The sequence below is a fragment of the Ralstonia sp. 110700041-2 genome (assembly GCF_056280165.1).
This window is the reverse complement of sequence record NZ_JBSFAI010000006.1, coordinates 1-55,852: the sequence shown is the minus strand read 5'-3', so window position 1 is coordinate 55,852 and position 55,852 is coordinate 1. Positions and strand designations below refer to the sequence as shown.

Sequence of the window (55,852 nt, the reverse complement as noted above, 5' to 3'; positions counted from 1 at the left end):
CTGCCGGTACAGTCGACACCGCACCGCTCAAGTTACAATGCGCCTCACCCGATTTCCGACGCCCCGCCTCTTCGCCCGCGCTCGCATGAAGCCTTATCTCGACCTGATGCGCCATGTCTACGAACATGGCACCGACAAAGCCGACCGCACCGGCACCGGCACGCGTTCCGTGTTCGGCCACCAGATGCGCTTCAACCTGCAGGACGGCTTCCCGCTGGTGACCACCAAGAAGGTGCACATCAAGTCCATCGTCTATGAACTGCTGTGGTTCCTCCAGGGCTCGACCAACGTGCGCTGGCTGCAAGACAACGGCGTGACGATCTGGGACGAATGGGCCGACGCCGACGGCGAACTTGGCCCCGTCTACGGCTCCCAATGGCGCTCGTGGCCGACGCCCAACGGCGAACATATCGACCAGATCGCCGAGCTGATTGCCCAGATCAAGCGCAACCCCGATTCGCGCCGGCTGATCGTGTCTGCCTGGAATGTGGCCGACATCCCGCGCATGAAGCTGCCGCCCTGCCATGCGTTCTTCCAGTTCTATGTGGCCGACGGCAAGCTGTCGTGCCAGCTTTACCAGCGCAGCGCCGATATCTTCCTCGGCGTGCCGTTCAACATTGCGAGCTACGCGCTGCTCGTGCATATGGTTGCGCAACAGACCGGCCTCGATGTGGGCGATTTCGTCTGGACCGGCGGCGATTGCCACCTCTACAACAACCACTTCGAACAGGTCGAGACGCAACTCGCGCGCGAACCGCTGCCGCTGCCGAAACTGCACATCAAGCGCAAGCCCGAGAGTATCTTCGACTACCAGTACGAAGACTTCGAGATCGTGGGCTACCAGAGCCACCCTGCGATCAAAGCGCCGGTGGCCGTGTAACCGTATGACCATTCTGACGCTCATCGTCGCCCGCGCCCGCAATGGCGTGATCGGCCGCAACAACACGCTGCCCTGGCGCCTGCCAGAAGACCTCGCGCACTTCAAGCGCACCACAATGGGCGCGCCCATCGTAATGGGCCGCAAGACGTACGACTCGATCGGCAGGCCGCTGCCGGGCCGTCGCAACATTGTCGTTACGCGCAATGCCAAGCTTGAACTGCCGGGCTGCGAAATCGCGTATTCGATGGAAGACGCGCAACGCCTGTGTGTGGGCGCCGAGCAGATTTTCCTGATCGGCGGCGCGCAACTGTATGCGGATGCCCTGCCAAGCGCGGATCGCCTGATCGTGACCGAGATCGACGCCGATTTCGAAGGCGATGCGCACTTTCCCGCGCCGGACCCCAAGGTCTGGCGCGAAGTCTCCCGCGAGACGCACCACGCGGCAGCGCCCAACGATTTCGACTACGCGTTCGTTACCTATGAACGCCCCCCATCGGACGAGCAGTAACCGCAGCAGGCAATAAAAAACGCGCTCAGTTTCGAGCGCGTTTTTTATTTCGGCTGGAGCGATTTATTCGCCGGCAATCGTCATCTGTTCGATCAGGATCGAGCCCGTTTCCTTCGTACCGCGCACCAGCGCATCCGCGCCGATGGCGACAATCTGGCGGAACATCTCGCCCAGATTGCCCGCGATCGTGATCTCTTCCACCGGATATTGGATCACGCCGTTCTCCACCCAATAGCCCGACGCGCCGCGCGAATAGTCGCCCGTCACATAGTTCACGCCCTGGCCCATCAGTTCGGTCACGAGCAGACCCGTGCCCATGCGGCGCAGCATGCCGGCAAAGTCATCTTCGGCGGTCGTTTTGTCGGAGAACAGCGTCAGATTGTGCGAGCCGCCCGCGTTGCCGGTGGTCTGCATACCGAGCTTGCGCGCGGAATACGTCGACAGGAAGTAGCCCTCCACGACGCCGTTCTTCACCACATCGCGACGCTGCGTGCGTACGCCTTCCTCGTCGAAGGGCGCGCTGCCCATCCCGTTGAGAACATGCGGGTCTTCCTTGATCTGCACATGCGGCGCGAACACTTCCTTGCCCAGCGTATCGAGCAGGAACGTCGACTTGCGGTACAAGGCGCCTCCCGACACGGCCTGCACGAACGCGCCCAGCAAACCCGCAGCCAGCGGCGCCTCAAACAACACCGGGCACTTGCGGGTCGTCAACCGGCGCGCGGACAAACGCGCCAGCGCGCGTTCCGCCGCGTACTTGCCGATCGCTTCCGGCGCGGCCAGATCGTCCGGCGAGCGCTTGGACGAGTACCAATCATCGCGCTGCATATGCGCGCCCGAACCGGCGATCGGCGCGGCGGAAATGAAGTGACGCGAATACGGGTAGCCCGCCATGAAACCGCGCGACGTGGCCAACACGAAGTGCGAATGCTGGGCAGAGATGCTGGAGCCATCGCTGTTGCGGATCTTTGGGCTCACGGCAAAGGCAGCGGCTTCAGCGGCGCGCGCGATCTCCACGGCGGCTTCGGCGTCGATCATCCATGGGTGATAGAGCTGCAAGTCTCGCGGGTGCTTCTCCAGCAGTTCTTCTTCTGCCAAGCCGGCGCAATCATCGTCGGCTGTGAAGCGCGCGATGTTGTAGGCGGCCTCGACGGTGGACCGCAGTGCTGCCGGCGAAAAGTCCGACGTGCTGGCGTTGCCGCGCTTCTTGCCCAGCATGACGGTCACGCCAACAATCTTGTCGCGGTTCTGCTCGATGGTCTCGATCTCGCCCTTGCGCACCGTGACCGACAGGCCCTGGCCTTCGGAGATTTCCGTTGCGGCATCAGAGGCGCCGAGTTCGCGTGCAATGCGCAGCACATCGGAGGCCATCTCCTCGAGCTGTTCGCGGCGGTAGGCAAACACAGGGGCGGTCTTGGAATCGAGCGTTTGAGACATAGGCAATAAAGGGAGAAACGGGTGCCGCGATTTTGCCAAAAGCGGGCTGAAGCGCCCATCATAGCAAGATACAATGCGCGCCATGAGCCGAGCATCCCGACACAACCCTACGTATCTGCAACCTGTCGTGCGCACCGACATCGGTGACGAGGACGATCCGGATACGCCCAAGAGCAAATCGCAGCGCAAGCGCGAAGTGAACGCCTTGCAAGACCTGGGCACTGCCCTGGAAGCGCTGCCCAAGGACAAACTCGCGAAGGTGCCGCTGCCCGAAAAGCTGGTCGACGCCCTGCGCGAAGCCAAGCGCACCACCGCCCATGAAGGCAAGCGCCGCCAGATGCAGTACATCGGCAAGCTGATGCGCGCCCTGACCGACGACGAGGTCGAAGCCATCCGTCGCGTGCTGGCCACCTTCGTTGGCGCCTCCAAGGCGGAAACCGCGCGCCTGCATGCCATCGAGCGTTGGCGCGACCGCCTGATCGCCAGCGACGACGCCATCACCGAGTTCATTGCAGCGCACCCGGACGCCGACGTGCAGGCGCTGCGTACGCTGGTGCGCAATGCGCGCAAGGAAGCGCAGTTGGCCAAGCCGCCTAAGTCGTCGCGCGAACTGTTCCAGATGGTCAAGCAAGCCCTGTCTGCCAACGACCGCGACGAAGACGATGCCGATCAACCCGAAGCCGAAGACGACGAAGCATGACCGCCCCTGCCCCCTCCGCGCCGATCACCCGCCGCCACCCCGACGAACTGATCGTTGGCTTTGTGTCGATTTCGGACCGCGCCTCGGCCGGCACCTATCAGGATGAAGGGATTCCGGCGCTGCGCGACTGGTTTGGCGCCGCGCTATCGTCGCCATGGCAATGCGTGGAGCGACTGATTCCGGACGAACAGGCGGCGATTGCCGAAACCCTGATCGACCTCGTCGACCATGCCGGCTGCGATCTGGTGCTCACCACGGGCGGCACCGGCCCCACGCGCCGCGATGTGACGCCCGAGGCCACGCTGGCTGTCGCCACCAAGGAGATGCCGGGTTTTGGCGAGCAGATGCGCCAGATCAGCCTGAACTTCGTGCCGACGGCGATTTTGTCGCGTCAGGTGGCGGTGATCCGTGAAACGCCGTCACGCGCCACCCTGATCATCAACCTGCCCGGTCAGCCGCGCGCCATCAAGGAAACGCTGGAGGGCTTGAGGGATGTGGAGGGCCTCGCCACGGTGCCAGGCATCTTTGCAGCCGTGCCCTACTGCATCGACCTGATCGGCGGCCCGTACGTCGAGACGCACGACAGCGTGGTCAAGGCCTGGCGGCCCAAGCACGCTGTGCGCGCAAAACCGCAGCAGGTTTAATGCTTACTTACGGGGCGACCGACGATGCCAGTGCTTCAGCGTCGGGCGTTTGCGGCACATCGCGGATGAAGTGCTCGCGGTAATAGCGCAGTTCTTCGATCGATTCGATGATGTCTGCAAACGCCGTGTGCCGCTGGTGCTTCGTAAAACCCTTGGCAATAGCCGGTTGCCAGCGCTTGCAAAGTTCCTTGAGCGTGGAGACATCCAGGTTGCGGTAATGGAAGTACGCCTCCAGCTTGGGCATGTAGCGCGCCATGAAGCGGCGGTCCTGGCAGATGGAGTTGCCGCACATCGGCGACTTGCTCTTCGGCACCCACTTCCTGAGGAATGCCAGGAGCTCCGCTTCCGCTTCCGCTTCGGTCGTGGTCGACGCCTTGACCTTGTCGATCAGGCCCGAACGGCCATGCGTGCCCTTGTTCCACGCGTCCATGCCGTCAAGCAGCTCGTCGGATTGATGGATCACCAGCACCGGGCCTTCAGCCAGGATGTTCAGCTCTGAATCCGTCACCACCACGGCCACTTCGATAATGCGGTCGTTCTCGGGGCTCAGGCCGGTCATCTCCATGTCGAGCCAGATCAGGTTGTTGTCGCTCTTGGCTGCAACGCGGTTCGGGGTCGACGGGGAAGCGGCGGACGGGGAAACAGGGGTACTCACTGGGGTGCTCACTCAAGGGCCTTGAGAAAATGACTGAAGGCTATAATTTTCGCATATCTGATAGGTGTTTCCCCACATGCCCGCCCCGACCGTCTTTAGCGTTGTCTTCCTGATCGCCCTTGTATTGATGTCCGCCACGCGCCTGTGGCTGGCCGCGCGGCAAGTCCGTCACGTGGCGCGTCACCGCGATGCCGTGCCTGCGCAGTTCGCCGAGTCGATCACACTGGACATGCACCGCAAGGCCGCCGACTACACCATCGCCCGCACCCGTCTGGCGATGCTCGAAGTACCGGTTCAAGCCGCCCTACTGATCGCGCTGACGCTGCTCGGGGGGCTGAACTGGATCAACCAGGCTTGGCTGGGCGTGTTCGGCCCCGGTTACGCGTATGGCGTGGCGCTGATCGCGTCGGTCATCGCGATCAGCAGCGTGGTCGAATTGCCGTTTTCGCTGTACGCCCAGTTCGTCGTCGAAGAGCGTTTTGGGTTCAACCGCATGACGTTCAAGCTGTGGCTGGCCGACAACCTCAAGGGCCTGGCCATCGGAACCGTGCTGGGTCTGCCGCTGCTGCTGGCAGTGCTCTGGCTGATGGACAAGATGGGCGCGTACTGGTGGCTGTACACCTGGATCGTGTGGATGGCGTTCATGCTGTTTGTTCAGGCCATCTACCCCAACGTCATCGCACCGCTCTACAACAAGTTCACCCCGCTGCAGGACGAGGAAATGCGCTCGCGTATCGAAAGCCTGCTCAAGCGCTGCGGCTTCGCCAGCAAGGGCCTGTTCGTGATGGACGGCAGCCGCCGCAGCGCCCACGGCAACGCCTACTTCAGCGGCTTTGGCGCGACCAAGCGCATCGTCTTCTTCGACACGCTGCTCGCCCGCCTGAATCCGTCCGAAATGGAAGCCGTGCTCGCGCATGAGCTGGGCCATTTCAAGCGCCATCACATCACCAAGCGCATCGCCGTGACGTTCGTGCTGAGCCTGGGTGCTCTGGCGCTGCTCGGCTGGCTTATGACGCGTACCTGGTTCTACCTGGGCCTGGGCGTCGCTCCGAACCTGTTCTCCGACAACCACGCGCTGGCGCTGATGCTGTTTTTCCTGGTACTGCCGGTGTTCACGTTCTTCGTCTCGCCGCTGGCGAGCCTGTCGTCGCGCAAGGACGAGTACGAAGCGGACGCCTTTGCCGCCGAGCACGCCGACGCCAATCAACTTGTCTCGGCGCTGGTCAAGCTGTTCCAGGACAACGCATCGACGCTTACGCCGGACCCGGTCTACTCAACGTTCTACTATTCGCACCCGACGGCATCGCAGCGCGTGGCGCGCCTCGTGCAGGCCCGCACAGCATGACGCGCGGCAAGCTGGGCCGCGCCCATAAGCAGGCTGCCGCCGGCGAACACGGGCTTGTCATTGCCGCGCACGGGCGCCATTACCTGGTAGAGCGCGAGGGCGGCGGTTTCCTGCAATGCTTCCCACGCGGCAAGCGCAGCGAATGCGCCGTCGGCGATCGCGTGGTCTATGAAGCCGCCGCCGTTGACCAAGGCGTTGTCGTGCGCGTAGACGAGCGCCGCAACCTGCTCCACCGCTCCGACCAGTTCAAATCGAAGGTGCTGGCCGCGAACCTGGATCAGGTCATCATCATGCTTGGCACCGAGCCGAGTTTTTCGGAAGACCTGCTCGGCCGCGCGCTCGTCGCGGCAGAATCCCTGGGCATCACCCCGCTGATCCTGCTCAACAAGATCGACCTGACCGCACGGCTGGAGACTGCTCGCTCACGCCTGGCGCTCTATCGAGAGCTGGGTTACACCATCGTTGAACTGACCGTGCACGGCGCGCCAGAAGCCGCGCATGCCGCGCTCGAACCGCACGTGGCGGGGCGCGCATCGATCCTGATCGGGCAGTCGGGTATGGGCAAGTCGTCGCTGCTGAATTTGCTGATTCCGGGTGTGGATGCGCAAACGCGCGAGATCTCCGAGAAACTCGACTCCGGCAAGCACACGACCACGTTCACGCGGCTCTATCACCTCCCCGCCGAATGGGGCAAGGGCGGCGTGCTGATCGACTCGCCGGGCTTCCAGGAATTCGGCCTGCATCACTTGAGCGAAGGCATGCTGGAACGCGCCTTCCCCGAATTCCGCCCACGTCTGACCGAGTGCCGCTTTTATAACTGCCGTCACCTGCAGGAACCCGGCTGTGGCATTCTGGGCGCGATGGCCGAAGGCAAGATCGATCCGCGCCGACACCAGCTTTACGCGCAACTGCTGCACGAATCGGAGCAGCAGAAGCCTTGGTAACGGCTTCGTCATACGCTCAGGGAGGGTGGGATGAAGTTGCTGATCAGCAGTCCATCGCTCGGCATGGCGGCGCACTGGCAGAACGTGCTGTCTGCCGCCGGCATCCGCACTGAGCTGCGCAACATCTACCTGAGCAGCGTCGCGGGTGACGTTCCGCCGCAGGATTGCGCTGCGCAGGTCTGGCTGGTGAACCCGGCACAGGAAGCGCAGGCCCGCGCACTGGTCGATCAGGCGCAGCACCCGCCGACCGGGCCGGCATGGCGTTGCGCACATTGCGGAGAGAGTCACGAGCCGCAGTTCGCCCAGTGCTGGCGCTGCGGCAACAACCGCGAGGATGCGGCGTGATTGATCGTTCGGCGACTAAGCGTCGTGCCGCATCAGCCGAGCCACACGGCAATCGACAGCATCGCCAGCAGCAGCATCCACAACACCACGGCGCGCCACACCAGCCCCACAGCTGACTGCAAGGTACGCACGTTCGGCTCCTGCCCCACTTCCATGGGATAGGCGCCATCCTCGTCGGCAATGCTATCGGCCGAATCGCGTTGCGGAATGGGCGTGCCAAGACGCACGCCGAGCGCGCCACCGCCGGCCGCCAATAGGATTCCATTCACTTCGTCATTCCACTTGGCAGCGCGGTTGCGCCAGGCGTACACGGCATCTTCGAAGTTGCCGACGATGGAAAAGCCGATCGCAGTGAGACGCGCAGGGACGTAGTCGATGATGAAAAACGCCTGACGGGCAAAGAGACCTAGCGCGGGGCTACGCTCCGTCGACGTATCGCTCCAGTGGCGAGCGAGGTATTCAGCGCCACGGTATAGCACCACACCCGCCGGCCCGATCGGCACCAGGAACCAGAAGAACACACCGAACACATGACGATGCGCCGCAACAATCGCGCACTCCAGCGTATGGCGGACGATCTCATTGACCGGCATGTCGGTCGTGTCCTGCCCCGACCATTCGTTGAGCAGCAGGCGCGCAGTGACAACGTCATCACTGCGCAGTGCCTCATGGATATCGGTGAAGTAGTGACTGAACTGGCGGAAGCCGAGCGTCAGGTAAACCATCAGGACGTTCCACAGGAACGCCAGCCCAAGACTGATCGACGACAGCAGGTAGTGCACCAGTGCCACGACCACCACGGCCGGCAGCGTGACCACGCACCAAGCGAGGACGGCATCGCGACGAAGGCCGGTGTCGAACCATTCTTCTGCCCGCGCAGCCAGTGCGCGCACGACGTCGTAGATCGGGTTGTCCCGGCTGAGCGCACGGAACTGTTCGAGAATCAGCGCGCAGAGTACGGAGAAGAAAGTCATTGGAAGGGCGTTGCGAAGGCGTGGATCACACCGTGAATGCGATGTGCAAGACGATAGCACACAGCGTGCGCGCAACAGCGCACAGGGTGCCCATATTCGCGTCGGCGCTACGCTGCCAGCAGGTGATACAGGTTGCGCAGCATGCCCGCCGTCGCGCCCCAGATGAAGTGGTGGCCAGAGTCAGGCGCTTGGTCAGATCGCCCAGATCGCCGGTAAGGCATCGCATAGAAACGACGCACGCGGTCTTCCCACCGCAGCTCGCGCACTTCGTGGTTGGCCGGATCCATCAAAAAGGCCAGCGGCACTTCAAACACCTCGGCCACTTCACTTGGGTCGGGTTGCAGCGTGAAATCAGGCGCGAGCAATCCGACAATTGGGCTCACATGGAAACCGGTCCCGGTGATGTAGTCGGGCAAGCGACCGATCACTTCGATGTGTTCGGCACTAATGCCGACCTCTTCCATCGTCTCGCGCAGCGCCGTGTCGACCATGTCACGGTCAAATTCTTCGCGTCCACCGCCCGGAAAGCTGACCTGGCCGGCATGTTGGCTAAGCGATGCATTGCGTTGCGTCAGCAGCACCGTCAAACCCGCCTCGCGCTGCACCAGCGGCACCAGCACCGCCGCCTCGCGCAACTTGAGCGAAGCGTCGATCAGGCGGGATTCGTCCGTCTGTTCCGGTTGCCAGTCGGGCTGCGTCTGCAGCCGCTCGCGCACGAACTCGGCGGTCAGCCGCGGGAGCCCAAGCGCCGGCAATGATGCCTCGGTCGGCACCACCGGTAACTGCTCAGGGTCGAACACGGGACGGCGCATACGATGGGAATGAATGAGTCGAGGGCGGAAGACATAGATGGGGTCAATCTTCCGCCGCAGAAGAGAAAAAAGGCACCCGAAGGTGCCTTTTCGCAACGCGCGCAGATTACTCCGCAGCGGCTTCCTTGCGCTTGAAGGTCAGCTTCTCCTTGATGCGTGCCGACTTGCCCGAGCGTTGGCGCAGGTAGTACAGCTTCGCACGGCGCACATCACCGCGACGCTTCACTTCGATGCTGGCAAGCAGCGGCGAGTACAGCTGGAACGTACGCTCCACGCCTTCGCCAGAAGAGATCTTGCGAACGATGAACGACGAGTTCAGGCCACGATTGCGCTTGGCAATCACGACGCCTTCATACGCCTGCACACGCTTGCGGGTGCCTTCAACGACGTTCACGTTGACGATCACGGTGTCGCCAGGGGCGAACGGGGGGATCGTCTTGTTGGCCGTCAGGCGCTTGATTTCTTCCTGCTCGATTTGCTCGATGAGATTCATCTTTTTCTCCTTGACCATCATGCCGGCGTTTTGCCCAGTCGGTTGACCGTGGCCCCGGTAGAGGATGGGAACTTCACTTGGCCGAGCCTTCCGGACTGGAAGGCTCTGACCCCTTTGCCGTTATCGCCGCGGCAGCGAGGAAGACCTCATCGCTGCGGGACAACAAACCCTGCTTGCGCGCCGCCTCGATCAGATCGGGCCGCTTGCGCATCGTGTTCACCAGCGCCTGCTGGCGGCGCCATTTCTCGATCTCGGCATGGTGGCCACCCAGCAGCACATCGGGCACACGCACACCTTCATACTCTTCCGGCCGCGTGTAGTGCGGGCAGTCGAGCAAGCCATTGACGAAACTGTCTTGCACCGCCGACTGCGCATCGCCCAGCACGCCGGGCAACTGCCGCACCACGGCGTCGATGATCGCCATTGCTGCAATCTCACCGCCGGAGAGGACGAAATCGCCAAGGCTGATTTCCTCATCCACGCGGCGGTCGACCAGACGTTGATCAATCGCTTCGTAGCGTCCGCACAGCAACGTGAGCGCCGGCAACTGCGCCAGTTCCATCACCCGCTTGTGCGTGAGCGGCTTGCCTTGCGGCGACAGCAACACCACATGCGAAGCCGCCGGCGCTTGCGCCGCTTGAATCGCATCCAGCGCGGCCTCTAGCGGCTTCGCCAACATCACCATGCCCGGGCCACCGCCGTACGGGCGGTCGTCTACGGTGCGGTAGTTGTCCGTCGTGAAATCGCGCGGGTTCCAGGTGCGCAACGTGTACACCTGCTGTTTGGCTGCGCGGCTGGTGATACCCCAGTCCGTCAGCGCCCGGAACATGTCCGGAAACAGCGAGACGACGTCGAACTGCATCGCCGAATTCTCCGGCCGCATGTTCAGTAATCCAGACCCCAGTCGACGACGATGCGCTTGCCTGCCACATCCACCGACTTCACGTAAACCTCGACAAACGGCACGAGCCGCTCGACCTCACCTTCACCGACGATACGCAGGATTTGATGCGCACCGTTGTCGATCAGGCCTCCCACCGTGCCAAGCGTTTCCTGTTGCTCGTTGACGACCGTAGCGCCGATCAGATCGACCCAGTAAAACTCGTCATCATCCGGCTCGGGAAAATCGGCCCGGCTGACCCACACGGCATAGCCGCGCAGCGCCTCGGCGACATTGCGATCGGGTGCGGCAGGCGAACCTGCCACCACCGTGCCGCTATGCTCACGCGACGTGCCAACGGGAAACACCCGCCAGTCCGCTGACGTTGCCAGTGCGCCAGCAGCCGGCTTGAGCCACCAGGTACGGGCATTCAGCAGCGCGTCGGCGTCGCCGTGCAACTGGACCTTGATCCAGCCGCGAATACCGTAGGCCCCACCCACATAACCCACCTCGACGAGATCGTCGGGGAGCGTCGGGTTGGTGCCCGTGCCCGGGCGCATGGCTTGCAGCCGTTCGGCAACCTTTTGCGAGGTTGCCTGCGTTGCAGCAGCCACAGGACCGGGCCGTGTCGATGCGGCGCGCGTCACAGCAGGAAGTACTCGGACGGCACCGTCGATCGACGCATGCTAAAACTTAGGCAGCCGCCTTCTTGGCGCCTTGCTTCACCAGACGGGCAACCGTCGGCGACAGCTGTGCGCCCACGCCTTCCCAGTAGGTCAGGCGGTCTTGCACGATGCGCAGACCTTCTTCGCCTTCACCGGCGAGCGGGTTGTAGAAACCGACGCGCTCGATGAAACGGCCATCACGGCGGTTACGCGAGTCGGTCGCAACGATATTGAAGAACGGGCGCTTCTTGGAGCCACCGCGGGCCAGACGGATCACGACCATGGATCTTTTCCTTGAAAAACTGGGTATGCGTACAGAGAAACACGCAAGTATAGCGCAGTTTCTCCGACCAAACAAACACTTAGGCTAGGCGAGAGTGTGCGCCCGATGGCACGCGTGGCGCGCAGCGTACTTGATTCCAGCCGTTGTGCTTGCCGCTTGGCTTGATGCGGTGCCCGCAGCACTCGCCGCTCTACCGATCGAGTCACTCCGTGTACCGCCCGGATTCCATGTCGAAGTGCTCACCGACGCGATGCCCGCTGCACGTGAAATGGCGCTTTCTCCGGCCGGCATTCTCTATGTGGGCAGCCGCGCGGGCAAGGTCTACGCGATGTCGTTGCTGACGCCAAACGCACCGATCCATGTGGTGGCGTCCGGACTGCAACTCCCGGTTGGCGTGGCATGGCGTGACGGCAACCTTTATGTGTCGGCAGTTTCGCGCGTGGTACGGCTCGATGGCATCGACGAGCGGCTCGCCAATCCGCCCCGACCGGTGGTCATCAATGACACCTTACCGACGGAGACGCATCACGGCTGGAAGTTCATCGCGTTCGGCCCCGACGGCAAGCTGTATGTGCCGGTGGGCGCACCCTGCAATATCTGCCGCCCCGATGAAAACCGGTACGCCAACATCATGCGCATGAACGCCGATGGCAGCAGCCTGGAACTCGTGGCGCGCGGCATCCGCAACACTGTCGGCTTCGACTGGCACCCGACCACGCGCGAATTGTGGTTCACCGACAACGGCCGAGACCTGATGGGCGACGACGTGCCCGATGACGAGCTAAACAGCGTCACCAAACCCAATGCGCACTTCGGGTACCCGTTCTGCCACGCGGGCAACATTGCGGACCCGGAATTTGGCGCCGGTCATCCGTGCAGCAACTACGTGCCGCCCGTCGCCAAGCTCGGGGCACACGTAGCGGCGTTGGGCATGCGGTTCTATACAGGCGGCAGTTTTCCGACGGAGTACCGGAACAACATCTTCATTGCCGAGCACGGCTCGTGGAACCGATCATCGAAAGTCGGCTACCGCGTCATGCGCGTCGTATTGGACGCTGCCAGCAATGTAACGAAGCAGGAACCGTTTGCTTACGGCTGGCTGCAAGGCGAACAGGCGTGGGGCCGCCCCGCGGATGTACTCGTGGCGCCCGATGGCAGCCTGCTGGTGTCCGACGACTTGGCCGGCGCTGTGTATCGCATCCGCTACACCGGAAAATGACCTCTACGTCGCCCAACGCCCAAGCAAAGCGTGCACGAAACATCTCGTTACATGGGTAACGTTCGGACAGTGGATGCCCGCTGAGTGAAGCCTTACATTGACAGGCATGAACACGCGCTGTCGATCTCTCTTGCAACTGCCAGAAGCACGCGGCGCGTGGCGCTTTCAAATCCTTGCCCGACAGGAGATAGCCATGCCGATCCGCGCATTGCTTCGCCCCTTGGCGGCAGGCGTTCTGATCGTCGCCTCTGCGGGCGCTGTGGCTGCCAACGCATCGGCGCGTCAAACCGCCGTCGCCTTCGCAGAATCCACCATGCCCGCATGGACGCAAGCGGCACAGACCATGCCGCAAGAGCGTCCGCTGGTGGCGCAATTCTTCGCTGACAGCCGGGGCGAGCAGGCCGCCCGCATCCGCGCGCAGATGGAACGCATGGAAGCACGCGCCCGGGCCGACGATCGCCTCAACGGTCGGATTCAGCCCCGCGACGGCGGCGGCCGCGGAGACTGGCAGCAGCAGGAACGCATGCGTCAGGAACGAGGAAACGGCGACCAAGGCAACTGGCACGGCTCGCGCCGGGGCTGACGCGCCGCTCCCATATTTCACATCCCGGAACCTGGCGGGAACGCCTGAGTCGGATTGGATGGCACGTGTACGCGGTTGATGCGACCGTGCCATCACACCAATCACAACGACAACAGGTGCTTCAATGTCATTCCCTCGCCGCCGCCATGTGCGGCTTATCCTCGGTCTGGTTTGGACCACGGCATTCATGCTGATGCTGGCTCACCTGCTTTACGGCGTGCGCGACCAAACGCCTCGACTGCAGCAGGATTCGACGGTTTCGATGAGCGTGCCGTCGCTGCGTCCGGTTCCGATTTAGTGACCCTGCCTCTCCCGCCGCAAACGCTACGCCGCGTTGCGCGCCTCCGGCCAAACTGACGGCCAATTCCCCAAGTTGCTGATGCGTCTTTAAGACGCGCTCCCGGCGCCGCCGTTTGGCTGCGCCGCGGTTGACGTTGGGCGTAGAATGCGCGGCGCTGTGTTGTCTTGCCGTGTGTTCACCGCCCGCTATGCCTACGACCACTCTTCAAAAAAAATCCAAGCTGCTGACCGTGCTGCTCGCCTTCCTGTTCGGAAGCGTGGGCGCGCATCGTTTCTATCTCAAGGGCGGACGCGATTTCTGGGCATGGTCGCAGGTCTTTGCCATGGTGCTCGGTGTGGTCGGCGTGGCGTTGCTGTGGTCGACGCAGCGCGCGAGCGTCCCGGGCTGGGTCTGCGCGATGATCGGCGGATCTTCAGTGTTGGCCGGTTACCTGTCAGCCCTCGTCTACGGCCTGCGCCCCGACGACAAATGGGACGCACAATTCAATGCCGACGGCACGCCTACACATTCGGGCTGGCCTGTCGTACTGCTCAGCGTTCTCACGCTGATGATCGGCACGGGCCTGCTGATGGCCGGCTTGGCCATCACCTTCCAGACCTATTTCGAAACGCAGGTGCAGGCAGCGAAAGAGCTGTCGCAGTAGTCAAAACAAACTGCCCTGGCGCTCGTCGACCGGCTTTCGCGGTTTGAGGGCACGCGTGGGCGGCTTGAACTGCGAGGTGTCGAGCACCCGTTCGTTGTAGCGGTGGTAGCTGAAGCCGAGCCTGTCGGCGGCCTTGTAGAAACGCTGCCGCAACAAGTCGGCCCAGATGCCGGTGCCGCGCATGCGCGTGGCGAAATCCGCTTTGTAATCCTGCCCGCCGTGCAGATCACGGATGCGATTCATCACGCGTTGCGCGCGGTCGGGGAAATGCGCCATCAGCCAGTCCTGAAACACCGCGTTCAGCTCGTTTGGCAAGCGCAGCACGATATAGCTCGCGTACGTGGCGCCTGCCTCGTGCGCGGCTTCCAGAATCTGCTCCATGTGGTCGTCGGTGATGAAGGGGACCATCGGGGCGACGCTGACACCCACCGGAATACCCGCCTCTGCCAGCGTGCGAATCGTGCGCAGGCGGCGCGATGGCGTGGCAGCGCGGGGCTCCAGCTTGCGCGCCAGATCAGCGTCGAGCGTGGTGATTGTGACGGCGGCTACGACGAGATTCTTCGCCGCCATCGGGGCGAGCAGATCGATGTCGCGCTCGATCAGTGTCGACTTGGTGATCAGCCCGACAGGGTGATCGCAATCGTGCAGCACCTGCAGCACGTCGCGCGTGATGTGCAACTCGCGCTCGATTGGCTGATACGCATCGGTGTTCACGCCCAGCGCAATCGCTTCGCAGCGGTAGCCGGGCTTGGCCAGCGTTTCGCGCAGCACCTCCGCGGCATTGGTCTTGGCGAACAGCTTGGTCTCGAAGTCCAGCCCGGGCGACAGCTCCAGATACGCATGCGTCGGCCGCGCAAAGCAATACACGCAACCATGCTCGCAGCCACGATACGGATTGAGCGAGACCCCAAACGGAATATCCGGCGACTGGTTATGGCTGAGGATGGAGCGCGCACGCTCGATGGAGACGCTGGTCTCGATGCGAGGCGGCGCGTCATCCGGATCGAGGTGCCCGACAAGCGGTTGCCAGCCGTCATCGACGCGCGTACGCTCGTCGCGCTCGAAGCGGCCTTGCAGATTGGACGTGGCGCCGCGTCCCTTGCGGGGGACGTGGCGATTGGACATGTCGGACACAGCGGAAAAGATTGGATGCGGGGGCTTGCTGATCGTATCGCATCCGCTCCCGCTCCGCTGTGGGTGACGCCGGCTACGCCTCGGGATCGAGTCTCACTTCCCAGAGCGATTTGCCGTCGAGATCGTGCAGCGATACGTGCATCGTGCGCGTGATCGGGTCGATCTTGGCGCGACCGTAATACTGCTGCAGCGCCGCGGGCGACTGGTTCTGCGGATTGTCCTTTGGAATGCTGACGTAGCGCAGGTCCGGCCCAAAGGTCTGGTCCACTTCGTTCGGCCCGAACGTGCCCGCGTTGATCGGCCCACCGACGAACTCCCAGAACGGTTTGAAATCCGTGAACTTGGCACGCGACGGGTGGTAGTACGTAGCCTGCGCGTAGTGCACGTCAGCCGTCACCCAGACCACGTTCTGGATGTTTTCCTGCTTGATGAAGCGCAGGATCTCGGCCAACTCCAGTTCGCGGCCCGACGGCATGCCGTCATCCGCATTGGCCCACGCTTCATAGGTGCCCTTGGGCACATCGGGGTTCAGATCAGGCACCACCAGCGAGATCGGCATGTCGCTGGCAATCACCTTCCACGTCGCCTTTGACTGCTTGAGCGATTGCTTGAGCCACGCCGCCTGTGCCGGGCCGAGGAAGGCCGAATCGGCATCCAGCCGGGTCTGGCGGTTCGGCGAATTGCGCCCGCGATAGCTGCGCTCGTCCAGCATGAACACGTCGAGCAGCGGGCCGTACTGGAACGCGCGGTAGATCTGCTCTGGGTCGATCGGATTGAAGCGGAACGGGTTGTACTCGAACATCGCCTGCTTCGCGCGGGCCGCCAGCAGCGATGCGCTGCGCTCCTGATAGCGCTTCTCTTCCGGGCCGATCTGCTGGCCGGGGTACCAGTTGTTGCGCACCTCGTGGTCGTCCCACTGCACAAGGAACGGCACTTCGGCGGAAAACGCGCGCTTGTTCTTGTCGAGCTGGTTGTAGGCGAAGGCGCCGCGGTAGTCGTCGAGCGTCTGTGCAACGTGCGATTTGGCCTCGGTAACGAGGTTGGTCCACAGCGCGCCGTCGGGCAGTTTCACCTCGGCCTGGATCGGGCCGTCGGCATAGATCTGATCGCCGGAGTGGATGAAGAAGTCGGGCGATTCGCGGCGCATTGCCTCATACAGACGATAGCCACCGAAGCGCTCGTTGATGCCCCAGCCTTGGCCGGCTTCATCGCCAGAGAAGACGAAGCAGATCGGGCGATAGGCCGACACGGGTGCCGTGCGGAAACGGCCGGTAACGGGCTCGCTGAAAGCCTTGTCCTGCACAAGGTCCTGGAAGCGCACGCGGTAGAACAGGTCTGCGCCGGCTGGCAGGCCGGTCAGGTCGACCCGAGCTGTCAGGCCGTTGCTTTCAAGGGCTGCGGGGCCGATGCGACGCGCGACGTTCTTGAAGGCGGCGTCCGTCGAGTATTCGACGATCATGCGTGCCGGACGATCGGATCGGCTCCAGACAATGGCGCTGTCGGCCGTGATGTCACCACTCATCACACCGCCGGGCACTTGCGGGCGCAGGCGCTCGGAGGTCACTGTGGCCGGTGCGGCGCCCTGGGCCAGCACGTCGCCGATACGCGAGCTGAGGAGCGCGGTGCCGCTGGCGGAAACGAGGCCTTTGATCAGCGTGCGGCGGGTCGGCTTGAAGATCGGCTGGTCGGACATGGGGGCTCAGGTGTCGGTGATGAACGTGCCGGCCAGCGTAAGGTGTTTCCGTGACAACGCTACGTCACCCGCCCGCTTCCGTCACATCGATGGCGAGCGTCTCCTTGATCTCCTCCATCACGATGTAGCTCTTGGACTGCACCGCGCCCGGCAACTGCAGCAGGATGTCGCCCAGCAAGCGTCGGTATTCGCCCATCTCGCGAATGCGGGCTTTGATGAGGTAATCGAAATCGCCGGACACGAGGTGGCACTCCAGCACCTCCGGAATACGCAGCACCTCGCGCCGGAACTGCTCGAACATGTTGCCGGACTTACTGCCCAGACTGATCTCCACGAACACCAGCAGCGAAGCGCCCAGCATGGCGGGGTTGAGCCGCGCGTAGTAGCCGAGGATGAAGCCCTCGCGCTCCAGGCGCTTGACGCGCTCGATGCACGGCGTAATGGTCAGGCCGACCGCCTCGGAGAGTTCCTTCATCGACAGGCGCCCGTCCTTTTGCAGCAGGTCGAGAATCCGCCGATCGAGCTTGTCGAGTGCCCGGACGGGCTTACGCTGGGTTCGCATGGCCTAAAACACCCCAAAAATCAAAATTGTTTCTGTTTCCGATAAATATACAGAAACAATTACTGGAATTGTGCGAATACGATAGCGACATCTATCGTAAATGCATCTCCGGGGAGTATCACCATGCGCGTGCTCGTTCTTGGTAGCGGCGTGATCGGCGTGACGAGCGCCTATTACCTGGCCCGTGCGGGCCATGAAGTCACTGTCGTCGACCGCGAAGCGGGTCCGGCGCTGGAGACGAGCTTCGCCAATGCTGGCCAGATCTCGCCGGGCTATGCGTCGCCGTGGGCCGCGCCTGGCGTACCGCTCAAAGCCATCAAGTGGATGTTCCAGCAGCACGCACCGCTGACGATCCGCCCCGACGGCACCCTCTTCCAGCTCAAGTGGATGTGGCAGATGCTGCGCAACTGCGACGCCGCCAGTTATGCGCAGAACAAGGAGCGCATGGTCCGCCTGGCTGAATACAGCCGCGACTGCATCCGCGACCTGCGCGCCGATACCGGCATCGCCTACGAAGGCCGCCAGCAAGGCACGCTGCAAATTTTCCGCACCCAGCAACAGCTCGACGGCGCCGCGAACGACATCGCCGTGCTCGAGCGCGCCGGCGTGCCGTACGAACTGCTTTCGCGCGAAGACCTCGTGCGCAGTGAACCGGGCCTGGCCTCGACCCGCCACAAGCTGGCCGGTGGCTTGCGCCTTCCCAATGACGAAACGGGCGATTGCCAGCTCTTCACCACGCGCCTGGCCGCGATGGCGGAAAAGCTCGGCGTGCGCTTCCGTTTCAACAGCACGATCAACAGCCTCATCTTCAAGAACGACGCCGTCCGCGGGGCGCTGGTCGACGGCCAGCCGATCGACGCCGATCTCGTGGTCGTGGCGCTGGGCAGCTACAGCACACCGTTCCTGAAGAACCTGGTGAACGTGCCGGTCTACCCGCTCAAGGGTTTCTCGATCACCGTACCGATGACAGATGCGGGGAAGAGCCCCGTATCCACCATCCTGGACGAGACCTACAAAGTGGCCGTGACGCGCTTTGACGACCGCATCCGCGTGGGCGGCATGGCGCAGATTGTCGGCTACGACAAGCGCCTCGACCCAGGCAAGCGCAAGACGCTGGAGTTCGTGGTCAACGATCTGTTCCCGGGTGCCGGGGATGTCTCGCGCGCGACGTTCTGGACCGGCCTGCGCCCGATGACGCCGGACGGCACGCCCATCGTGGGCCAGACGCCCGTGCGTGGCCTGTGGCTCAACACTGGCCACGGCACGCTGGGTTGGACCATGGCCTGCGGCTCGGGCAAGCTGCTGTCCGATCTGGTGTCGGGCCGCTCGCCTGCCATCCGCTCGGATGACCTTTCTGTGTATCGCTACCTGGGCGGCACCCAGATGCCGGCAACCAAGCCTGCGCTGGCCTGATCGCCTACGCTGCATGCGATAAAAAAGGGAGGCAGGAGCCTCCCTTTTTTTGTCCGGCTGATGCCGCTCAGAACAGGACTTCCGGCACCGCACCGATCGTCTCGCCGCCCGTCAGCACACTCTGCGCAATACCCGGTGCCTGCGTGAGCAGCACATCGGCAAACACGCGTGCCGTGGCGATCTTCGCGCCGTAGAAGTTCGGGTCTTCGCTCTCGCGGTCGATCGCCACCAGCAGCGCACGCGCCATCTGCCAGCCCGACAGCACGATGCCGCACAGGCGCAGATACGGTACGCTGCCTGCGAAGACGGCGTTCGGCTGCGCCTTGGTCTGGGCGACCACAAAGCGCACCACCGATTCCAGCGCCTCGCGACCGGCTGCCAGACGCGCACGCATCGCATCGCAATGCGCACCGCCCTTCGCAGCCAGGGCCGCTTCCACCTTGGCGATTTCCGCGCAGATGCCCAAGGCCACCGCGCCCCCATCACGCACCGTCTTGCGGCCGATCAGGTCGTTGGCCTGGATGGCCGTGGTGCCTTCGTAGATCGGCAGGATGCGCGCATCACGATAGAACTGCGCGGCGCCCGTCTCTTCGATAAAGCCCATGCCGCCGTGCACCTGCACGCCCAGGCTCGTCACGTCGATCGACATCTCGGTGCTCCAGCCCTTCACGATCGGCACCAGGAATTCGTACAGCGCCGCGTTCTGCTTGCGTGCTGCGTCATCGGCAGCGTGATGGCCGGCATCGCACGCTGCGGCAGCCACATAGGCCAGCGCACGCGCGCCTTCGGTCATGGCGCGCATCGTCAGCAGCATGCGCTTCACATCCGGGTGGTGAATGATGGGCACAGCTTTGGCAGCAGAGCCATCCACCGGGCGGCTCTGCACGCGGTCACGCGCATAGGCCACGGCCTTTTGGTAAGCGCGCTCCGACACGCCAATGCCCTGCATGCCGACCGCATAACGCGCCGCGTTCATCATGATGAACATGTATTCCAGGCCGCGATTTTCTTCGCCGACCAACGTGCCGATCGCGCCTCCATTGTCGCCAAACTGCAGCACGGCCGTCGGGCTCGCCTTGATGCCGAGCTTGTGTTCGATCGACACGCAGTGCGCATCGTTGCGCGCGCCCAGCGAGCCATCTTCATTGACCATGAACTTCGGCACCACAAACAGCGATATGCCCTTGACGCCTTCCGGCGCGCCCGGCGTACGCGCCAGCACGAGGTGGACGATGTTCTCGGCCATATCGTGCTCGCCCCAGGTGATGAAGATCTTTGTACCGAAGATCTTGAACGTGCCGTCGCCCACCGGCTCGGCGCGCGTGCGCACGAGTGCCAGGTCGGAGCCGGCCTGCGGCTCGGTCAGGTTCATCGTGCCCGTCCATTCGCCCGAGATGAGCTTGGGGACGAAAAGCTGCTTCTGTTCTTCGGTGCCGGCCGTCAGCAATGCCTCAATGGCGCCATCCGTCAGCAACGGGCACAGTGCGAACGACAGGTTGGCCGCGTTCAGCATTTCGATACACGCCGTGGCGATCAGCTTGGGCAGGCCCTGGCCGCCGTATTCCAGCGGATGCTGCACGCCCTGCCAGCCGCCTTGGCCGAACTGCGCGAACGCCTCCTTGAAACCTGCAGTGGCCGTGACGACGCCGTCCTTCCAGCTGCTCGGGTTACGGTCGCCCTCCACATTCAGCGGCGCAACGACTTCGCCAGTAAAGCGCGCGCTTTCTTCCAGCACGGCCTGCGCCGTGTCGGCGGTAGCGTCTTCAAAGCCAGGCAGCTTCGCGACGTTGTCCAGGCCGGCCAACTCGTTCATCACGAACAGCATGTCCTTGACTGGGGCTTGATAGGTCATGTCTCTCTCCAACTCTGGTTAAGCGCGATCAGGACAGTGCCGCATCGAGTGCGTGACGCGCTCTCCTGATGGCGCTCGCGTATAAAAAAGCCGTTTCCAAACAGGTCGGAAACGGCTTTGCGTCGGGCATTGCAGCGCACGTCAAACCAAGCGCGCTGCGCGGTGCGATCAGCCCAGTGCGGCCACCAGCTCCGGCACGACGGCATTCAGGTCGCCCACGAGGCCGTAGTCCGCCACCTGGAAGATCGGCGCTTCCGGATCCTTGTTGATCGCGACGATCACCTTGGAATCCTTCATGCCGGCCAAGTGCTGGATCGCGCCCGAAATACCGACGGCGATGTACAGCTGCGGCGCGACGATCTTGCCGGTCTGGCCGACCTGGTAGTCGTTCGGCACGAAGCCGGCGTCCACTGCCGCGCGCGAAGCACCTAGCGCAGCGCCCAGCTTGTCGGCCAGCGGCGTCAGCACCTTGGTGTAGTTCTCGCCCGAGCCCACGCCACGGCCGCCCGACACGATGATCTTCGCGGCGGTCAGTTCCGGGCGGTCGCTCTTCGTCACTTCGCGCGAAACGAATTGCGAGATGCCGGTGTCAGCCACGGCGGTCAGGTTTTCGGTAGCAGCCGAACCACCTGTCGCGGCAGCCGGGTCGAATGACGTGCCGCGCACGGTGATCACCTTCACCTTGTCGGCCGATTGCACGGTGGCAATTGCGTTGCCGGCGTAGATCGGGCGCTCGAAGGTGTCCGGGCCGTCGACCTTGGTGATGTCGGACAGCTGGGCCACGTCCAGCTTGGCGGCCACACGCGGCAGGATGTTCTTGCCGTAGGCGGTGGCGGGCGCCAGGATGTGGCTGTAGTTGCCGGCAATGGCCAGGGCCTGTTCGGCGACGTTCTCGGCCAGGCCATCGGCAAATTGGGGCGCGTCGGCCACCAGAACCTTGGCCACGCCGGCTATTTGCGCAGCGGCCTGTGCAGCGGCGCCGCAGCCAGCACCGGCCACCAACACGTGGACGTCACCGCCGCATTGGGCGGCTGCCGTCACGGTGTTCAGCGTCGCGGCCTTGATGGTTTGATTGTCGTGTTCAGCAATAACGAGTGAGGTCATCTTGATCTGCCTGTTCGGTGTGCTTGAAGTTGCTTGCAGTCAGGAGACCGCTTACAGCACCTTCGCTTCGGTCTTGAGCTTGGCGACCAGCGTGGCCACATCGGGCACCATCACGCCAGCGCTGCGCTTGGCGGGCTCGACCACCTTCAGCGTCTTCAGGCGCGGTGCAACATCCACGCCCAGGTCTTCCGGCTTGACCGTGTCGAGTTGCTTCTTTTTCGCCTTCATGATGTTGGGCAGCGTCACGTAGCGCGGCTCGTTCAGGCGCAGGTCGGTGGTGACCACGGCCGGCAGCTTGACCGACAGGGTTTCCAGGCCACCGTCCACTTCACGCGTGACCGAAGCCTTACCGTCGGCAATCTGCACCTTCGAGGCAAACGTCGCTTGCGGCAGCCCCGCCAGCGCAGCCAGCATTTGGCCGGTCTGATTGGCGTCGTCGTCAATCGCCTGCTTGCCGAGGATGATCAGCTGAGGCTGCTCCTTGTCGACCAGCGCCTTGAGCAGCTTGGCGACAGCCAGCGGCTGCAGCTCTTCCGCAGTCTCGACCAGGATGCCGCGATCGGCGCCGATGGCCATGGCGGTGCGCAGAGTTTCCTGGCACTGCGTCACGCCGCACGACACGGCAATCACTTCGGTAGCGACGCCCGCTTCCTTCAGGCGAACCGCCTCTTCCACGGCGATCTCGTCGAACGGGTTCATGCTCATCTTGACGTTGGCCAGATCGACACCGCTGCCGTCCGTCTTCACGCGAACCTTCACGTTGTAATCGATCACGCGCTTGACTGCGACCAGGACTTTCATGCGCTCACTCCACTAATTGATAAGACGATTTTGCAAAACGCCGGCCATTATAAGGGGGGCCGGTCGCTCGCGTAATTTTTCCGAACGGTCGTGCTATTTTAACCGCGAAAATTTGCCGGACGCCAGTCAAACGTCCGGCAATCTGTTTGGTAGAACCCTCTACCGGATCACCTACGGATCACAAAAGTGGTTACCAAGCCACAATCACCGCATCTTTGTACTTCGCCTTGACGAAGGACTTCACGGCGTCGGAATGATACGCCTTCACGAGCTTGGCGACCCAGGGTTGATCCTTGTCGGCGGCGCGGATGGCAATCACGTTGGCGTAAGGACCCTTCGGGCTTTCGATGGCGATGCCGTCCTTGGTCGGGTCCAGGTTGGCCTTTTCAGCGTAATTGCCGTTGATGGCGGCGGCATCCAGATCATCGAGCGAGCGCGGCAGTTGCGCGGCGTCCAGCTCGACGAACTTCAGTTTCTTCGGGTTATCAGCCACATCGCGCGGCGAGGCCTTGAAACCGGCGTTCGGCTTGAGCTTGATCACGCCTTGCGATTGCAGCAGCAGCAGCGCGCGGCCTCCGTTGGTGGGGTCGTTCGGCAGGCCGAAGCGCGCACCTTCCTTCAGTTCCTTCAGCGACTTGATCTTCTTGGAGTAGATGCCCATCGGGAAGGTGATGGTCTGACCGACGCTCACGAACTTGTAGCCGCGCGTGGCGATCTGGTCATCCAGATACGGCTGGTGCTGATAGCTGTTGGCGTCCAGGTCACCGGCAGCCAGGGCAGCGTTTGGCTGGATGTAATCGTTGAACTCGACGATCTGGAGTTTCAGGCCGTCCTTTTCGGCGACCTTCTTCACTTCTTCCATGATCTCGGCGTGCGGGCCGGCGGTCACGCCGATCTTGATCGGCTTGCTCTGCGCCAGGGCGCTGCCTGCGACCAGTGCCAATGCGGCACCAAGACTCGCGGACCATTGCAGCAGTTGACGGCGGTTCATTGTGTTTCCTCGCTTTGTCTGTCGATTGAGTAATTAACGGTGGCTCAGGCGGCGCACGAGCCAATCGCCCGTCGATTGCACCGCCTGCACGAAGACGATCAGGATGACGACAACCGCCAGCATGATGTCCGATTCATAGCGCTGATAGCCGTAGCGGATGCCCAAGTCGCCCAGGCCGCCGCCGCCGATGGTACCGGCCATGGCCGAGTAGCCGACCAGGCTGACAAAGGTGATCGTCAGGCCGGCGAGGATGCCGGGCATCGCCTCGGGCAGCAACACCTTGTAGACGAGTTGGCCCGTCGTCGCCCCCATCGATTGCGCGGCTTCGATCAGGCCGCGGTCCACTTCGCGCAGCGCAGTCTCGACCAGGCGCGCAACAAAGGGAATCGCAGCAATCGTCAGCGGCACGATGGCCGCGGCAGTGCCAATGGAAGAGCCGGCCAGCAAGCGCGTGAATGGAATTACCGCGACCAGCAGGATGATGAACGGCACCGAACGCACGGCATTGACGACGAGGCCGGCCACGCGGTTGAACACCGGTGCCGACAGCACGCCACCCGTGGTCGTCAGATACAGCAGCACGCCCAGCGGCACGCCAAACAGCGCGCCAATGCCGCCTGACACGCCCACCATGGCCAGCGTTTCCCAGAAAGCCGGCAGGAACAGATCGGTCAGGTCAGACCACATGATTGATCTCCTCGACCACCACGCCTTGCTCGCGCAGGAAGTTCATCGCGTTGTTGATGTCAGCGGTTTCGCCCGACGCCAGGATAGCCAGCGAGCCGAACGCCTGGCCCTGAATCTCGTCGATGTGGCCATGGAGAATGTTGAAGTCGAGCCCATAGTTGCGGATCGCCTGCGCCAGCACCGGCTGGTCCACGCCTGCACCGGTAAAGGCCAAACGGAACAGGTGGTCACGGCCACCCTGCTCACGCGCGGTGAGGCGACTTTCCACGCGCGCCAGAACGGACGGCGGCAACTCCTGCGAGATCACCTCACCGATGAGCGCGCGCGTCACGTCATGCTCGGGCTTCAGAAACACGTCGATCACGCGGCCCAGTTCCACAACGCGGCCGGCGTCAAGCACCGCCACGCGGTCGCACACCTGCTTGATGACTTCCATCTGGTGTGTGATCAGCACGATAGTCAGACCGAGTTCGCGGTTGATCTTGCGCAGCAGGTCGAGAATCGAGCGCGTCGTCTCCGGGTCCAGCGCGGAAGTTGCCTCATCGGAGAGCAGCACATCGGGCTGGCTCGCCAGCGCGCGGGCAATGCCAACGCGCTGCTTCTGGCCACCGGAAATCTGCGCGGGGTAACGATCCTTGTGCGCGGACAGACCCACCAGTTCCAGCAGCGGCAACACGATCTCGCGGATGCGTTCGCGCGATGTGCCGGCCAGCTCCAGCGGCAGCGCCACGTTGTCGTACACGGTGCGCGACGACAGCAAATTGAAGTGCTGGAAGATCATGCCGATCTTGCGGCGCGCCTGGCGCAGCCCATCGGCATTCAGTGCGGTGAGCTCCTGCCCCGCCACGGTGACGGTGCCGGAGGTGGGCCGGTTCAGCAGATTGATGACGCGGACCAGCGTGCTTTTGCCCGCGCCGCTGCGGCCGATGATGCCGAAAATCTCGCCGCGGTTGATGGTCAGGTCGACGTCGCGCAGCGCGTGGACGTCATGGTCGCCCGCCCCCCGGAAGTGCTGCGATATCCCCTTGAGTTCGATCATGCGTACAGACAAAAACGGCAACCGCCCATTTAGGCCGTTGCCGTCTCTTTTTTGTTTGAATGAGGCGCTAGTGTAAGGCAGGCCCCACATGCGAGGAACGATTCTTTAACGATGTCTTTATTACTTTTTCGAATGACATCAATGAATAGTCATCGTTGATAGCCTAAAGCTCGGCAAGCGCCTTGACGTGCGCCACCACGCTGCGGCCAAGCGCACTGAGGTTGTAGCCGCCCTCAAGACAACTGACGATGCGGCCCTTGGCGTGCGTGCGCGCCACTTGCATGAGCTGCTGCGTGATCCAGGTGTAGTCTGCCTCGACCAAGCCCATCTGGCCCAGATCATCTTCGCGGTGCGCATCGAAGCCCGCAGAGATGAACAGCATCTCGGGCTGGAACGCCTCCAGGCGTGGCAGCCAGATGGTTTCCACCACCTCCCGCACGGTCAGGCCATTGGTGTACGCCGGTAACGGGATGTTCACCATGTTGGCCGCCACCGCCTCGGTGCCGGAATACGGATAGAACGGGTGCTGGAAGATGCTGCACATCAGCACGCGGGGCTCATCGCGGAAGGCCGCTTCGGTGCCGTTGCCATGGTGCACATCAAAGTCGACGATCGCCACGCGCTGCAGGCCGTGATGATCAAGCGCATGACGTGCGGCCACGGCCACGTTGTTGAAGAAGCAGAAGCCCATCGCACGGCCCGGCTCCGCATGATGGCCCGGTGGGCGCACGCTGCAGAAGGCGTTCTCCAGCTCGCCGGCGATGACCTTGTCGGTGGCGTCCACCGCGGCACCTGCGGCCAGCACCGCAGCCATATAGGTGTGCGGGTTCATCGAGGTGTCGGGATCAATCGGCATATAGCCGGCGATCGGCACACTGGCCACCAGTTCGCGCACGTATTCGGCGCGATGGACGCGGCACAGCTGCGCCTCGGTGGCGGGCGGCGCCTCGCAGGGAACGAGCAGGTCGTCGATGCGGCTGGCGATGAGCTGGTCTTCGATCGCGCGCAGGCGATCCGGACATTCGGGATGGTGCGGTCCCATCTCGTGCCGGAGGAATTCGGGATGCGTATAGAGGCCGGTCGCCATGTTGTTGTGATCCGGTGTGCTTCAGTGTCTCCAGCCGCTACGTTAGCACGGCTGTGCGACAACGCCGCGCGCCCTGGACGATCCAACAGACGCATCCGCTACAATGCCCCGATCCCGTATGAAGCCTCCCCATGAGCCAATCGCCTTCTTCCCGACGTCCCGTATTGCGCGCCCTGGTGGCTGGCGCAGCGCTCTCCGCGCTCTCTTTCCCGGCGCTCTCGCTGGCTGCCAAGAAGACCGCCAAATCGCCCAAGCGCCGCGTCGCGGTGCATGAAGAAGAGATCGACCCCGATCGTTATCGCAACAACCCGCAAACGCAGGCCTTCATCGGCATGCTGGTCGCGCAGTACAACTTTGACCGGACATCGCTCGAAACGCTGTTTGCGGGCACGGCCTATTCCGCCACGGTGGCGCGCCTGATCCTGCCGCCGGCCACGCCCGCGCGTCGCAGCTGGACGGCCTATCGCGCCCGCTTCATCGAACCGATCCGCATCGGCGCAGGCGTGCGGTTCTGGCAGCAATACGGCGACACACTGCGCCGCGCCGAGAACGAATTCGGCGTGCCGGCCGATGTGATCGTGGGCATCCTGGGCGTGGAGACCATCTACGGCCGCGACATGGGCAACTTCCGCGTAATGGACGCGCTGTCCACGCTGGCCTTCGACTACCCCGACACGCCCAACCGCGAAGACCGCAGCACGATGTTCCGCAACCAGCTCAAGGACTTCCTGCTCTGGTGCCGTGACACGGGCACGGAGACGTTCTCGGTCCTGGGCTCGTACGCGGGCGCAGTCGGTATTCCGCAATTCATGCCGACCAGCATCCGCGAATACGCCATCGATTACGACCACGACGGCCACATCGACCTGCGCAACAGCGCGGTGGATGCCATCGGCAGCGTTGCCCGCTTCCTGCAGATGCACGGCTGGGAGCCAAACCGCCCGGTGATGTGGAACATTGCCGGCGATGCCGACAGCCAGGGCATTGCGGCCGCCGCCGCAGATGGCCAGCCGTATCCCGGCATGACGTTGTCCAGGCTCACACGCGCTGGTCTGGCATTGGCTCCGGGTGTGGATACCGCGCGCGAGCAAGAAACCGAAGTGCTGATGATCGATCTGCCCACGCCCGGCCAACCGACGGAATACCGCGTGGGGCTGCGCAACTTCTACGTGCTCACACGCTATAACCGCAGCTTCTTCTATGCCGCCGCGGTGTACGAGTTGGGCCAGGCCGTGCGGCAGGCGATGCAGGGTTGACCCGCCGTCCACACAAACAAAAAGCGCAGCCGAAGCTGCGCTTTTTTCATGGCGATGCGGCGAGCCGTCAGGCGGGGAAGACCCCCGTCGACAGGTAACGATCGCCCCGGTCGCACACCACGAAAGCGATCGTCGCGTTCTCGACCTCCTCGGCCACACGCAGCGCCACGCACAACGCACCGGCGGCAGAGATCCCGCAGAAGATGCCCTCTTCACGCGCCATTCGACGTGCCATGTGCTCGGCGTCGGACTGGCTGACCGCCTCGGTGCGGTCGATGTACTTCGGATCGTAGATCTTCGGCATGTATGCTTCGGGCCACTTCCGGATACCCGGAATGCGCGAGCCTTCTTCCGGCTGTGCGCCAACGATCTGGATGTCAGCGTTCTTCTCTTTCAGAAAGCGCGAGACACCGGTAATCGTGCCCGTCGTGCCCATCGCCGAAACGAAATGCGTGATGCGGCCTTCGGTGTCGCGCCACAGTTCGGGGCCGGTGGTCTCGTAATGCGCAAGCGGGTTGTCCGGGTTGGCAAACTGATCGAGGATGACGCCCTTTCCTTCCTTTTCCATCGCGTCGGCCAGGTCGCGCGCGTATTCCATGCCGCCCTTGACGGGGGTGAGGATGATCTCAGCGCCGTAAGCGGCCATGCTCTGGCGGCGCTCCACCGACAGGTCTTCCGGCATGATCAGCACCATCTTGTAACCGCGCACGGCAGCCGCCATGGCCAGGGCAATGCCGGTGTTGCCCGACGTGGATTCGATCAGCGTGTCGCCCGGCTTGATGCGGCCGCGCGCTTCGGCGTGCTTGATCATGGACAGCGCAGGGCGATCCTTGACCGAACCGGCCGGGTTGTTGCCCTCGAGTTTGCCGAGGATGACATTGCCGCGGCGCGCGTTGCCTTCGCCGGGAATGCGCTGGAGCTGAACCAGCGGCGTGTTGCCGATGGTGTCTTCGATCGTGAGATAGGCCATGATGCGTGGGGGACGGGAATCTGACCATTGTAATGCAGCCCAAAGCCCTCCCTCGCACATGGCAAAACGCCTCGCTCAGAGCGAGGCGTTGTCGGCAGCATGACCGGCGCGCTTACTTCTTCTTCGCGTCCTTACCGTCCTTCTTGGCGGCGGCCGGTGCCGGTGCAGGCGCTGCTGCTCCGAACGTCAGCCCCTCGTTTTCCAGCTTGGCGAGCGTCTTGCCGCCAATGCCGGAGACGCGAGCCTTGAAGTCGGCGGCGTCCTTGTACGGACCGTTCTTGGTGCGCTCCTCAATGATCGACTTGGAACGCTTGGGGCCGATGCCGGATAGCGTCTCTAGCGCAGCGTGATCTGCGGTATTCACGTCGACGGCGGCCCAAGAGACCGACAGCATCGACAGCGACATCAACGCAGCAGCCAACAGCTTCTTCAACATGTGCTTCTCCTTGGTGTTGGGATGAAAAAACCGCCACATGAGGTGGCGGTTTCGACACATCTTAAAGAGCGATCTGGCAACGCCGCAGCGAACGGACAAAAATTCACACGCTGTCTGATTGTTGGAGCGCTGGGCGATCAGACCGGTTGCTTCAACAGCCACTGGCAGTAGCGCTCCACACCTTCCTGCACCGTGAGGAACGGCGCCGTGTAGCCCGCCGCACGCAGGCGCGATTGATCAGCCTGGGTGAAGCACTGGTACTTGCCACGCAACGCATCGGGAAATTTCACGTACTCGATCAGGCCTTCCTGAGCCAGTTCCTCGGTAGAAAGCGCCGGCTTGCCTTCGGCTCCGCGCAACGTGTTCACCACCGTCGTGGCGATGTCGTTGAACGGCTGCGCGCGGCCCGTGCCGAGATTGAAGATGCCCGACTTGTCCGGATTGTCGAAGAAGAAGAGGTTGACCTTGACCACATCTTCCACCGACACGAAATCGCGCATCTGGCCGCCTTGCGGGTAGCCGTTGTACTCGCCGAACAGCTTGACGGTACCTTCCGAGCGGAACTGGTTGAAGTTGTGGAACGCCACCGACGCCATGCGGCCCTTGTGCTGCTCGCGCGGGCCGTAGACGTTGAAGTAGCGGAAGCCGACGATCTGCGACAGCGCGGTCGGCATGACACGGCGCACGATCTGGTCGAACAGCAGCTTGGAGTAACCGTACACGTTGAGCGGCCGCTCGAACTCGGGCTCTTCGCGGAACGTTTCCGACGCGCCGTACGTGGCTGCCGACGAGGCATAGAGGAACTGCACGCCTTGGTCCAGACACGCGCGCATCACCGCCAGCGAGTAACGGTAATTGTTGTCCATCATGTAGCGGCCATCGGTCTCCATGGTGTCGGAGCAGGCGCCTTCATGGAAGATGGCGCGGACCTTGCCGAACTCGCCGCGCGCAAAGCGTTCGACAAAATCGGTCTTGTCCAGGTAGTCGCTGATCTGGCAGTCGACGATGTTCTTGAACTTGTCGGCCCGCGTGAGGTTGTCGACGGCGATGATGTCGGTCTCGCCGCGCTCGTTCAGGCCCTTGACGATGTTGGCGCCGATAAAGCCGGCCGCGCCGGTGACGATGATGGTCATGATCCGTTGATCAGGTGATCAGTTGAAGAGTTCTGCGTGGGTGACGACAGCCGTGCCCAGCTTGCCGACCACGATGCCGCCTGCGCGGTTCGCGTACTGCACGGCTTCCTTGATGTTGGCGCCTGCGCCCAGCAGCGTGGCAAGCGTAGCGATCACCGTATCGCCCGCGCCCGAGACGTCGAACACCTCTCGCGCCTGCGCTGACACGTGCAGCACCTCGTGCTCGGTGTAGAGCGTCATGCCTTCTTCGGAGCGTGTGAGCAGCAACGCTTCGAGCTGCAGCTCCCGGCGCAGATTCTGTGCCCGGATGGTCAGGTCCTGCTCCGACTTCCACGAGCCCACCACCTGGCGCATTTCAGCGCGATTGGGCGTGATCATGGTGGCGCCCCTGTAGCGCGAGTAGTCGTCGCCCTTCGGGTCGACCAGCACGCGGCGGCCTGCCTGGCGCGACGCCTCAATCATCTTGCCGACATGCGTGAGACCGCCCTTGCCGTAGTCCGACAGCACCACCACGTCGTGCTGCGGCACCAGCGTGGCGAAACGATCGAGCACCGACATCAGCACTTCGTGCGTGGGCGCGTTCTCGAAATCGACGCGAATCAATTGCTGCTGACGAGCCAGCACGCGCAGTTTGATCGTCGTGTTGACTGCCGGATCACGATGCAGGTGACCGGTGACGTGGCTTTCGCCGAGCAGCGTTTCGATGCTGCGGCCCGGCTCGTCGTCGCCGACCACACCGAGCATGGCTGCCTGCGCGCCGAGCGCCGCCACGTTGCGCGCCACGTTGGCGGCACCGCCGAGACGTTCGTCCTGGCGCTTGATCTGCACGACCGGTACCGGCGCTTCGGGCGAAATCCGATCGACGTCTCCAAACCAGTAGCGGTCGAGCATCATGTCGCCGACCACGAGGATACGGGCGGCGTGGATCTGTTCGGAAGCGAGCGTGGTCATGAGTCTGGGCGTCGGCAGCGGCCGGTGGGTCGGTGATTACGATTGGGTGGAGCGCCCGATGGCCTGATATTCAAAGCCCGCATCGCGCATGGCTTGCGGCTCGAACAGATTGCGGCCGTCGAACACCATCGGCGTCTTCAACAGGGCCTTCACGGCGTTGAAGTCCGGGCTGCGGAACGCCTTCCACTCGGTCACGATGACCAGTGCGTCGGCATCCTTAAGCGCGTCCATCTGACCGGCGCAGAACGCCACGCGTTCCAGTTGTTCCGAAGAAAGATCAAGCCCCAGCGCATGGCGGGCCTCTTCCATCGCAACCGGGTCATACACCTGCACGCGCGCGCCACGCGCCAGCAGCGCAGCAATCAGGTTGCGGCTCGGTGCTTCGCGCATGTCGTCGGTGTTCGGCTTGAACGCCAGACCCCAGATGGCGAACGTGCGGCCGGTCAGGTCGGCACCCATGCGGTCTTCGATCTTGCCGACCAGCACTTCCTTCTGCTTGTCGTTGACGGCCTCAACGGCTTCCAGCACGTGCAGCGTCTGACCGTACTCCTGCGCCGTGCGCACCAGCGCCTGCACATCCTTCGGGAAACACGAGCCGCCGTAGCCGGTGCCGGCGTAGAGGAAGCTGTAGCCGATACGCGGGTCGGAACCGATGCCCAGGCGAACGAGTTCAATGTCCGCGCCCACCTTGTCGGCCAGATTGGCCATCTCGTTCATGAACGAGATGCGCGTGGCCAGCATCGAATTGGCGGCGTACTTGGTGAATTCGGCGGAGCGCACGTCCATGTAGAACGTGCGCTCATGGTTGCGATTGAACGGCGCGTAAAGCGTACGCATGATGGCCTTGGCACGCAGGCCATTGTTATCGCCATACGTGCCAAGCACGATGCGGTCCGGGCGCATGAAGTCGTCCACCGCGGCGCCTTCTTTCAGGAATTCGGGGTTCGACACGACCGAGAAGCCGATGTCAGACTTGCCGCGCGTAGCAAGCACTTCACCCACTGCAGCGCGCACCTTGTCGCCCGTTCCCACCGGCACCGTCGATTTGTCGACAATCACCTTGAAGCCCGTCATGTGCTGGGCGATGTTGCGGGCGGCCGCCAACACGTACTTCAGGTCGGCCGAGCCGTCTTCATCGGGCGGCGTGCCCACAGCGATGAACTGCACGTCGCCGTGCGCCACGCTGGCAGCCACGTCGGTCGAAAACTGGATGCGGCCGGCCGCGCGGTTACGCTCGATCAACTCCTTCAGTCCCGGTTCGTAGATGGGCACGCCGCCGGCGTTGAGCAGGTCGATCTTCTTCTGGTCGACGTCGAGACAGAACACATCGTTGCCCAGCTCCGCCAGACATGCGCCGGTGACTAGTCCGACATAACCGCTACCGATGATGGTGATTTTCATACGAACACTTAAAGATTGAAAAAGCGCCAGCGCGGCCGTTGCACACACCTGCCGCGCCGGACTGAATTACATGCTGGCGCCGCCACTGCCGCCGAGCGTCTCGGTACGACGCGGAGCATACGTTTCCCAGCGGTTGCAGCCCGGGCACTGCCAATAGAACAGGCGCGCACGGAATCCGCACTCCTGGCAGGTATAGCGCGCCAGGTTGCGCGTACGGCTTTGCAGCAGATCGCGAATCGCGCCGAGATCCTGCGCGCGCTGGATGTCAGCATTGCTGCCCGCCTCAACCGGATCCGCCAACGCACTCTCGGCTACGTCGGCCGTCGCAGGTGCTTCATGGCCGACCGCCTCGGACGCGCGCGTCGCCTCGGCTTCCACCAGCCGCGTCAGCGCCACCAACGAGGGCTGACGGCGGATCTGGTCGCGCATCAGCGCCACGGCATCGTCGATACCGTGCACGTCCAGTTCGTATTTGTAGACTGTATCGAGCAGTTCGGGGCCCAGCCGTGCGTCCATCTTGGAGCGCAACCAGGCGAGCCCCTCTGCGGCACGACCAAGCTGCGTGTACGCCTTCATCAGCCGTTCGGCCACCAAGGGCAAGAACGCAGTGTTTTGCTGTTCGATGCTACGCCAACGCTTGATGGCGCCTTCAACATCGCCCTGCCCTTGCGACACATCGCCCAACTGAATGGTGGCTCGCACATTCTTGGGATTCTCCTGAAGGGCACGTTCCAACCATTCGATGGCGGTCGGCACGTCCTTGCGCTGCAGCGCTTCCTGCGCGACCTCGCAGCAGAACTGCGCGATTTGCACGGCGTAATCCTTGCCTTGCAGCTTCTGCAATTCACGCGCAGCTTCAATGGCTTTGCGCCACTCTTTCTCGACTTCGTACAACTCCAGCAGCACGCGCTTGGCTGGCTCGGCAAATGTGCCTTCCATCAGCATGCGCAGGGATTCCTCGGCGCGATCCAGCAAGCCCGCGCGCAGGAAATCCTGCCCCAGTTCAAACAACGCGTGATCGCGCTCATTGGGGGGCAGATCGGGGCGATTGACGAGATTTTGGTGAACGCGAATGGCGCGTTCGGTTTCGCCGCGCCGACGAAACAGGCTGCCGAGCGCAAAGTGCAACTCGGTAGTCTCCGGGTCCAGCCGCGCAACTTCAATGAAAGCGTCGATGGCCTTGTCCGGCTGCTCGTTGAGCAGGAAATTCAGGCCCTTGAAATACGAGCGCGGCAGCGACGATTGTTCGGTGCGCAACTGGCGGGCATCGAGTCGGGCAGCCGCCCAGCCCAAGCCAAACACCAGCGGGATGGCCAACAGCCACCAGAGATCAAAATCCATGCGTCAGACCTTGGGGCCGGGAACGTGATACGGAGAGTCGGCAACCACGGGCGTCGGCACCTCGGTCACCTCTTCGGCCTTCTTCATGCGACCGATCTGGCGACGCAGGCGGCTTGCCGTAAAGCGATGCCGCATCACGCGCGGCGCCATCGCCAACATGGCCAGCAAGATGCCGGCAACAAAGAACGCCAAGGCAATCAAGATCAACGGTGCGTGCCAGACCACGCCAAACGGCAGCACGAGCGAGACTTCCGCCGTGTTGTGCAGTGCCAGCACGAAGAGCAGCACAAACAACAAGATGCGGATGACCCAGACGAGAAATTTCATGCGGATTCGGAAACGAGCGGCGGTGCAGCAGCCGGATGCGGCACGATTGCCGAGTTGTGCCGCATTGTAGCGGATTCACATGGCGGCCAGCCACGCCAGGCTTGGCGGCAGACAAGCATTGCCTAAACAAAAAACGCCCCGGCAAGCGGGGCGTTCCTGAAACTACCAAGTGCTACCTGGCCTCAGCGCGACATGGCCAGCGGCACCGCCGTGTCTACCGGAAAACCGGCAGCCTGGCGGGAGCTGTCAACCTGTCGCGCAGCCTTTACAGCCGCGAGCGACACGGCAGACTCGCCCTCCGAAGAAGGCTCGCCTTGTCGCTCAAGGCTGCGGTCAACCCGTTCGCGCAACTCCTTGCCGGCCTTGAAATGCGGTACCCGCTTTTCGGGTACCAGCACCTTCTCGCCAGACTTGGGATTGCGACCGACACGCGGCGGACGACGATTCAGACCAAAACTGCCAAATCCGCGGATCTCGATGCGGTGGCCGTCCGCCAAGGCGTCGGACATCGCATCCAGGATCGTCTTAACCGCGATATCCGCATCCCGCAGCAGCAGCTGCGGAAAGCGAGCGGCCAGCTTTTCCACGAGTTCGGACTTGGTCATGGGCATCGTGCGCGCGTCCTCGTCGTTCTTTAGGGTCGACCCGGTGGATGCTTACTGGTTGGTCTCGTTCAGCTTGGCCTTCAGCAGCGCGCCGAGGTTCGTGGTACCAGCTGCGCCGGTATCCGCCGAGAACTTCTGCATCGCTTCCTGTTGGTCGGCGCTGTCCTTCGCCTTGATGGAGACGTTGATGTTGCGCGACTTACGATCGATGTTGACGATCATCGCGGTCATCGTTTCGCCTTCCTTCAGCACGTTGCGGGCATCTTCCACACGGTCGCTCGAGATTTCCGAGGCGCGCAGGTAGCCTTCCACGTCGTCAGCCAGCTGCACCACGGCACCCTTCGGATCAACGGCCTTGATCGTGACCTGCACGATCGAACCCTTGTCGTTGGTCGAGATGAAGTTGTTGAACGGATCGCCCGACAGTTGCTTGATACCCAGCGAGATGCGTTCCTTGTCGACATCGATGGCCAGCACAACGGCTTCCACTTCGTCGCCCTTCTTGTACTTGCGAACGGCTTCTTCGCCAGTCTCTTGCCACGACAGGTCCGACAGGTGCACCAGGCCGTCGATGCCGCCCGGCAGACCGATGAACACGCCGAAGTCGGTGATCGACTTGATCTGGCCAGCCAGCTTGTCGCCCTTCTTCTGGTTGCGTGCGAAATCGTCCCACGGGTTGGCCTTGCACTGCTTCATGCCCAGGCTGATACGACGTTTGTCTTCGTCGATATCCAGAACCATGACTTCCACTTCGTCGCCCAGCTGGACAACCTTCGACGGGGCCACGTTCTTGTTCGTCCAGTCCATTTCCGACACGTGGACCAGGCCTTCGATACCGGCTTCGATCTCGACAAACGCGCCGTAGTCGGTCAGGTTGGTGACCTTGCCGAACAGGCGGGTGCCTTGCGGGTAGCGGCGCGAGATGCCGACCCACGGATCTTCGCCCAACTGCTTGACGCCCAGCGAGACGCGGTTCTTCTCTTGGTCGAACTTGAGGATCTTGGCGGTGATTTCCTGGCCAACCGACAGCACTTCGCTCGGGTGACGGACACGACGCCATGCCAGGTCGGTGATGTGCAGCAGACCGTCGATGCCACCCAGATCCACGAACGCGCCGTAGTCGGTGATGTTCTTGACGATACCGTTGACGATCGCACCTTCCTTGAGCGTTTCCATCAGCTTCTGACGCTCTTCGCCCAGCGTGGCTTCAACCACGGCACGGCGCGACAGCACAACGTTGTTGCGCTTGCGGTCCAGCTTGATGACCTTGAATTCGAGGGTCTTGCCTTCGTACGGCGTGGTGTCCTTGATCGGACGCACGTCGACGAGCGAACCCGGCAGGAATGCACGAATACCGTTGACCATGACGGTCAGGCCGCCCTTGACCTTGCCGGTCACGGTACCGGAGATGATCTCGCCGGATTCCAGTGCCTTCTCAAGGTTCAGCCACGAAGCCAGACGCTTGGCCTTGTCGCGCGACAGGATGGTGTCGCCGTAGCCGTTTTCCAGCGCGTCGATTGCGACCGAAACGTAGTCGCCGACTTGCACTTCCAGCTCGCCCTGATCGTTCAGGAACTCTTCGACCGGAACAAAAGCTTCAGACTTCAGGCCCGCGTTCACAACGACGAAGTTGTGGTCAATACGCACAACTTCCGCAGAGATCACTTCGCCAGCCTTCATATTGGACTTGGCGATCGACTCTTCGAACAGGGCGGCAAAAGATTCGTTAGTTTGGGACATAAAAAATAGGCATCCGCAGAACATGCCTCGCATTGCTTTCGCACAGAATGGGCGAAGACACGCATGCGGGGTTACGAGTTGAACAACCGCCGGCAGCGATATGCCACCGGCACCGATCGAACCGGTTCAGCCGGGTCAGTTTGCCTTGTTGGCGCCCTGCACCTGACGGTACCAGTCCAGTACTTGCGCGACGACTTCATCGACAGTCATGTCGGACGAATCCAGTTGTCGCGCATCTTGCGCCGGACGCAACGGCGCGACACTGCGGGTGCGATCCCGCAAATCACGCGCCTCCAAGTCCTGCGAAAGACTTTCCACTGTAGCAGAAAAACCCTTTGCAATCAATTGTTTATAGCGCCGCTCGGCGCGTGCCTGCACGCTTGCCGTCAGAAACACCTTGAGCACTGCTTCGGGGAAAACCACCGTGCCCATGTCGCGGCCATCGGCCACGAGGCCGGGCGCCTCCAGGAACGCGCGCTGGCGTGCATGCAACGCCTCCCGCACCGCGCCATGCACGGCGATGGCCGAAGCTTGATTGCCAACGGACTCATGGCGCAGGGCCAAGCTCACATCCTCGCCCTTGAGCCAGATGCGATCCGCCTTAAAGCGCACATCCAGTTCGCGGGCAATACGCACGAGACTTTCAACGTCGTGGTCGTCGATGTTCTCGCGCATGCTGGCAAGCGCCACCAACCGGTACAGCGACCCGCTATCAAGCAAGTGAAAACCGAGCAGATCAGCGATCTGGTGAGCGACCGTGCCCTTGCCAGATGCGGTCGGACCGTCGATGGTGATGACCGGGTACGGCATGGAAGCAGCGGTGTCGGACATGATGAAGTGCGTGCAGTTAATTGCGGTTCAGGCGGTGATGCCGCCGAACGCCGTGAAATATTCCGGGAACGTCTTGGCGACGCAGCGCGGGTCGTTGATACGGACCGGCACCGGGCCGAACGCTGCCAGCGAGAAAGCCATCGCCATGCGATGGTCATCGTAGGTGTCGATGCCACCGGCCGGCGGCGTCCATTGCGACGGAGGCGTCACGCGAATGTAGTCCGCGCCCTCTTCAACCTCGGCGCCAAGCTTGCGCAGTTCGGTGGCCATGGCGCTCAGGCGGTCGGTTTCCTTGACGCGCCAGCTTGCGATGTTCGTCAAGGTAGTCGTGCCGTCAGCAAACAACGCAGCCACCGCCAGCGTCATGGCCGCATCTGGAATGTGGTTGCAATCCAACTCGACAGCGTGCAGCTTGCCGTCGTCGCGTTCGGCGCCGCGCACTTCGATCCAGTTGCCGCCGGCCATCACGTTGGCGCCCATGCGATTCAGCGCGTCGGCAAAGCGGACATCACCCTGGATGCTGGACATGCCGACGCCCTCCACACGCACCGGCCCGCCGCCGAGCGCACCAGCGGCCAGGAAGTACGACGCGGAGGAAGCATCGCCCTCCACAAAGATCTCTCCCGGCGCCGTGTAAGCCACGCCGGTCGGCACGGTGAACGACGACCAGCCATCTCGCGCGACCTGCACGCCGAAGCGCGCCATCAGGTTCAGCGTGATTTCGATGTAAGGCTTGGAAATCAACTCGCCAACCACTTCGATGGTGACGTTGCCGGCAGACTCGACGAGCGGCAGCGCCATCAGCAATGCCGTCAGGAACTGACTCGACACATCGCCGCGCACGCGGATCGGTGCGTCGATCTTGACCGGCGCGGCGTGGATCGCCAGCGGCGGATAACCCTCATTGCCCGTGTAGTCGATGCGCGCACCGACCTGGCGCAGGCCGTCGACCAGATCGCCGATCGGACGCTCGTGCATGCGCGGCACGCCGTGCAGCGTGTACTCGCCACCTTGCAGCGCCAGCGCGGCTGTCAGCGGACGGATGGCTGTGCCGGCGTTGCCCATGAACAGATCGGCCGACGTGTTCGGGAAGCGGCCGCCGGTGCCGGTGACGCGGTATGCGTTCTCGCCCTGGCCTTCGACCGAGACGCCCAGCTTGCCAAGCGCGTCGAGCATGACGCGCGTGTCGTCGGAGTCAAGTAGGTCGCGCACCACCGTCTCGCCCTGCGCGAGTGCAGCCAGCAGCAGCACGCGGTTGGAGATGCTCTTCGAGCCCGGCAGCTTGATGGTGCCGCGCGCCGTCTTCAGCGGGCCAACGTCGAGATGTTCCATGAATCCACTCAGTTCAAAACAAAACGTTATTCGGATTGTGCGCCGGCGGCATTTCCTGGCGCCACGCGTTGCGGCCACGCCAGACGCGCTTCGCTGGCACGGCGGAACACGCGCTCGAGTGCATCGCCATCGCGCTCGGCAATCATTGTCTTCAGGCGGCCGATCACGGCTTCGTAGGTGGTGAGCTCGCGCAGCAGCGCCTCGCGATTCGACAGGCAGATGTCACGCCACATTTCGGGCGACGATGCCGCGATGCGCGTGAAATCGCGGAAGCCACCACCGGCGAAATCGAGTTTGAGCGCACCGTCTTCGGCATTGATGATCTGGGCGACCAGCGCGTACGACAGCACGTGTGGCAGGTGGCTCACGGCGGCGAACACGGCGTCGTGCTGCACGGCCGACATGATGCGGCAATGCGCGCCCGCCGCTTCCCACATGGCCTGCACACGTGCGACATCGCTGCGCCGGTTTTCCTGCAGTGGGCACAGCACGGTCTTCTTGCCGACATAGAGGTCAGCCAGCGCCGCCTCCACGCCATTCAACTCACGGCCGGCAATCGGATGCGCTGGCACGAACTGGCTGACCTGATCGCCCAGCGCCGTCTTGGCCGCCATGATGACGTCGGACTTGGTGCTGCCGGCATCCGTAACGATGGTGTCCGGCCCCAGATGCGGCTGCATGGCGAGCAGCAACGGCAACGTCTGCGCGACAGGCGCGCATAGCACGACCATGTCGGCGCCGCGCACGGCCTCTTCCATCGGCAAGGCTTCGTCGATCACGCCCAGACGGATCGCCGTCTCAAGCGACGCAGCCGATCGCCCGACGCCCACAACATGCTCGACTACCCCCGCACGACGCAAGCCCAGCGCCAGCGAACCGCCAATCAGGCCGACGCCAACAATCACCAACCGGGAACTGGAAAATGAAGAGGCCACAACACCGTCCTGCCAGAAAAAAGCAAAGCGGCATTGTAGCCCGATGTACGCGGCGCCCGATGCCTGATGCGGGGCGCTGTGGCGGTTGCGGCTGAAGTTACGCGGCGGCTTTTTCCCGCGCCAGCGCCGACTCCAGTGCGCCGATGAACGTGGCGTTCTCTTCCGGCAAGCCGATGCTGATGCGCAGCCATTGCGGCAAGCCGTAGTTGCCGACCGGGCGCACGATCACACCTTGCTTGAGCAACGCAACGTTCACGCGCGCACCGGCGCCGTTGTCGTCACCCACACGCACCAAGACAAAATTGCCCGATGACGGCACGTATTCAAGGCCCAGCCGATCGAACGCGTCCGTCAACTGCACGTAGCCGGCAGCGTTCAGTTCAGCCGATTGACACAGGAATTCCGCATCATTGAGCGCTGCCACCGCGGCCGCCTGCGCCAAGCTGTTGACGTTGAACGGCTGACGGATGCGGTTGAGCAGATCGGTCAACTGCGGTTGCGCAATGCCATAACCCACACGCAAGCCAGCCAGCCCGTACGCCTTGGAGAACGTCCGCGACACCAGCAGGTTCGGGTATTGGCGCACCCACGCGGTGGAGTCGTACTGCTGCTCCGGCTTGAGGAATTCGTTGTACGCCTCGTCCAGCACGACGACCACCGTCGGCGGCACCTTCGCCAGGAACGCCGCAATCGCATCGGCCGGCAGGAACGTGCCAGTCGGGTTGTTTGGGTTGGCGATGTAGATCAGGCGGGTGTCCGGCGTGATTGCAGCGGCCATCGCGTCAAGATCGTGGCCGTAATCGCGGGCCGGCACCTCGATCGCACGCGCGCCCACCTCCTGCGCGGCCAGCGCATACACGGCAAACGAGTGCTGCGCATACATCACAGCCTGCCCCGGCGACACCAGCGCGCGAGCGGCCAGTTCGAGGATGTCATTGCTGCCGTTGCCGAGGGTGATCCATGTTTCCGGCACGCCAAACTTGGCATGCAGCGCGGCTTTCAGGCTGAAACCGTTGGCATCCGGATAGCGCGCCAGTTCGTCAATGGCCGCAGCCATCGCATTCTTGGCTGACTGCGGCATGCCCAGCGGGTTTTCGTTGGACGCCAGCTTGACGATGCGCGCGGCATCCAGGCCGAATTCGCGTGCCACTTCGGAAATCGGCTTGCCGGCCACATAAGGGGCGATGGCGCGGACATACTCGGGGCCGAACTGCAAAGACATGGGGTGCTCCTCCGTTATCGACGCTCTGCCCGTGCAGAGCGCCTTGAATCCCTCAATGTGCTGAGGGATAGGACCCCAACACTTTGAAATACGCCGCGTCGTGACGCAGCTTTTCCAGCGCGCGCGCTACCTGCGGGTCACGCTGATGGCCTTCCACGTCGACGTAGAAGTAGTACTCCCACGCGCCGCTGCGCGCCGGGCGCGACTCGAAACGGCACATCGACACGCCGTTCTCAGCCAACGGCGCCAGCAACTTGTAGACCGCACCGGCCTCGTTGGGCACCGACAAAATCAAGGACGTCTGATCGCGCCCGCTCGGCTCCGTCTCGTAATTGCCGATCACGACAAAGCGCGTGCGGTTGTGCGGGTCGTCTTCCACATTGGCACGCACCACGTGCAGGCCGTAGCGGTTGGCCGCCTGCACGCTTGCCAGCGCAGCAACCGTTTCGTCCTCGCCCGCCATGCGCGCAGCCTCGGCGTTGCTCGACACGGCCTCGCGCGGCAGGTTCGGATAGTTCGTGTTCAACCACCGTTGGCACTGCGCCAGCGCCTGCGCATGCGCACGCACCACCTTCACCTGCGACATGTCGCCCGTCTTGTGCAGCAGGTTGTGGTGCACCCGCAGCGCAATCTCGCCGCTGATCTTCAGCGACGTCTGCAAGAACAGATCGAGCGTGCGCGACACCACGCCTTCCGTCGAATTTTCGACCGGCACCACGCCGCAATCGACCGTGCCGGACTCGGCCGCACGAAACACCTCGTCGATGCTCGGGCACGGCATTGGCTGGATTTCGTGACCGAAATGCGCGATCACCGCCTGCTCCGAGAACGTGCCCGCCGGGCCGAGGTAACCGATGCGCAGCGCCTGTTCCAGGCCACGGCACGCCGACATCACCTCACGCCAGATGGCGGCGATGCTTTCGTCGTGCAGGGGCCCTTGATTGCCCGACTGCATCTTGCGGATGACCTGCAGCTCGCGGTCCGGCCGGAACGCCGGCGACGAATAGCGCTTCTTCACCTCGCCCACTTCCTGCGCCACCTTGGCGCGGTCGGAAAGCAGCGAAAGCAGCTGGTTGTCGATGGCGTCGATCTGCGTGCGCAACGGCGCAAGCTCGGCCGCCAACGCGGCGTCCTTGTTTTGCTTCGTATCGTCTGACTGACTGGTCATTGTAGGAATCGGGTTCGGCAACGGATTGCAAATTGCCGCGCGAAGCGGGCGCTTCACGCAATGTTCTGCCGTGATTGAGGGTCAGCCTTACGCGGACACTCTTTCAAACTCGCGCATGAAGTCGACCAGCGCCTCAACACCCTCCAGCGGCATCGCGTTGTAGATGCTCGCCCGCATGCCGCCCACGGACTTGTGGCCCTTGAGCTGCACCAGCCCCCGCTCGCGCGCCTGCGCGAGGAACGCCTCGCTGCGGGACTCGTCGTTGAGGAAGAACGGCACGTTCATGCGCGACCGGCACGTTGGATGGATTTCATTGCGGTAGAAGCTGCTGGCGTCGATGAAGTCGTACAGCATCTTCGACTTGATGATGTTGCGCGTCTCCAGCGCTTCCACGCCACCTTGGCGCTTGATCCACTGGAACACAAGCCCCGCGATGTAGATGGCGTAAGTGGGCGGCGTGTTGTACATCGAGCCGTTCTCGGCCACGAGGCGCCAGTTGAATGCCGACGGGCACAGAGGGTGCGCATGACCCAGAAGGTCCTTGCGGACGATGGCAATCGTCAGGCCGGCAGGGCCGATGTTTTTCTGCGCGCCGCCGTACAGGACCTGGTAGCCGTTCCAGTCGATCGGCCGCGAAAGGATGTGGCTCGACACATCAGACACCACCACTCGCCCGTGCGCCTGACCGACGTCAGGCGTCTCCTGATATTCAACGCCGACAATGGTCTCGTTCGTGCACAGGTGCACGTAGGCCGCGTCCGAGGACAGCTTCCAGCTCGACACATCCGGGATCTTGTGGAAGCGCTCGGTCTCGCTGGTGGCGGCGATGTTCACCTCGCCGTACTTGCGCGCCTCCTGCTGCGACTTGACCGACCACGTACCGGTGACGACGTAGTCAGCCTTCGGAGCATCGGCCGAGAGCCGACGCATCAGGTTCAGCGGAACGATGGCGTTCTCGGCGATGGCGCCGCCTTGCAGGAAGAGAATTTCGTAGTTGTCCGGCACGGCCAGCAACTGCCGCAGATCGCTGAACGCTGCCGCCAGAATGCTTTCAAATTCCCGCCCGCGATGGCTCATTTCCATCACGCTCATGCCGCTGCCGTGCCAGGACACCATCTCCTCCTTCGCCTGTTCCAGCACCTCGAGCGGCAGCACTGCCGGCCCTGCCGAAAAGTTGTACACACGCGCCTGGCTGGCTTGGAGGGCTCGATCCGCTTGGTTCATAGGACGAAGGGCAAAAGAAAAATGGCTGTCTGGGCGCAAACCCAAACAGCCATTATCTACCAACTGACAGCCCGAGGGGGATTGTGCCCCGATCGTCTGCCTATGCCGGTCAATTACTTCGCAGCAGCGGCAACTTCCTTGTCAGCCATGTCGCGCATCTTCTTGCCGACTTGCGGACCGTACTTCTGCATCACGTTGCCCCACACTTCCTGCATGGCCTTGCCTTGGTTAGCCATGAACTTCTGGCCGCTCGGCGTTTTCAGGAACGTGGTCAGATCCTTGATTTCCTGGGTCGAGTAGTACTTGCCCAGCGAGTCATAGTGGGCTTGCAGGGCGTCCTTGCGGAAGGCTTCCGTGTCGAAGTCCTTGCCAGCGCCGTCGGTCATGCGCTGCACGGCGCCGTTCTTCTTCAGCTTGTCGACAGCGGCTTGCTTCTGCTTGTCGTTCAGAGTCTTGTTCTCGACCAGTGCCTGCTCCAGCACCAGCGGGGCTTCCTGCTTAGCGCCGCTGGCCAACACTTCACCCTGACCCTTGATGGCCGCGTCGACGTTCATCGTCGTCAGCAGGTCCTTGATGGCAGCCGTCTTGTCAGCGTCGCCAGCCTGCGCGAACGCAAACAGCGGAGCGAAACCAGCCACCACGATCAGATGTTTGAGTTTGAGACTCTTGTGCATTGTTGCTCCCTTGAGATAAGCGTTGCGTTTAGGCCGGGCGTGTGATGCAAAAGTTCCAGGCCCTTGCCGCGCACAGGTCCGGCATCATGACAGAACTGCGCCCAACGGCAAGCAAAAGATGTTTCTAATTATGTCTCGCTGCTGTCATCCGGCTGTGCATCGGCATCCGGGGCGGCATCCGTCGCATCAGCACCCTCGACACTCTCCGCGCCTTCAGCGTCGGATTCCATCACCCGTTGCAGCCCGGACAGCTTATTGCCCTCGCCCACCGAGATGAGCGTGACGCCCTGCGTAGCGCGGCCCATTTCACGGATCTCGTCCACGCGCGTGCGGATCAGCACCCCGCCCGTCGTGATCAGCATGATCTCGTCTTCCGGCGCCACCAGCGCGGCGGCCACGACCTTGCCGTTACGCTCGGAGGTCTGGATGGCGATCATGCCCTTCGTGCCGCGGCCGTGCCGGGTGTACTCCGAGATCGGTGTGCGCTTACCGTAGCCGTTCTCGGTGGCGGTCAGCACGCTACCGGCGACCGACTGAGCGCCCTCGCCCTCGGTTTCCGCGGGCGCCACCAGCATGGCAATCACTTGCTGCGTCTCTTCCAGGTTCATACCGCGAACGCCGCGTGCCTGGCGACCCATCGGGCGCACGTCGTTTTCATCGAAGCGCACCGCCTTGCCTGCGTCGGAGAACAACATGACGTCGTGCTGGCCGTCGGTAATGTCCGCGCCGATCAGGAAGTCGCCCTCGTCCAGATCGACCGCGATGATGCCGGCCTTGCGTGGGTTCGAGAATTCCGTCAGCGCCGTCTTCTTGACCGTCCCCTTGGAGGTCGCCATGAACACGAAGTGCTGCTCGTCGAACTGCTTCACCGGCAGGATCACGTTGATCTTCTCGCCCGGCGACAGCGGGAACATATTGACGATCGGGCGACCGCGCGAGTTACGGCTGCCCTGAGGCACCTCCCACACCTTCAGCCAATACAGACGGCCGCGGTTCGAGAAGCAGAGAATGTAATCGTGCGTGTTGGCGACGAATAGCGTGTCGATCCAATCGTCTTCCTTCGTCGCCGCAGCTTGCTTGCCGCGGCCGCCACGCTTTTGCGCCCGGTATTCGGAAATCGGCTGACTCTTCATGTAGCCGCTGTGGGACAGCGTCACCACCAGATCCTGCGGCGTAATGAGGTCTTCTGTGTCCAACTCGGTGGCATTGTGCTCAATCTGCGAGCGACGCTCATCGCCAAACTCAGCGCGGATCGCGGTGAGTTCCTCGACGATGATGGCGGTAATGCGCTCCGGCTTCGCAAGGATGTCCAACAGATCGGCGATCTGCGCCATCACTTCGCGGTATTCCTGGACGATCTTGTCCTGCTCCAGCCCGGTGAGGCGTTGCAGGCGCATCTGCAGAATTTCCTGCGCTTGGGTATCCGACAGCCTGTACAAGCCGTCGCCCTGCATACCAAACACCGGCAGCAGACCTTCCGGACGATACGCGGCGCCACCGCCGGAGGTTTCGCTCTCGGCGCGAACGAGCATGTCGCGCACGAGGCCCGAATCCCAACTGCGGTTCATCAGCTCAGCCTTGGCAACCGGCGGGGTCGGCGCAGCCTTGATGATGGCGATGAATTCGTCGATGTTGGCCAGTGCAACAGCCAGACCTTCAAGGATGTGGCCGCGCTCGCGTGCCTTGCGCAGGTCGAATACCGTGCGACGCGTCACCACCTCGCGGCGGTGCAGCAGGAAGCACTCAAGCATCTGGCGCAGGTTCAGCAGGCGTGGCTGGCCGTCGACAAGCGCGACCATGTTCATACCGAACGTGTCCTGCAGCTGCGTATTCTTATAGAGATTGTTGAGCACAACCTCCGGCACCTCGCCGCGCTTGAGTTCGATCACCACGCGCATGCCGGACTTGTCCGACTCGTCGCGAATGTCGGAAATGCCTTCGATGCGCTTTTCGGTGACCAGCTCGGCGATGCGCTCGAGCAGCGTGCGCTTGTTAACCTGATACGGCAGCTCGTCGACGATGATCGCCTGGCGCTGGCCGCGGTCGATATCTTCAAAGTGCGTCTTGGCGCGCATCACCACACGGCCGCGGCCCGTGCGATAGCCCTCGCGAACACCCGAAATGCCGTAGATGATGCCTGCCGTTGGGAAGTCCGGCGCCGGGATCAGCTCGATCAGCTCGTCGACCGTCGCTTCCGGATTGCGCAGCAAGTGGAGGCAGCCATCGACGACTTCATTCAGGTTATGCGGCGGAATGTTCGTCGCCATACCCACCGCGATCCCGGACGAACCGTTGATCAGCAAGTTGGGGATGCGGGCCGGCAGAACGGACGGTTCAGTTTCGGAACCGTCGTAGTTCGGCTCGAAATTGACCGTTTCCTTGTCGAGGTCGGCCAGCAGTTCGTGGGCAATCTTCGACAGGCGGATTTCGGTGTAACGCATCGCCGCGGCGTTGTCGCCATCGACGGAGCCAAAGTTGCCCTGGCCATCGACCAGCATGTAGCGCAGCGAGAAGTTCTGCGCCATCCGCACGATGGTGTCGTATACAGCGGTGTCGCCGTGGGGGTGATACTTACCGATCACATCCCCGACGATACGGGCGGACTTCTTGTAAGGGCGATTCCAGTCGTTGTTCAGCTCGTGCATCGAGTAAAGCGCACGGCGATGCACCGGCTTGAGACCATCCCGCACATCTGGAAGCGCGCGGCCCACGATTACGCTCATGGCGTAAGCGAGATACGAGCTGCGCATTTCTTCTTCGAGCGATACCGGGAGTGTCTCTTTGGCGAATTGATCCATTGGGCGAATGGTGGGAGGTCCCTAGTGAGCACAGCAATGCGAACTGCAGGACGCTGCGGTTGCGCGAATAACAGAACATTTTACCATGCCGCAAGCCCCCTTCCCTCATACGCGCGAGCGACGCATCGTCAACCCCGGGCACGTTCCCTGCGAGCGGGGGCAAAACCGGGGAGCCAGTCCCCATAAGGGTTTGCGAGGCATTTCCTGCCTTGTTGCGTACACACCACAAGGCCATGGCGCCCCGTTCGAATCGCTTATATTTGCTTTTTAGGAGTGCGTGCTTGTGGCACAATCCCCCAGCGAAGAGGCAGACATTGTTCGAAGTGGAGCCTTCACCACACCGAGAATGTTATACTCCGAAGAATGTATGACTTGTTTTCGTCCCATCTGCTCGCAGTCTTCTGCGGTGATCTCATCCTGAGAGGAGAAATATGAAAAAATTTGCCAAGCTCGCGTTCGCTGCAGCTGCGGTAGCCATGGCTGCGTCCGCTTACGCTCAGTCGGTGCCCTACGAAAAGAAGGCCGTCAACGACAACTGGGGTAACGGCACGAGCGAGTGGGTCTGGAAGAACGGCACGAACGAACTGTGCTGGCGCAATGGCTTCTGGACGCCGGCAACCGCCAACGCTCAGTGCGACGGCGCTCTGGCTCCGGCTGCTGCTCCGACCGCTGCTCCGGCTGCTCCGGCTGCTCCGGTTGTGTCGAGCGAAAAGGTTACGTTCGCTGCTGACACCCTGTTCGATTTCGACAAGGCTGTGCTGAAGCCGGAAGGCAAGGCCAAGCTGGACGACCTGGTCTCGAAGCTGAATGGTATCAACCTGGAAGTCGTGATCGCCGTTGGCCACACCGACTCGTTCGGTTCGGACAAGTACAACGACCGCCTGTCGGTCCGTCGTGCTGAAGCCGTCAAGGGCTACCTGGTCAGCAAGGGCATCGAAGCCAACCGTGTCTACACGGAAGGCAAGGGCAAGCGCCAGCTGAAGGTTGATCCGAAGTCGTGCAAGGGCGCTCGCAAGGCACAAATCGCCTGCCAGCAACCGAACCGCCGCGTGGACGTCGAAGTGGTCGGCACCCGCAAGGCTCAGTAATTCGGTTCACACCGGAAAGAAGCCCAGCTTTCGCTGGGCTTTTTTTCGCCTGTACATCTGCGTCGCCGGACGCCTTCCCCGAGGCCGCTGCGGAAATAGGCGCCAAAAAAAACGATGACGCAAAATGCGCCATCGCTTTTTCTGTTTGGGGCACCCGATGCCCCTTTTTCATGACCGCCCTTCTTATTGATAGGAAGGTGTCGCCTGGTCGTTAGCAACCATGGCGCGATCGCCCACGCGCAGATTGTTCGGGTTTCGTTGCGTGACGGTCGCGACGCGGCCATCATCGAGGCGGACAGTGATGCGGTACACGGTTTGGCCGCCCGCTCCTGCGCGCTGTTCGACTTGGTTGCCAGCATAGGCACCCAGTGCTGCGCCGCCAATGGTTGCGACTGTGTTGCCCGTACCGCCGCCAACTTGGTGACCCAGAATACCGCCGGCCACACCGCCGATGATCGTGCCTAAAATGCCCGGGCTATTTGCCGGGGCCTGCATCGGCTGGATCGATTCCACGCGGCCATAGAGGGCCCCCGTTTGCTGCGGTTGGCCGCCATAGGCCGGAGGCTGTTGAGCGTACCCACCGTTATAGCCACCGCCGTAACCCGGCGCAGCGCAGCCTGCCAGCACCGTCAGGCCCGCAACACCCAGCCCAATCAGAATTTGTTTGGATTTCATTGATCTCTCCTTGAACGAAGGTGACAGTTTGAGGAAAAGCATGCGCGTTTGTTCACCTCTGTTTCAAAGTGAAACCTTTTCGCAAACCCCTTGATTTGGTTGGGGCGACGCTTTTTGGTACATTTCCTCACCTAGCCGATATGCCCTGGCGCAGCGCAACATGACGACCACTCACGCGAACGCCGATCCCGGCGAACTCGAAAAATTCAGCGAACTCGCCCACCGCTGGTGGGATCCGAACAGCGAGTTCAAACCCCTGCACGAAATCAATCCGCTGCGCCTCGGCTGGATTCAGTCGATCGCCCCGCTGGCCGGTAAACGCGTCGTCGACGTGGGCTGCGGCGGCGGCATCCTTTCAGAGAGCATGGCGCGTGCCGGCGCCGACGTCAAAGGCATCGACCTGTCCCGCAAAGCATTGCGTGTCGCCGACCTGCATAGTCTCGAGGCGGGCGTTACCGTCGATTACGAGGAGATCGCCGCAGAAGCCTTGGCCGAACGCGAGCCGGCCAGCTTCGATGTCGTCACTTGCATGGAGATGCTCGAACATGTGCCCGATCCGGCGTCTGTTGTGCGTGCGTGCGCGACGCTGGTAAAACCGGGCGGATACGTGTTTTTCTCGACCATCCACCGGAACGCCAAGGCCTATCTGCTGGCGGTCATTGGCGCGGAATACGTGCTCAACATGCTGCCGCGCGGCACGCACGACTACGCCAAGTTCATTCGCCCGTCGGAGCTGAGCGCGTTCGTACGGGGGGCCGGGCTCCAGGCTCAAGAGATGTGCGGGCTCGAATACAACCCGATCAGCGGCCGCTATGCCCTCACGCAGGACGCCAGCGTCAACTATTTGATGGCAACGCGCCGTCCGGCCGAGGCATGACGGCGCGCCAGTTTCCCGATCCGCTGGGCGCGGTGCTGTTCGACCTGGACGGCACACTTGCGGACACGGCCCCCGATCTGGCCGCCGCGGCCAACAAGGTGCGCACTGATCGTGGCCTCGAACCGGTGGACTACGAAGCGCTGCGCCCGGTCGCCTCGCATGGTGCCCGCGGACTGATCGGCGTGGCCTTCGGTGTTGGGCCAGGGGATGCGGAGTTCGAGTCGCTACGGCTGGCGTTTCTCGCCAACTACGAGGCGGAAATCTGCGTGCGTACGCAGCTGTTTCCGGGCATGGCAGACGTGCTGGCCGAACTGGGCCGTGCCGGTATTCCCTGGGGGATCGTCACCAACAAGTCGGGCCGACTGACGGTACCGCTGGTTGCACGGTTGCCGTTTCCGGTGCCGCCGGCCTGCGTGGTTGCGGGTGACACCACGCCGCACGCCAAGCCCCACCCCGCCCCACTGCTGCATGCGGCCGAATCCATCGGCATCGACGCACGACAGATCGTCTACGTGGGAGATGACCTGCGCGATATCGAAGCCGGCCGCGCTGCCGGCATGCCTACCATTGCGGCCAGTTACGGCTATTGTGGTAATGGGCCATCGCCAGCGGAATGGCGCGCCGATGCGCTGATCGCCAGCGCAGCCGAGCTGATTCCGCTGCTGCTCGAGTCGCAACGCGCTTGACCACAATGCCCAGGTGAATGCCCGGGCGCCACACCTTTCAGGACCGCTGCCTCCCGTCGGGACGTGGCGGTCAATCGACTGACGAAGTAGGCCACGCCGTGGCCGGACCGACACCAGCATGAGCTCCTCCCCCGATTCGCGCCCCGATCTGCAATCGAATACCGCCGGCTGGCGCGCACGGCTTGATCGCCTGCGCGGTACGGCCGGCTGGCAACGCGCGGCGCAGGTCGGCACGTCGCGTCGCACCAAGCGCATCGGGATCGGCGTGCTGATCTTTCTGGTGATGTTCGGGCTACTGGGTGCATTCGGCGGCCCGCCGTTGCTGCACCACCTGGCGCAAACGCAGCTCAGCCAGCTCCTGGAACGGCCGGTTTCGGTCGGCAAGATCAGCATCAACCCATACACGCTGCGGCTTGATGTCGACCAGCTCCACATTGCCGAGCGCGACGGCAAGACGCCGTTCGTCGATGTCGGCCATCTGCATGTGAACGCGTCGTGGAGTTCGATCTTCCGCCGCGCGCCCGTGATTGAAGAACTCAGCATCGATGCGCCGCACGTGCGTATCGTGCGCACCGCCGAACAGCGTTTCAACTTCTCCGACATCGTCGACAAGCTAAGCCAGCCGGAAACCGCGCCCAAGCCCAAGTCGAACGAGCCGGCACGTTTCGTCTTTGCCAATCTGCAGTTGACCAACGGCGCCATCGACTTTGTCGACCAGCCGCTCGGCGGGCAACACAAGGTGGAGGGCTTGCAGATCGGCGTGCCTTTCGTGGCGAGCCTGCCGGCAGACGTGGACATCTTCGTGCAGCCTTTGCTGGTTGCCCGCATCGACGGCGCGCCGCTGCATTTCGCGGGCAAGACAAAGCCGTTTGCCGATTCGCTCGAATCGAACCTCAACGTCAAGATCGACGGACTGGATCTGCCCCGCTATCTCGGCTACGTACCCGGCCCGCTGCCGGTGGCGGTTCCACAAGGCAAGCTGACGACCGACCTGACGATCGACTTCCAGAAGCCCAAGAGCGGCACACCAGTGCTGCGCGTGCATGGCACGACCGGCCTCGACAACCTCGAAGTGGTCGACGCCAGGAAAGCGCCACTGGTGGCCGCCAAGCAGGTGCGCGCAACGCTTGCCGACGTGCGCCCGCTCGACAACGTGTTCCACCTCGATGCGCTGACGCTGGATGGCGTGCGCGTTAATGCCACGCGCGGTGCGGATGGAGCGATCAATTTCGCGCAACTCGCCGGCAAGCCGGCACCTGCCAAAGCGAAAGCTGCCACGGCCGAGGCCGCGACCACCGCCAAGCCGAAACCGTTGGATGTGGCGGTCAACAAGCTGCAACTGACCAACAGCACCGTCCACTGGCGTGACGCGACCACGCAGCCGGCTGCCGACCTGATACTGGAAGACCTCCACGGCGACATTCGCGTGCGTACGTTGGGCGGTCCGACCTCGCTCGATGTGGGCGCCAAGCTGGCGCAAGGCGGCACGCTCAATGTCAAAGGCAACACATCGCTGGAGAAGAACACCGGCGAGCTGGAACTGAAGCTGGACGGCGTGAAGCTGGTCGGCATCAGCCCGTATCTGCGCCAGGCGGGCGCACCGCAATTGCAGAGCGGTGCGCTATCGGCCGACGGCAAGGTGGCGCTCGAATTCGGGCCGGACAAATTCAACGTGCGCGCGGAACCGCTGACCGCAAGCCTGGCCGACCTGTCACTTGCACCGGCCACGGGCAAGGACACCGCGCTGCGAGCCAAGCTGCTGCGCGCAGACGTGAAGCGCTTTGACCTGAGCGCCCGCACCATCGCCCTGAACGAAGTGCGCGCCGATGGCCTGCAGATCGATGCGTTGCGCAAGAAGGACGGCACAACCACGTTGACGCTGCTCGATGGTCCGCAATCGGTGGCGGGCAAGTCGACAGCGCCGGCCAAGTCCAGCGCAAAGTCGAACGCGCCGGCCGAAAAACCCTGGGCAGTGACCGTACAAACGCTGAAGCTGGATAACAGCGCTGTCGGCTTTGAAGACCAATCGAACTCGCGCCCGGTCAAGGTGCGTGTCGAGCCGCTGAACGTGGTCGTGCAGAACGCCTCCTCCGATCTCGGCAAACCGGTCAACGTGCAGATTGGCGCAGGGCTGGGTGCCAAGGGCAAGCTCGATGTGCGCGGCGAGGTCGTGCCGCAGCCGCTCAAGGCCGACCTGCGCGTGAACTCGCAGAACCTGTCGCTGGCAGGCTTCGATCCGTATCTGGACAAGTCGTTGAACGCGGCGATCACCAGCGCGCTGCTATCGATCGACGGGCGCCTCGTGCTCAACCAGGGCAAGGCGCTGACGGTGAACTACCAGGGCAACGCGACACTGGGCAACGTCCGCCTGCAAGACCGCGTGAGTTCGGATGACTTCCTGCGCTGGCGCTCGCTCGCGCTCAACCGCATCCAGGCCAACTACGACGGCACTACGCCGCGCGTGCGGGTGGGAGCGATGGCGCTGTCGACGTTCTACGCGCGGATCATCATCAACCCGAATGGGCGCCTGAACCTGCAGGACATCCGCGTGCAGCCGACCGAGGAGCGACGCTCGCTGACGCAAAGCGAACCTGCATCGGCATCGGCCGCAGCGGCTTCCGCCCCGGCAGCCGCGCCCGTGACGGCTTCGGCTCCGGTTGCAGCCCCTGCATCGGCCGTCACCGTAACGGCTACCGCACCTGCGCCCAAGGCCGGCGGCGCAGACCTGCGCGTTGACGCCATCACGCTGCAGGACGGCAACATCCGCTTCACCGACAACTTCGTCAAACCGAACTACACCGCCAACCTGACCGCCATCGGCGGCTCGATCGGCACGATCAGCACGGCCGCCGGCCAGACACCCGCCGACGTGACGCTGCGCGGCAGTGTCGACGGCACAGCACCGGTGGACATCCACGGCAAGGTGAACCCGCTCGCTCCCATGGCCTTTGTCGACCTGACGGCCAAGGCCGACGGCGTGGAACTGACCAACCTCACGCCCTACTCCGCCAAGTACGCCGGCTACCCGATCACCAAGGGCAAGCTGACGATGGATCTGCACTACCTGCTCGACCAGGGCAAGTTGACCGCCGACAACCACATCTTCATCGACCAGCTCACCTTCGGCGACCGCGTAGAAAGTAAGGACGCGACCAATCTGCCGGTGCGGCTGGCAGTGGCGCTGCTGAAGAATTCGCGCGGCGAGATCGACGTGCGCGTGCCGGTATCGGGCTCGCTCGATGACCCACAGTTCAGCATCGGCGGCGTCATCCTGCGTGCATTCGTCAACCTCATCGCGCGCGCCGTGACGGCGCCGTTCTCGCTGCTGGCCAGCGCGTTTGGCGGCAGCGGCGGCGAAGAACTCGGCTACATCGAGTTCGACCCCGGCACGTCGAACATCGGCCAGGCGTCCTTGGCCAAGCTCGACAAGCTCGGCACTGCGCTGAAGGACCGCCCGGCGCTGAAGGTCGACATCATCGGCCGCGTCGATCCGGAATTCGACCGCGACGGCCTGCGCCGGGAAGCCGTGAACCGTCAGATTCGCGAGCAGAAACTCAAGGACGCCGGCGACGCTGCTGAGGCAGATACCACCGTCAAGCCGGAAGAGGAGAACAAGTACCTTGAACGCGCATACAAAGCCGCCAAATTCCCGAAACCGCGCAACGTGATCGGGCTGGCCAAATCCTTGCCGCCCGACGAGATGCGCAAGCTAATGGAAACCAACGTGCAAGTGACGGATGCGGATTTGCGTGAGCTCGCGCAGCGTCGGGCGAATGCGGTGCATGTTGCACTTGCTGAACGCGTGGATCCGGGGCGCCTCTTTGTTGTCGCCCCCAAGCTCAACGCAGAAGGCATCAAGGACAAGGGCAAGACGACGCGGGTTGATTTCTCGCTGAAGTAGCCCATCTATGGGATAATCGACACTTCCTTACTGGGGCCGACCTGGTTTCGACGTGGGTTGCGAAGCAGCGGAGGGCATACCGAGGACCCGTCACCTCGTTAATCAATGGGAATGCAATAACTGCTAACGACGAACGTTACGCACTGGCAGCCTAAGGGCCGCCGTCCTCGCACTGGCTCGCTGACGGGCTAGGGTCGAAAGACTAGCGAGGTCATTTACGTCAGATAAGCTTTAGGTGAGTCACGGGCCTAGAGACGAAAACTTAGTGAATCGCCGTCGTAGAGCGTGTTCGTCCGCGATGCGGCGGTTAAATCAAATGACAGAACTAAGTATGTAGAACTCTCTGTGGAGGGCTTGCGGACGCGGGTTCGATTCCCGCCGGCTCCACCAGCTTTTCAAAGCAAAACCCCGCGACAGCGTGCGCTGTCGCGGGGTTTTTCTTGGCGCGCTATGTACGCGTCGACTCGGCCTAAGGTCACACCGGCCGCTTCCAAAGTGAGGGCAGCCCCCGCCCCGAACCAGTATCGACGATGCGCGCCGCAGAGTCCGCCCTTAACCCAGCTACTCGTAGCTCATTACAACGGTTACGGAGCTATTCGCCGTGCCCGGCTCAATCACCGCGGCGGTTTGATGGTATGCCGCCTTGAGCGGAATATTGAAGTCTCCGCCGGCCTTATCGTAGCCATTGAAGACGATCGTCTTGTTCAGCGCTACAGGGTTGGCGCTCTCGTCGAGCAACTGCAAACCCACACCCTTTGCTGACGAGGCTGCATCGAGCGCTACAACTGAACGCGCGCTATCCACGATTTCCGTATTCGGCGTCAGCAGGTAAGACACCTTGTTGATGCCCTCTGGGCATTCTTTAATGCCAATCGAAAAATTGACGGCCTCCAATGACGTGCCAACACCCTTAAAGTCCCCAACGCGGTTCTTGTCCCCCATCTTCACGACGACAGCCGGCGTCTTACAACCGAGCATGCCAACACTGGCCTGATTACTTACGCTTACGGTAAAGGCGTTGAATTCATTGTTCACATTCACTGAACCGAGAAGGCCCGCAGCAATACTGGCGCCAGCAGTGACGGATCCGATCTTCTTGATTCTTAACTTGAACGTGGTGCCCACGAATGTGTAGCTTCCCGCGGGTTCAGTTGTTGTTACCAACGAAACATCCGCCACATCACGCCCCTTCGTGAAGTAGACCAGATTCCACGCGAGCCCAGTTTCACCGATCGGGAAGTCTGTATTGCTGGATGCACTAGCAGACGCTCCAACCGAATTAATCACACCCCATTTGAAACTGAGAGTGCACTTGAAGGCGTCTGCGTCTGTTGAACTAGGCGGAATGTTTGCGCTTTCCCATATAACTGTGCCAGTCGGTGCATTACGCGGCACGTAAAGGTCGGCCGGCACGGTAAACGAGAGTTTTTGTGTCTTCGCGTCGCTGCTGATAAACGCGCAGTTCGCTGCGTACCCCGGCGTAGAAAAAAGCATCGCCAAAGAGGAAAACACGGTAATGCCCCCGTTTTCCACAGTCGGCAGAAGTAGAAACTAAGCGGCCATGGCCAGCCGCTGCTTCGGGGTAAAGCCGCCCAATGCCATATTTG

The 55,852-nt window shown here is 62.7% G+C and carries 55 protein-coding genes and 1 other RNA gene; 18 read left to right on the top strand and 38 right to left on the bottom strand.

Annotated features, from left to right (window positions below; genetic code table 11):
- Positions 1-85 precede the first annotated feature (85 nt).
- Together ACUXH0_RS10265 and ACUXH0_RS10260 are read left to right on the top strand one after the other, a co-directional pair.
- Positions 86-880, top strand: a complete 795-nt coding sequence (locus ACUXH0_RS10265) for a thymidylate synthase (protein ID WP_041668026.1) — start codon at positions 86-88, stop codon at positions 878-880.
- A 4-nt stretch (positions 881-884) separates the two neighbouring features.
- Positions 885-1,388, top strand: coding sequence for a dihydrofolate reductase (locus ACUXH0_RS10260; protein ID WP_027677843.1), 504 nt, complete (start codon positions 885-887; stop codon positions 1,386-1,388).
- Between the two features lie 63 nt (positions 1,389-1,451).
- Here the strand turns inward: ACUXH0_RS10260 and pmbA are convergent, their stop codons facing one another.
- Positions 1,452-2,825, bottom strand: coding sequence for a metalloprotease PmbA (gene pmbA / locus ACUXH0_RS10255; protein ID WP_182594249.1), 1,374 nt, complete (start codon positions 2,823-2,825; stop codon positions 1,452-1,454).
- Between the two features lie 82 nt (positions 2,826-2,907).
- Between pmbA and yjgA the strand changes: the two genes are divergently transcribed.
- Together yjgA and mog are read left to right on the top strand one after the other, a co-directional pair.
- Complete coding sequence (gene yjgA, locus ACUXH0_RS10250) at positions 2,908-3,525, top strand: ribosome biogenesis factor YjgA (RefSeq protein ID WP_310735961.1); 618 nt, start codon at positions 2,908-2,910, stop codon at positions 3,523-3,525.
- The gene (gene mog / locus ACUXH0_RS10245) at positions 3,522-4,169 is read left to right on the top strand and encodes a molybdopterin adenylyltransferase (protein ID WP_182594247.1); all 648 of its coding nucleotides are present in this window, start codon (positions 3,522-3,524) and stop codon (positions 4,167-4,169) included. Before yjgA ends, mog begins: the two co-directional genes overlap by 4 nt.
- 7 nt (positions 4,170-4,176) lie before the next feature.
- Here mog and orn read toward each other — a convergent pair whose 3' ends face one another.
- Positions 4,177-4,824 carry an oligoribonuclease gene (gene orn / locus ACUXH0_RS10240; protein WP_404944694.1) on the bottom strand — a complete coding sequence of 216 codons (648 nt, stop codon included), beginning with the start codon at positions 4,822-4,824 and terminating at the stop codon, positions 4,177-4,179.
- 76 nt (positions 4,825-4,900) lie between these two features.
- On the opposite strand from orn, the gene ACUXH0_RS10235 reads away from it, so the two are divergent.
- From ACUXH0_RS10235 to ACUXH0_RS10225, 3 genes are read left to right on the top strand one after another with little or no spacing between them, the layout of a single operon-like run.
- Positions 4,901-6,169: a M48 family metallopeptidase gene (locus ACUXH0_RS10235; RefSeq protein WP_182594245.1), complete on the top strand. Its 1,269-nt coding sequence runs from the start codon at positions 4,901-4,903 to the stop codon at positions 6,167-6,169.
- Positions 6,166-7,113 carry a ribosome small subunit-dependent GTPase A gene (rsgA, locus tag ACUXH0_RS10230; protein ID WP_004629131.1) on the top strand — a complete coding sequence of 316 codons (948 nt, stop codon included), beginning with the start codon at positions 6,166-6,168 and terminating at the stop codon, positions 7,111-7,113. Before ACUXH0_RS10235 ends, rsgA begins: the two co-directional genes overlap by 4 nt.
- A 30-nt stretch (positions 7,114-7,143) precedes the next feature.
- A complete protein-coding gene (locus tag ACUXH0_RS10225; RefSeq protein WP_182594244.1) occupies positions 7,144-7,458 on the top strand; it encodes a hypothetical protein in 315 nt (104 codons plus the stop codon).
- A 32-nt stretch (positions 7,459-7,490) separates the two neighbouring features.
- Here the strand turns inward: ACUXH0_RS10225 and ACUXH0_RS10220 are convergent, their stop codons facing one another.
- The 6 genes from ACUXH0_RS10220 to rpsP all read right to left on the bottom strand — a co-directional run bounded on the left by ACUXH0_RS10220 (position 7,491) and on the right by rpsP (position 11,565).
- Complete coding sequence (locus ACUXH0_RS10220; protein WP_004629134.1) at positions 7,491-8,432, bottom strand: CobD/CbiB family protein; 942 nt, start codon at positions 8,430-8,432, stop codon at positions 7,491-7,493.
- Between the two features lie 107 nt (positions 8,433-8,539).
- The gene (locus ACUXH0_RS10215; protein ID WP_004629136.1) at positions 8,540-9,244 is read right to left on the bottom strand and encodes a CoA pyrophosphatase; all 705 of its coding nucleotides are present in this window, start codon (positions 9,242-9,244) and stop codon (positions 8,540-8,542) included.
- 106 nt (positions 9,245-9,350) lie between these two features.
- Positions 9,351-9,737, bottom strand: coding sequence for a 50S ribosomal protein L19 (gene rplS, locus ACUXH0_RS10210; protein WP_004629138.1), 387 nt, complete (start codon positions 9,735-9,737; stop codon positions 9,351-9,353).
- A gap of 73 nt (positions 9,738-9,810) precedes the next feature.
- Positions 9,811-10,599: a tRNA (guanosine(37)-N1)-methyltransferase TrmD gene (gene trmD, locus ACUXH0_RS10205; protein ID WP_182594243.1), complete on the bottom strand. Its 789-nt coding sequence runs from the start codon at positions 10,597-10,599 to the stop codon at positions 9,811-9,813.
- 23 nt (positions 10,600-10,622) lie between these two features.
- A complete protein-coding gene (rimM, locus tag ACUXH0_RS10200) occupies positions 10,623-11,177 on the bottom strand; it encodes a ribosome maturation factor RimM (protein ID WP_004629143.1) in 555 nt (184 codons plus the stop codon).
- A gap of 133 nt (positions 11,178-11,310) precedes the next feature.
- Positions 11,311-11,565: a 30S ribosomal protein S16 gene (gene rpsP, locus ACUXH0_RS10195; protein ID WP_004629147.1), complete on the bottom strand. Its 255-nt coding sequence runs from the start codon at positions 11,563-11,565 to the stop codon at positions 11,311-11,313.
- A gap of 145 nt (positions 11,566-11,710) precedes the next feature.
- Between rpsP and ACUXH0_RS10190 the strand changes: the two genes are divergently transcribed.
- The 4 genes from ACUXH0_RS10190 to ACUXH0_RS10175 all read left to right on the top strand — a co-directional run bounded on the left by ACUXH0_RS10190 (position 11,711) and on the right by ACUXH0_RS10175 (position 14,311).
- Positions 11,711-12,784 (top strand): PQQ-dependent sugar dehydrogenase, encoded by a 1,074-nt coding sequence (locus ACUXH0_RS10190; RefSeq protein ID WP_182594291.1) that lies wholly within the window; start codon positions 11,711-11,713, stop codon positions 12,782-12,784.
- Positions 12,785-12,977: 193 nt separating this feature from the next.
- Positions 12,978-13,367, top strand: a complete 390-nt coding sequence (locus ACUXH0_RS10185; protein WP_012435153.1) for a hypothetical protein — start codon at positions 12,978-12,980, stop codon at positions 13,365-13,367.
- Between the two features lie 124 nt (positions 13,368-13,491).
- Positions 13,492-13,665, top strand: a complete 174-nt coding sequence (locus tag ACUXH0_RS10180; RefSeq protein WP_004629154.1) for a hypothetical protein — start codon at positions 13,492-13,494, stop codon at positions 13,663-13,665.
- A gap of 190 nt (positions 13,666-13,855) precedes the next feature.
- Positions 13,856-14,311: an NINE protein gene (locus tag ACUXH0_RS10175; protein WP_012435152.1), complete on the top strand. Its 456-nt coding sequence runs from the start codon at positions 13,856-13,858 to the stop codon at positions 14,309-14,311.
- Here ACUXH0_RS10175 and ACUXH0_RS10170 read toward each other — a convergent pair whose 3' ends face one another.
- The 3 genes from ACUXH0_RS10170 to ACUXH0_RS10160 all read right to left on the bottom strand — a co-directional run bounded on the left by ACUXH0_RS10170 (position 14,312) and on the right by ACUXH0_RS10160 (position 17,700).
- Entirely contained in the window at positions 14,312-15,436 is a 1,125-nt protein-coding gene (locus ACUXH0_RS10170) for a PA0069 family radical SAM protein (protein ID WP_182594242.1), read from the bottom strand.
- An 82-nt stretch (positions 15,437-15,518) separates the two neighbouring features.
- Positions 15,519-17,138 carry an alkaline phosphatase D family protein gene (locus ACUXH0_RS10165; RefSeq protein WP_182594241.1) on the bottom strand — a complete coding sequence of 540 codons (1,620 nt, stop codon included), beginning with the start codon at positions 17,136-17,138 and terminating at the stop codon, positions 15,519-15,521.
- 64 nt (positions 17,139-17,202) lie between these two features.
- Positions 17,203-17,700, bottom strand: a complete 498-nt coding sequence (locus ACUXH0_RS10160; RefSeq protein WP_182594240.1) for an Lrp/AsnC ligand binding domain-containing protein — start codon at positions 17,698-17,700, stop codon at positions 17,203-17,205.
- A gap of 123 nt (positions 17,701-17,823) precedes the next feature.
- Between ACUXH0_RS10160 and ACUXH0_RS10155 the strand changes: the two genes are divergently transcribed.
- The gene (locus ACUXH0_RS10155; protein ID WP_182594239.1) at positions 17,824-19,113 is read left to right on the top strand and encodes a D-amino acid dehydrogenase; all 1,290 of its coding nucleotides are present in this window, start codon (positions 17,824-17,826) and stop codon (positions 19,111-19,113) included.
- A gap of 67 nt (positions 19,114-19,180) precedes the next feature.
- Here ACUXH0_RS10155 and ACUXH0_RS10150 read toward each other — a convergent pair whose 3' ends face one another.
- The 7 genes from ACUXH0_RS10150 to ACUXH0_RS10120 form a co-directional block, all read right to left on the bottom strand.
- On the bottom strand, positions 19,181-20,965 hold the full coding sequence (locus ACUXH0_RS10150; RefSeq protein WP_024973153.1) for an acyl-CoA dehydrogenase: 1,785 nt from the start codon (positions 20,963-20,965) through the stop codon (positions 19,181-19,183).
- Positions 20,966-21,133: 168 nt separating this feature from the next.
- Positions 21,134-22,069 (bottom strand): electron transfer flavoprotein subunit alpha/FixB family protein, encoded by a 936-nt coding sequence (locus tag ACUXH0_RS10145; protein ID WP_182594238.1) that lies wholly within the window; start codon positions 22,067-22,069, stop codon positions 21,134-21,136.
- Positions 22,070-22,120: 51 nt separating this feature from the next.
- Positions 22,121-22,870: an electron transfer flavoprotein subunit beta/FixA family protein gene (locus ACUXH0_RS10140; RefSeq protein WP_004629169.1), complete on the bottom strand. Its 750-nt coding sequence runs from the start codon at positions 22,868-22,870 to the stop codon at positions 22,121-22,123.
- 190 nt (positions 22,871-23,060) lie between these two features.
- On the bottom strand, positions 23,061-23,861 hold the full coding sequence (locus ACUXH0_RS10135) for a MetQ/NlpA family ABC transporter substrate-binding protein (protein WP_182594237.1): 801 nt from the start codon (positions 23,859-23,861) through the stop codon (positions 23,061-23,063).
- Between the two features lie 33 nt (positions 23,862-23,894).
- Positions 23,895-24,548, bottom strand: a complete 654-nt coding sequence (locus tag ACUXH0_RS10130) for a methionine ABC transporter permease (RefSeq protein ID WP_009238641.1) — start codon at positions 24,546-24,548, stop codon at positions 23,895-23,897.
- Positions 24,538-25,587, bottom strand: a complete 1,050-nt coding sequence (locus ACUXH0_RS10125) for a methionine ABC transporter ATP-binding protein (RefSeq protein ID WP_024973156.1) — start codon at positions 25,585-25,587, stop codon at positions 24,538-24,540. Before ACUXH0_RS10125 ends, ACUXH0_RS10130 begins: the two co-directional genes overlap by 11 nt.
- A 163-nt stretch (positions 25,588-25,750) precedes the next feature.
- On the bottom strand, positions 25,751-26,674 hold the full coding sequence (locus ACUXH0_RS10120) for a histone deacetylase family protein (RefSeq protein ID WP_182594236.1): 924 nt from the start codon (positions 26,672-26,674) through the stop codon (positions 25,751-25,753).
- A gap of 131 nt (positions 26,675-26,805) precedes the next feature.
- Between ACUXH0_RS10120 and mltB the strand changes: the two genes are divergently transcribed.
- Positions 26,806-27,930, top strand: a complete 1,125-nt coding sequence (gene mltB / locus ACUXH0_RS10115) for a lytic murein transglycosylase B (RefSeq protein WP_024973158.1) — start codon at positions 26,806-26,808, stop codon at positions 27,928-27,930.
- Positions 27,931-27,997: 67 nt separating this feature from the next.
- Here the strand turns inward: mltB and cysM are convergent, their stop codons facing one another.
- The 17 genes from cysM to gyrA all read right to left on the bottom strand — a co-directional run bounded on the left by cysM (position 27,998) and on the right by gyrA (position 47,018).
- Complete coding sequence (gene cysM, locus ACUXH0_RS10110) at positions 27,998-28,900, bottom strand: cysteine synthase CysM (protein ID WP_012435143.1); 903 nt, start codon at positions 28,898-28,900, stop codon at positions 27,998-28,000.
- Between the two features lie 112 nt (positions 28,901-29,012).
- Positions 29,013-29,336 carry a ComEA family DNA-binding protein gene (locus ACUXH0_RS10105; protein ID WP_012435142.1) on the bottom strand — a complete coding sequence of 108 codons (324 nt, stop codon included), beginning with the start codon at positions 29,334-29,336 and terminating at the stop codon, positions 29,013-29,015.
- A gap of 137 nt (positions 29,337-29,473) precedes the next feature.
- Positions 29,474-30,469: an ADP-glyceromanno-heptose 6-epimerase gene (gene rfaD, locus ACUXH0_RS10100; protein WP_004629184.1), complete on the bottom strand. Its 996-nt coding sequence runs from the start codon at positions 30,467-30,469 to the stop codon at positions 29,474-29,476.
- An 18-nt stretch (positions 30,470-30,487) separates the two neighbouring features.
- Positions 30,488-31,420 (bottom strand): D-glycero-beta-D-manno-heptose-7-phosphate kinase, encoded by a 933-nt coding sequence (rfaE1, locus tag ACUXH0_RS10095; RefSeq protein ID WP_004629186.1) that lies wholly within the window; start codon positions 31,418-31,420, stop codon positions 30,488-30,490.
- 36 nt (positions 31,421-31,456) lie between these two features.
- Positions 31,457-32,821, bottom strand: coding sequence for a UDP-glucose dehydrogenase family protein (locus tag ACUXH0_RS10090; RefSeq protein ID WP_004629188.1), 1,365 nt, complete (start codon positions 32,819-32,821; stop codon positions 31,457-31,459).
- Between the two features lie 66 nt (positions 32,822-32,887).
- Positions 32,888-34,162, bottom strand: coding sequence for a lipopolysaccharide assembly protein LapB (gene lapB, locus ACUXH0_RS10085; protein WP_004629189.1), 1,275 nt, complete (start codon positions 34,160-34,162; stop codon positions 32,888-32,890).
- Between the two features lie 3 nt (positions 34,163-34,165).
- Positions 34,166-34,489, bottom strand: coding sequence for a LapA family protein (locus ACUXH0_RS10080; RefSeq protein WP_004629192.1), 324 nt, complete (start codon positions 34,487-34,489; stop codon positions 34,166-34,168).
- Between the two features lie 182 nt (positions 34,490-34,671).
- A complete protein-coding gene (locus ACUXH0_RS10075) occupies positions 34,672-35,100 on the bottom strand; it encodes an integration host factor subunit beta (protein WP_004629193.1) in 429 nt (142 codons plus the stop codon).
- A 45-nt stretch (positions 35,101-35,145) separates the two neighbouring features.
- Positions 35,146-36,834 (bottom strand): 30S ribosomal protein S1, encoded by a 1,689-nt coding sequence (gene rpsA, locus ACUXH0_RS10070; RefSeq protein WP_004629196.1) that lies wholly within the window; start codon positions 36,832-36,834, stop codon positions 35,146-35,148.
- A 135-nt stretch (positions 36,835-36,969) separates the two neighbouring features.
- The gene (gene cmk, locus ACUXH0_RS10065; RefSeq protein WP_004629197.1) at positions 36,970-37,665 is read right to left on the bottom strand and encodes a (d)CMP kinase; all 696 of its coding nucleotides are present in this window, start codon (positions 37,663-37,665) and stop codon (positions 36,970-36,972) included.
- Between the two features lie 27 nt (positions 37,666-37,692).
- Complete coding sequence (gene aroA / locus ACUXH0_RS10060) at positions 37,693-38,997, bottom strand: 3-phosphoshikimate 1-carboxyvinyltransferase (protein ID WP_012435140.1); 1,305 nt, start codon at positions 38,995-38,997, stop codon at positions 37,693-37,695.
- A 26-nt stretch (positions 38,998-39,023) separates the two neighbouring features.
- On the bottom strand, positions 39,024-39,932 hold the full coding sequence (locus tag ACUXH0_RS10055) for a prephenate dehydrogenase (protein WP_004629202.1): 909 nt from the start codon (positions 39,930-39,932) through the stop codon (positions 39,024-39,026).
- A 97-nt stretch (positions 39,933-40,029) separates the two neighbouring features.
- Positions 40,030-41,154 carry a histidinol-phosphate transaminase gene (gene hisC / locus ACUXH0_RS10050; protein WP_182594235.1) on the bottom strand — a complete coding sequence of 375 codons (1,125 nt, stop codon included), beginning with the start codon at positions 41,152-41,154 and terminating at the stop codon, positions 40,030-40,032.
- Positions 41,155-41,206: 52 nt separating this feature from the next.
- Positions 41,207-42,322 (bottom strand): prephenate dehydratase, encoded by a 1,116-nt coding sequence (gene pheA / locus ACUXH0_RS10045; RefSeq protein ID WP_004629206.1) that lies wholly within the window; start codon positions 42,320-42,322, stop codon positions 41,207-41,209.
- A gap of 87 nt (positions 42,323-42,409) precedes the next feature.
- Entirely contained in the window at positions 42,410-43,546 is a 1,137-nt protein-coding gene (gene serC, locus ACUXH0_RS10040; RefSeq protein ID WP_004629207.1) for a 3-phosphoserine/phosphohydroxythreonine transaminase, read from the bottom strand.
- A gap of 113 nt (positions 43,547-43,659) precedes the next feature.
- Entirely contained in the window at positions 43,660-44,220 is a 561-nt protein-coding gene (locus ACUXH0_RS10035) for a DUF2059 domain-containing protein (protein WP_004629209.1), read from the bottom strand.
- A gap of 128 nt (positions 44,221-44,348) precedes the next feature.
- On the bottom strand, positions 44,349-47,018 hold the full coding sequence (gyrA, locus tag ACUXH0_RS10030) for a DNA gyrase subunit A (protein WP_024973162.1): 2,670 nt from the start codon (positions 47,016-47,018) through the stop codon (positions 44,349-44,351).
- 431 nt (positions 47,019-47,449) lie between these two features.
- On the opposite strand from gyrA, the gene ompA reads away from it, so the two are divergent.
- Positions 47,450-48,106, top strand: a complete 657-nt coding sequence (gene ompA, locus ACUXH0_RS10025) for an outer membrane protein OmpA (protein ID WP_004629211.1) — start codon at positions 47,450-47,452, stop codon at positions 48,104-48,106.
- A 183-nt stretch (positions 48,107-48,289) separates the two neighbouring features.
- Here the strand turns inward: ompA and ACUXH0_RS10020 are convergent, their stop codons facing one another.
- Positions 48,290-48,781 (bottom strand): outer membrane lipoprotein, encoded by a 492-nt coding sequence (locus ACUXH0_RS10020; protein WP_012435135.1) that lies wholly within the window; start codon positions 48,779-48,781, stop codon positions 48,290-48,292.
- Positions 48,782-48,941: 160 nt separating this feature from the next.
- On the opposite strand from ACUXH0_RS10020, the gene ubiG reads away from it, so the two are divergent.
- The 4 genes from ubiG (at position 48,942) to ssrA (ending at position 54,635) form a co-directional block, all read left to right on the top strand.
- On the top strand, positions 48,942-49,658 hold the full coding sequence (gene ubiG / locus ACUXH0_RS10015) for a bifunctional 2-polyprenyl-6-hydroxyphenol methylase/3-demethylubiquinol 3-O-methyltransferase UbiG (RefSeq protein ID WP_182594234.1): 717 nt from the start codon (positions 48,942-48,944) through the stop codon (positions 49,656-49,658).
- Positions 49,655-50,344, top strand: a complete 690-nt coding sequence (locus tag ACUXH0_RS10010) for an HAD family hydrolase (protein ID WP_182594233.1) — start codon at positions 49,655-49,657, stop codon at positions 50,342-50,344. Before ubiG ends, ACUXH0_RS10010 begins: the two co-directional genes overlap by 4 nt.
- A 118-nt stretch (positions 50,345-50,462) precedes the next feature.
- The gene (locus tag ACUXH0_RS10005) at positions 50,463-54,245 is read left to right on the top strand and encodes a DUF748 domain-containing protein (RefSeq protein ID WP_182594232.1); all 3,783 of its coding nucleotides are present in this window, start codon (positions 50,463-50,465) and stop codon (positions 54,243-54,245) included.
- A gap of 32 nt (positions 54,246-54,277) precedes the next feature.
- Positions 54,278-54,635, top strand: a transfer-messenger RNA (tmRNA) gene (gene ssrA / locus ACUXH0_RS10000).
- Positions 54,636-54,806: 171 nt separating this feature from the next.
- Here ssrA and ACUXH0_RS09995 read toward each other — a convergent pair.
- Both ACUXH0_RS09995 and ACUXH0_RS09990 read right to left on the bottom strand, forming a co-directional pair.
- A complete protein-coding gene (locus tag ACUXH0_RS09995) occupies positions 54,807-55,532 on the bottom strand; it encodes a fimbrial protein (RefSeq protein WP_310735963.1) in 726 nt (241 codons plus the stop codon).
- A 97-nt stretch (positions 55,533-55,629) separates the two neighbouring features.
- The coding region (locus ACUXH0_RS09990) for a hypothetical protein (protein ID WP_476196433.1) at positions 55,630-55,852 on the bottom strand (223 nt) is incomplete at its 5' end.

Excerpts from the sequence above, each read along its gene's own strand:
- ACUXH0_RS10265 (WP_041668026.1), top strand. The coding sequence starts at position 86 with ATGAAGCCTTATCTCGACCTGATGCGCCATGTCTACGAACATGGCACC.
- ACUXH0_RS10260 (WP_027677843.1), top strand. The coding sequence starts at position 885 with ATGACCATTCTGACGCTCATCGTCGCCCGCGCCCGCAATGGCGTGATC.
- pmbA (WP_182594249.1), bottom strand. The coding sequence starts at position 2,825 with ATGTCTCAAACGCTCGATTCCAAGACCGCCCCTGTGTTTGCCTACCGC.
- yjgA (WP_310735961.1), top strand. The coding sequence starts at position 2,908 with ATGAGCCGAGCATCCCGACACAACCCTACGTATCTGCAACCTGTCGTG.
- mog (WP_182594247.1), top strand. The coding sequence starts at position 3,522 with ATGACCGCCCCTGCCCCCTCCGCGCCGATCACCCGCCGCCACCCCGAC.
- ACUXH0_RS10235 (WP_182594245.1), top strand. The coding sequence starts at position 4,901 with ATGCCCGCCCCGACCGTCTTTAGCGTTGTCTTCCTGATCGCCCTTGTA.
- rsgA (WP_004629131.1), top strand. The coding sequence starts at position 6,166 with ATGACGCGCGGCAAGCTGGGCCGCGCCCATAAGCAGGCTGCCGCCGGC.
- ACUXH0_RS10225 (WP_182594244.1), top strand. The coding sequence starts at position 7,144 with ATGAAGTTGCTGATCAGCAGTCCATCGCTCGGCATGGCGGCGCACTGG.
- ACUXH0_RS10220 (WP_004629134.1), bottom strand. The coding sequence starts at position 8,432 with ATGACTTTCTTCTCCGTACTCTGCGCGCTGATTCTCGAACAGTTCCGT.
- ACUXH0_RS10215 (WP_004629136.1), bottom strand. The coding sequence starts at position 9,244 with ATGCGCCGTCCCGTGTTCGACCCTGAGCAGTTACCGGTGGTGCCGACC.
- rplS (WP_004629138.1), bottom strand. The coding sequence starts at position 9,737 with ATGAATCTCATCGAGCAAATCGAGCAGGAAGAAATCAAGCGCCTGACG.
- trmD (WP_182594243.1), bottom strand. The coding sequence starts at position 10,599 with ATGCAGTTCGACGTCGTCTCGCTGTTTCCGGACATGTTCCGGGCGCTG.
- rimM (WP_004629143.1), bottom strand. The coding sequence starts at position 11,177 with ATGCGCCCGGGCACGGGCACCAACCCGACGCTCCCCGACGATCTCGTC.
- rpsP (WP_004629147.1), bottom strand. The coding sequence starts at position 11,565 with ATGGTCGTGATCCGTCTGGCCCGCGGTGGCTCCAAGAAGCGCCCGTTC.
- ACUXH0_RS10185 (WP_012435153.1), top strand. The coding sequence starts at position 12,978 with ATGCCGATCCGCGCATTGCTTCGCCCCTTGGCGGCAGGCGTTCTGATC.
- ACUXH0_RS10180 (WP_004629154.1), top strand. The coding sequence starts at position 13,492 with ATGTCATTCCCTCGCCGCCGCCATGTGCGGCTTATCCTCGGTCTGGTT.
- ACUXH0_RS10175 (WP_012435152.1), top strand. The coding sequence starts at position 13,856 with ATGCCTACGACCACTCTTCAAAAAAAATCCAAGCTGCTGACCGTGCTG.
- ACUXH0_RS10170 (WP_182594242.1), bottom strand. The coding sequence starts at position 15,436 with ATGTCCAATCGCCACGTCCCCCGCAAGGGACGCGGCGCCACGTCCAAT.
- ACUXH0_RS10165 (WP_182594241.1), bottom strand. The coding sequence starts at position 17,138 with ATGTCCGACCAGCCGATCTTCAAGCCGACCCGCCGCACGCTGATCAAA.
- ACUXH0_RS10160 (WP_182594240.1), bottom strand. The coding sequence starts at position 17,700 with ATGCGAACCCAGCGTAAGCCCGTCCGGGCACTCGACAAGCTCGATCGG.
- ACUXH0_RS10155 (WP_182594239.1), top strand. The coding sequence starts at position 17,824 with ATGCGCGTGCTCGTTCTTGGTAGCGGCGTGATCGGCGTGACGAGCGCC.
- ACUXH0_RS10150 (WP_024973153.1), bottom strand. The coding sequence starts at position 20,965 with ATGACCTATCAAGCCCCAGTCAAGGACATGCTGTTCGTGATGAACGAG.
- ACUXH0_RS10145 (WP_182594238.1), bottom strand. The coding sequence starts at position 22,069 with ATGACCTCACTCGTTATTGCTGAACACGACAATCAAACCATCAAGGCC.
- ACUXH0_RS10140 (WP_004629169.1), bottom strand. The coding sequence starts at position 22,870 with ATGAAAGTCCTGGTCGCAGTCAAGCGCGTGATCGATTACAACGTGAAG.
- ACUXH0_RS10135 (WP_182594237.1), bottom strand. The coding sequence starts at position 23,861 with ATGAACCGCCGTCAACTGCTGCAATGGTCCGCGAGTCTTGGTGCCGCA.
- ACUXH0_RS10130 (WP_009238641.1), bottom strand. The coding sequence starts at position 24,548 with ATGTGGTCTGACCTGACCGATCTGTTCCTGCCGGCTTTCTGGGAAACG.
- ACUXH0_RS10125 (WP_024973156.1), bottom strand. The coding sequence starts at position 25,587 with ATGATCGAACTCAAGGGGATATCGCAGCACTTCCGGGGGGCGGGCGAC.
- ACUXH0_RS10120 (WP_182594236.1), bottom strand. The coding sequence starts at position 26,674 with ATGGCGACCGGCCTCTATACGCATCCCGAATTCCTCCGGCACGAGATG.
- mltB (WP_024973158.1), top strand. The coding sequence starts at position 26,806 with ATGAGCCAATCGCCTTCTTCCCGACGTCCCGTATTGCGCGCCCTGGTG.
- cysM (WP_012435143.1), bottom strand. The coding sequence starts at position 28,900 with ATGGCCTATCTCACGATCGAAGACACCATCGGCAACACGCCGCTGGTT.
- ACUXH0_RS10105 (WP_012435142.1), bottom strand. The coding sequence starts at position 29,336 with ATGTTGAAGAAGCTGTTGGCTGCTGCGTTGATGTCGCTGTCGATGCTG.
- rfaD (WP_004629184.1), bottom strand. The coding sequence starts at position 30,469 with ATGACCATCATCGTCACCGGCGCGGCCGGCTTTATCGGCGCCAACATC.
- rfaE1 (WP_004629186.1), bottom strand. The coding sequence starts at position 31,420 with ATGACCACGCTCGCTTCCGAACAGATCCACGCCGCCCGTATCCTCGTG.
- ACUXH0_RS10090 (WP_004629188.1), bottom strand. The coding sequence starts at position 32,821 with ATGAAAATCACCATCATCGGTAGCGGTTATGTCGGACTAGTCACCGGC.
- lapB (WP_004629189.1), bottom strand. The coding sequence starts at position 34,162 with ATGGATTTTGATCTCTGGTGGCTGTTGGCCATCCCGCTGGTGTTTGGC.
- ACUXH0_RS10080 (WP_004629192.1), bottom strand. The coding sequence starts at position 34,489 with ATGAAATTTCTCGTCTGGGTCATCCGCATCTTGTTGTTTGTGCTGCTC.
- ACUXH0_RS10075 (WP_004629193.1), bottom strand. The coding sequence starts at position 35,100 with ATGCCCATGACCAAGTCCGAACTCGTGGAAAAGCTGGCCGCTCGCTTT.
- rpsA (WP_004629196.1), bottom strand. The coding sequence starts at position 36,834 with ATGTCCCAAACTAACGAATCTTTTGCCGCCCTGTTCGAAGAGTCGATC.
- cmk (WP_004629197.1), bottom strand. The coding sequence starts at position 37,665 with ATGTCCGACACCGCTGCTTCCATGCCGTACCCGGTCATCACCATCGAC.
- aroA (WP_012435140.1), bottom strand. The coding sequence starts at position 38,997 with ATGGAACATCTCGACGTTGGCCCGCTGAAGACGGCGCGCGGCACCATC.
- hisC (WP_182594235.1), bottom strand. The coding sequence starts at position 41,154 with ATGTCTTTGCAGTTCGGCCCCGAGTATGTCCGCGCCATCGCCCCTTAT.
- pheA (WP_004629206.1), bottom strand. The coding sequence starts at position 42,322 with ATGACCAGTCAGTCAGACGATACGAAGCAAAACAAGGACGCCGCGTTG.
- serC (WP_004629207.1), bottom strand. The coding sequence starts at position 43,546 with ATGAACCAAGCGGATCGAGCCCTCCAAGCCAGCCAGGCGCGTGTGTAC.
- ACUXH0_RS10035 (WP_004629209.1), bottom strand. The coding sequence starts at position 44,220 with ATGCACAAGAGTCTCAAACTCAAACATCTGATCGTGGTGGCTGGTTTC.
- gyrA (WP_024973162.1), bottom strand. The coding sequence starts at position 47,018 with ATGGATCAATTCGCCAAAGAGACACTCCCGGTATCGCTCGAAGAAGAA.
- ompA (WP_004629211.1), top strand. The coding sequence starts at position 47,450 with ATGAAAAAATTTGCCAAGCTCGCGTTCGCTGCAGCTGCGGTAGCCATG.
- ACUXH0_RS10020 (WP_012435135.1), bottom strand. The coding sequence starts at position 48,781 with ATGAAATCCAAACAAATTCTGATTGGGCTGGGTGTTGCGGGCCTGACG.
- ubiG (WP_182594234.1), top strand. The coding sequence starts at position 48,942 with ATGACGACCACTCACGCGAACGCCGATCCCGGCGAACTCGAAAAATTC.
- ACUXH0_RS10010 (WP_182594233.1), top strand. The coding sequence starts at position 49,655 with ATGACGGCGCGCCAGTTTCCCGATCCGCTGGGCGCGGTGCTGTTCGAC.
- ACUXH0_RS10005 (WP_182594232.1), top strand. The coding sequence starts at position 50,463 with ATGAGCTCCTCCCCCGATTCGCGCCCCGATCTGCAATCGAATACCGCC.